We start from the raw sequence: 57,671 nt of genomic DNA, 5'->3' as shown, positions 1-57,671 counted from the left end.
ACCGCGCGGCACGGCGATCCGCAAGGCTTCGCCCGTTTCGTCGATCGCGCGCATCAGGCCGGGATCGGCGTGATCCTCGACTGGGTGCCGGCGCATTTCCCGACCGACGCCTATGGCCTGTACCGCTTCGACGGCACGGCGCTGTACGAGCATGGCGATCCCCGCGAAGGCCTGCACCAGGATTGGAATACGGCGATCTACAATTTCGGCCGTCACGAGGTCCGTGGCTTCCTGATGGCGAGCGCGATCCATTGGCTGGAGACCTTTCATGTCGACGCGCTGCGCGTCGATGCGGTGGCCTCCATGCTCTATCGCGACTACTCGCGTGGTGAAGGCCAATGGATCCCGAACCGCTATGGCGGACGCGAGAATCTGGAAGCCGTGGATTTCCTGCGTGAGGTCAATGCCGTGGTCGCCGAACGCTGCCCCGGCGCCCTGATGATCGCGGAGGAAAGCACCGCCTGGCCCGGCGTCAGCCGGCCGGTCGCGGAAGGCGGGCTCGGCTTCTCCTTCAAATGGAACATGGGCTGGATGCACGACAGCCTGGACTACATGAAGCACGACCCGGTGCATCGGCGCTGGCACCATGACAGCATGACCTTCGGCCTGGTCTATGCCTGGTCAGAACGTTTCATCCTGCCGCTCTCCCATGACGAGGTGGTGCATGGCAAGGCGTCGCTGCTTGGACGCATGCCCGGTGACGCGTGGCGCCGCTTTGCCAACCTGCGCGCGTATCTCGCCTTCATGTGGGCGCATCCAGGCAAGAAGCTGCTGTTCATGGGCGGCGAGTTCGCGCAGCCCGGCGAGTGGAACCATGATTCCGGCCTGCCCTGGGACCTGCTCGATGATCCCCGCCATCGCGGCGTTCAGCGGCTGGTCGCCGATCTCAATGCGCTCTATCGCACGCAGCCCGCCTTGCACCGCCAGGACGCCAGCCCGGAAGGCTTTCGGTGGGTGGTCGGCGACGACCGCGCACAGAGCGTCTTCGCCTGGCTGCGGCTTGCGGAAGCCGAGGCGCCGGTGCTGATGATCACCAATCTGACGCCCGAGCCCCGCTACGGCTATCGCCTCGGCGTTCCTCAGGCCGGCTGGTGGCGCGAAGTGCTGAACACGGATGCCGAGGTCTATGGCGGCAGCGGCATCGGCAATGCCGGCCGCGTCCACGCCGAGACAGAGCCTGCGCATGGCCACCCGACATCCTTGCCGCTGGTGTTGCCGCCACTTGCGACGATCATGCTGATGCCGGAGGCCTGATCGCATGGAGCGCCTGACGGCCGGACGGCCCTACCCGCTCGGCGCGACCTGGGACGGGCTCGGTGTGAATTTCGCCCTCTTTTCCGCCAATGCCGAGAGGATCGAGCTTTGCCTCTTCGATCCATCCGGCCGGCGGGAGCTGACGCGCCTCACGCTGCCGGATTGCACAGACGAGGTGTGGCACGGCTACCTGCCGGATGCGAAGCCCGGCCTGCTCTACGGCTATCGCGCTCATGGTCCCTATGAGCCACGCGCCGGGCACCGCTTCAACCCGAGCAAGCTGCTGCTTGATCCCTATGCGCGTGAGCTCCAGGGGGACCTGATCTGGTCCGACGCCCTGTTCGGCTATCGGGTCGGCAGCGCGCGCGCCGATCTCACCTTCGATCGGCGCGACAGCGCCCGCGCGATGCCGAAGGGCGTCGTCGTCGATGACAGTTTCAACTGGGGCGATGACCGGCCGCCCATGATTCCCTGGGAACGCACCATCATCTACGAAGCGCATCTGCGCGGCCTGACCATTGCCCATGACCGGGTGCCGCTCCGGGAGCGCGGCACCTTTGCGGCACTCGCCAACCCGCATCTCATCGAACATCTGCAGCGCCTCGGCATCACGGCGATCGAGCTGCTCCCCGTGCAGGCCTTCCTGCAGGATCGCTTTCTGGTCGAGCGCCGCCTGCGCAACTACTGGGGCTATTCCACGCTAGCCTACTTCGCGCCGGAGCCGCGCTACCTGGTCGATCCCTGGATGCGCAACCAGGTGAAGGTCGCGATACGTCGTCTGCATGCGGCAGGGATCGAGGTGATCCTCGACGTCGTTCACAACCACACCTGCGAAGGCAGTGAAATGGGGCCGACACTCTCCTGGCGCGGCATCGACAACGCGTCCTACTACCGTCTCGTCCCCGGTCAGGAACAGCACTACATCAACGACACCGGCACCGGGAATACGCTCAACATCACCCATCCGCGGGTGCTGCAGATGGTGATGGACAGCCTGCGCTACTGGGTCGAGTGCTATCATGTCGACGGCTTCCGCTTCGATCTCGGCACCATTCTGGGGCGCGAGGCTGCGGGCTTCGATCCGGGGTCCGGCTTCTTCGACGCCGTGCGGCAGGATCCGGTCCTGTCACGCGTGAAACTGATCTCGGAGCCCTGGGATCTCGGGCCCGGCGGCTATCAGCTCGGCAATCATCCACCGGGCTTCGCGGAATGGAACGATCGCTTTCGCGATGGCGTCCGGCAGTTCTGGAACGGTGTCCCCGGGCAGCGGGCCGATCTGGCGGCGCGTCTGTCCGGATCGGCGGAGCTGTTCGACCATCGCCTGCGCCGCCCCGCCGCCAGCGTGAACTATGTCGCCAGCCATGACGGCTTCACGCTGCACGACCTCGTCACCTATGAGCAGCGCCACAACGAGGCGAATGGCGAGAACGGAGAGGACGGGCACCCGCACAATTACTCCCGGAACTGGGGCGAGGAGGGCGAGACGGAGGATGCCGAGATCAATGCGACGCGCAGCATGGTCAAGCGGGCGATGCTGGTCACGCTCTTTGCCTCCGCCGGCACACCGATGCTGCTGGCCGGCGATGAGATGAACCGCACGCAGGAAGGGAACAACAACGCCTATTGCCAGGACAACCCGGTAAGTTGGGTCGACTGGGAACGGGCGATCGGCGAGGAGGCGCTGCAGCTCCGTGATTTCGTGGCACGGCTGATCGCACTCCGTCACCGTCACGAAAGCCTGCGTCCTGTCTATTACCGGCATGGCGACGTGGTGCTCCGCGAGGGCATTCGCGACATCGCCTGGTTCGATCAGCATGGCCAGCCGATGACGCGGGACGCCTGGGGCGAGACCGAAGCCCGCACCTTGATCCTGCGGCGCGCAGCCGCGCTGCCCGATGGTGGCGTCGAAGTATTGCTGGTCCTGCTGAACGCCGATTCGGCCGGGCAGGATTTCGTGTTGCCGACACCAGCCCTGGCCTGGACCATGTTGATCTACAGCGCCGAGCCGCGGCAGCCTGAAGGCTCGCTGAACGCCGATCAAGTCCATGTCGCGGCCTATGCCGTCATGCTCCTGGTCGCCGAGCTGCCATGAGCGCGCCCATGCTCTGGGGGCCGCGCCCCACGGCGCCAGGGATCACCCGCTTCCCGCTCTGGGCCCCGGATTGTGATGCCGTCGCGCTCGAAATCGAGGGGCAGCCAGCACTGGCGATGACGCGCGCGCCGGACGGCTGGTTCGTGGCCGAAGCCCCGATCGGTCCCGGCGCTCGCTATCGCTTTCGAATCGCGCCGGATCTCGCGATACCCGATCCTGCCTCGCGTCGGCAGGCGGTTGACGTCCATGGCTTCTCGGTGGTGACGGCGCCCACGGAATTCGCTTGGCAGCATCGCGACTGGCGCGGTCGCCCGTGGCACGAAGCCGTGTTCTATGAAGTGCATGTCGGCGCGATGGGCGGCTTCGCCGGCGTGGAGCAGGCGCTGCCGAGGCTCCGTGATCTCGGCGTCACCGCGATCGAGCTCATGCCCGTCGCCGCCTTCCCGGGGCAGCGCAACTGGGGATATGACGGCGTGCTGCCGTTCGCGCCGCATCCCGGTTACGGCACGCCCGAGGCGCTGAAGCGGCTCGTCGATGCCGCGCACGGCCTCGGCCTGATGATCATCCTCGACGTCGTCTATAATCACTTCGGGCCCGACGGCGCCTATCTGCATACCTGTGCGAAGCGCTTCTTCGATCCGGCACGACAGACCGGATGGGGTGAAGCGATTGCCTTCAGCGAACCCGCTGTCGCTGCCTATTTCGAGGAGAACGCACGGTACTGGCTGGACGAATTCCGCTTCGACGGCCTTCGCTTCGACGCCGTGCATGCGATCGAGCCGGAAGCCTGGCTGCGCAGCTTGCCGGCCAAGCTGCGTGCCACCTGTCCTGGCCGCCATATCCATCTGATCCTCGAGAACGAGCACAACGCCGCGCGGCTGCTGCGACCGGACGCGGCATCGGATGGCTTCGACGCCCAATGGAATGACGACGGCCACAACGCGCTGCATGCGATGCTGACGGACGAGAACGAATCCTACTATGCTCCGTTCGCCGAGCACGCTTCCACCAAGGTGGCACGCGCATTGGCGGAGGGCTTCGTCTTCCAGGGCCCACCCGCGGCGCGTGGCGAGCCATCCGCGCACCTGCCGCCAACAGCCTTCGTGCTGTTCCTGCAAAATCACGACCAGATCGGCAACCGGGCCTTTGGCGAGCGGCTCACGCAGCTCGCGCCGCCGGGCGCGCTTGCCGCCGCGACCGCGCTGCTGTTGCTGGCGCCACAGATCCCTCTGCTGTTCATGGGTGAGGAATGGGGTGCCACATCCCCCTTCCTGTTCTTCACCGACCACAATGCCGAGCTCGCGCCCCTGGTGCGGGAAGGCCGGCGTCGCGAATTCGCACGCTTTGCTGCCTTCTCGGATCCCAAGATCCGAGATCGCATTCCGGATCCCAATGCCGAGGCGAGTTTCACCGCCAGCATCCCGAACCCTGCGGAGGCGGATGGGCCGCCGCATCGAGAGATCCTGGCGCTGCATCGCCATCTGCTGGCGATCCGGCATCGGGAGATCATGCCCCGGCTGCAGGGCACGCGAGCACTTGGCGCCGAAGCGACCGGCCCGGCATCGGTCCTGGCGCGCTGGAGCCTCGGCGACGGCGCCCTGCTCACCATCGCGATGAACTGCGGTGCGCAGGTGGTCCCTTGCCGTGCTGCCGGCACGCTGCTCTTCGAGACCAGTCCTGGTGCCACCGCCGCGCTCGCTGGCGGCCACCTGCCTGGCTTCTGCACAGTTGCACTGTTGGAGCAGGCACCGTGAGCCAGGACGCGGCGCTGCGCGCCCTGGCCGCCGAGGCGGGCTTCATGGTCCGTTGGCACGACGTGCACGGCATGCGGCGGGATGTCGACGTCGAGACCTTGCGGGCCCTGCTGACCCGCATCGGCCTGCCTGCCAGCGATCTGGTGGAGATCGAGGAATCCCGCACGCTGCTGGCCGCCGAGCGCGATGTGCTGCCGCCACTGCTGACGGCCGTACGGCGCAGCCGGGGCCCAAGACCGCCCGGCCGGCGTCGCGCCGAGCGGTTCCGGCTGCACGCGGAGGACGGCAAGGTCATCGAAGGGCGGCTCGATGACGCCGGCCGGCTGCCGGCAGTGAGCCGCAGCGGCTATCACCGCCTGGAGTTCGACGACGCGGAGACCGTTCTCGCCGTGGCGCCATCACGCTGCTTCAGCCTGGCCGATGCCGGTGCGGAGGCCGCCGGGAGGCCGCTGCCCTGGGGCCTGTCCGCCCAGGTCTATGGGCTGCGCCGCACCGGGGATCTCGGCCTCGGCGACCTCGGTGCCGCGGCGATGCTCGCGGAGGCAGCGGGGCGGCTCGGGGCGGCGACCCTTGCCATCAGCCCGGTACACGCCCTGTTCGCCGCCGCGCCGGATCGGTTCAGCCCCTACGCACCGTCGAGCCGTCTGTTCCTGAATGCTCTGCACGCCGACCCGACGCTCCTGTTTGGCGGGGATGCGATGACGCGTGCCGATGCCGCCGGAGCCGAAGCCCAGGCGGCATCGCTGATCGACTGGGAGGATGCGACAGCGCGGCGCATGACTTGGTTCCGCGCCCTCTTCGCGCGCCATGCGGACGACCTGCGCTTCCTGCAATTTCGCACCGCGCAGGGCGAAGCGCTGGAGCGGCACGCGCGCTTCGAAGCTCTGTCGCTGCATCTCAGGGCGCGTGACGGCGCATTCCGCCACTGGCGCGACTGGCCGGCCGGCTATGCCAATCCTGAGGCACCGGCGGTGGCGGATTTCGCCGCTGCCCATGCCGATGAAGTCGCCTTCCACGCCTTCTGCCAGTGGCTGGCGGATGCCTCGCTCGCCGATGTCCAACGCCGGGCCCGCGCCGCCGGCATGACGGTCGGCCTGCTGGCGGATATCGCCGTCGGCACCGATGGCAGCGGCAGCCATGCCTGGTCGCGCCCGGCCGATGTGATGCGTGGCGCCGCGGTGGGCGCGCCGCCCGACCTCTTCAACCCCGCCGGCCAGGACTGGGGCCTCACCGCCTTCTCCCCACGGGCGCTGCTGGCCGGTGGCTATGCGGCGTTCCTGGAGGTGTTGCGGGCGGCGATGCGGCATGCGGGCGGGATCCGCATCGACCACGCCATGGGGCTGGAACGCTTGTGGCTGATCCCGGAAGGCAGCCCGGCTTCGGCCGGCGCCTATCTCCGCTACCCGCGCGAGGATCTGCTGCGGCTGCTGGCGCTGGAGTCGCATCGCCATCGGGCAGTGGTCATTGGTGAGGATCTCGGCACGGTGCCGCCCGGCTTCCGCAGCCGGATCGGGCGCGGCGGCATCCTCGGCATGCGGGTGCTCGACTTCGAGCGCGACGCGAAAGGCGTGCCGCTGCCACCACGCGACTGGACGCGCGAGGCGGTCGCGATGACGACGACCCATGACCTGGCGACGATCGCGGGCTGGTGGCGCGGAACCGATCTCGCCTGGCGCCGACGCCTGGCCGGCGATCATGGCATGGAAGCGGCGGAGGCCAGCCGTGCCGCAGGACGCAGGCTGCTCTGGAACGGCTTCCGGGCCAGCGGTGCCGCCAGCGGCGAAGCGCCACCGCCTGAAGCCCCAGCAGCCGCCGTCGATGCGGCCGTCGCGCATGTCGGCAGTGCCGCGTGCCGCCTCGCCATCCTGCCGATCGAGGACGCGCTGGCCCTGGCCGAGCAGCCGAACATCCCGGGGACCACCACCGAGCACCCGAACTGGCGCCGCCGCACGCCGGACGACGCCGCGAGCCTGCTTGATGCGCCGGATGTCGCCGCCCGCATCGCCCGCTTCGCCGCCGCGAGGCCAGTCGCATGACGCCGCGCGCCACGGCCCGGCTGCAGTTCCACGCCGGCTTCACGCTGGACGATGCGGTCGGCGTGGTACCTTACCTGTCGCGGCTCGGCATCAGCCATATCTATGCCTCGCCAATCACCACGGCACGGCGCGGCTCCACCCACGGCTACGACGTGGTCGACCCGACGCGTGTCAATCCGGAGCTCGGCGGCGAAGCCGCGCTGGGGCGCCTCAGTGAAGCGCTGCGCGGACACGCAATGGGCCTGGTGCTCGACATCGTGCCGAATCACATGGCGGTCGGCGGCAGTGACAATCCCTGGTGGCTGGACGTGCTGGAACATGGCCGCGCCAGCCCGCACGCAAGCTGGTTCGACATCGACTGGCAACCGGTCGAGCCGGGCCTGGCCGGCAAGCTGCTGGTGCCTTTCCTGGGCGGACCTTATGGCGAGGTCCTGGAATCGGGCGAACTCGTGCTGCGCTTCGACGAAGGGTCGGGTGCATTCTTCGTGGCCTATCACGATCACCGCTTCCCGCTCTCCCCGGAAAGCCGGCGGGACCTCGTGGGTGATCCCGCGACGGTGCTCGCGATGCATGATCCGATGCGGGAGGATGGCCGCCAACGCCTGCATGCCCTCCTCGAGCGGCAACATTATCGGCCCTCCTTCTGGCGCCTCGCGGCAGATGCCTTGAATTGGCGGCGCTTCTTCGACATCACGGGCCTCGCTGGCTTCCGGGTCGAGGTGCCGGCGGCCTTCGATGCTTCGCATGCGCTGATCCTGCGCCTCCATGCGGAAGGTGTGATCGACGGCGTACGCATTGACCATGTCGATGGCCTCGCCGACCCGCGCGGCTATTGCCGCAAGCTGCGGCGGCGCCTGCGCACGGCGCGACCGGGGATGGAGCCGCTCATCTGGGTCGAGAAGATCCTGGCTCCGGGAGAGACGCTCCCGGCAACCTGGCTGACCGATGGCACAAGCGGTTACGACTTTATGGATGAGGTCGCGGCGGTGCTGCATGATCCGGCCGGCGCGGACCCGCTCGGCCGGCTTTGGGCAGATATCAGCGGCTGCGACGCGGATTTCCCGACCGAGGTACTGGCTGCGCGGCGGCAGATCCTGCGCGAGAGCCTGGCCGCGGAGGTGACGCTCGCTGCCCTTGCCCTCAAGCGCACGGCCGATGCCGATATGCGGCAGCGCGATTTCGGCCTGCACGCCATCCGGCGCGTGCTGATGGAGCTCGCGGTGCATATCGTCACATATCGACCGTATCTAGGCGTCGGTCCCCGCAGCACCACCGACACGCAGCTAATCCGGCAGGCGATCGCCAAGGCTCGGCCTGGGCTGCCAGCCACGGACGGCGCGTTGCTGGCGGCCTTCGACGCCTGGCTCGGGGCAGAGCCCGTCTCCGTGCTGCCGGCAGCGCAGCGACGGACGCGCATCATGGCGCAGCGGCGTTTTCAGCACCTGACGGCACCGCTCGCCGCGAAGAGCATGGAGGACACGGCCTTCTACCGCTACGGCCGCCTGCTTTCGAGGAACGAGGTCGGTGCCGATCCCGCGATCTTCGCGACCACTCCGGAGCGCTTCCACGCAGCACAGGCGGCGCGCGCCGCCGCCCTGCCCCGTGCGCTGCTCGCCACCGCGACCCATGATCACAAGCGTGGCGAGGATCTGCGCGCCCGCCTCGCGGTGCTGTCCGAAATGCCGGAGGCATGGGAACGCTCGCTGCGCACCTGGATCGGCACATCATCACCGCCCGATACCTCCGTTGCCGCGATGCTGCTGCAGATGATGGTCGGCGCCTGGCCGCTCGATCTGCAGCCGGAGGATGCGGCGGGGCTACGCGGCTTTGCCGACCGCCTGGCCGCCTGGCAGCGCAAGGCGCTGCGCGAGGCCAAGCGCCGTACCCGCTGGACGTTGCCGGATGAAGCCTATGAGACGGTCTGCGAGGACTATCTGCGGCGGCTGCTGGTGCCAGGCCCCCTGCTGACCGACATCGCCGCCTTTGCCGACAGGATCGCGGCGGCAGGCGCGGTGAATGGCCTGTCGCAATGCTTGCTGCGTTGCACTGCTCCGGGCGTGCCGGATCTCTATCAGGGCACGGAGTTCTGGGACCTGTCCCTGGTCGATCCCGACAACCGGCGCGCGGTCGATTGGGCGGCACGGGAGCGGGCGCTGGATGCCGCCGTGCCCCCCGGGGCGGCGATGCACCACTGGCGGGATGGCCATATCAAGCAAGCGGTCATCGGCGCAGCCCTGCACTGCCGGCGCGAGGCGGGCAGCCTCTTCGAACGCGGCAGCTATGAGCTGCTCGCAGTCGAGGGACCGCGGCGCGCGCATGTGCTCGGCTTCCGGCGTCGATGGGGCGATGCCCAGGCGATCGTCGTGACCACGCGCCTGCCGGCGGCGCTGCTCGGCCAGGAGCCGCGCCCTCTGGCGCCGGCGGCGGCCTGGCAAGGCAGCGCGATCCGCCTGGCCGACGACGCAGCGACAGCCTGGCGGGATGTCATGACGGGGACGGTGCATGTTGCGCAGGATGGCGGCCTCGCCGTGGCGCGGCTGCTGTCGGAGCTTCCGGTCTGCCTGCTGATGCCGGAGCGGCCCGCCTGATCCCCCTGCCCATGCGGGCCGATTGACGGCGATCTCGCCCGGCCACCAAATGGCCCCATCGTCTCCAGTCGAGGTGGCGTTTTCGCGAGGGTGGCAAGGCGCTTCGAAGGCAGCGCCCCCGCCCGCGGCGACCGACGCCGAGACCCCAGCCATCAGGGATCGGACCGTGCCGAGCACACCCATCGAAAGCCTGCTCTTCCGCGACATGTTCGGCACGCCGGAGATGCGCGCGGTCTTCTCCGACGAAGCGGTGATCGGCCGCTATGTCGAAGCGGAGGTGGCGCTGGCCCGGGCGCAGGCCAGGCTCGGCGTCATCCCGCCCGCCGCCGCGGCGGGCATCGCGGCCGGGGCGCAGAGCCTCGCCATCGACTGGCCGCGCCTGCAGCGCGAGACGGAGAATGTCGGCTACCCGATCCTGCCGCTGGTCCACCAGCTCTCCGAAGCAGCGGGCGAGGCCGGCCGCTTCCTGCATTGGGGTGCGACGACGCAGGACATCATGGACACCGCGAGCGTGCTCCAGCTCCGCGCCGCGCTCGACATCGTGGGGCGGGACATCGGGGTGCTGCGCGGGATCCTGGCCGATCTGGCGCTTCGCTACCGCGACACCCCAATGGCCGGCCGCACCCATCTGCAGCAGGCCCTGCCGATCACCTTCGGCTACAAGGTCGCGATCTGGCTCTCCATGTTCGACCGCCACGCCGAGCGGCTGGAACAGCTTCGCCCGCGGGTACTGGTCGGGCAGTTCGCCGGTGCCGCGGGCACGCTAGCCTCGATCGGCCAGGCCGGGCTCGAGGTGCAGGCAGGCTTCTGCGAGGAGCTCGGCCTCGGCCAGCCTGCCATGACCTGGCATGTCGCGCGCGACGGCATCGCCGAGGCGGTCAGCTTCCTCGGCCTCGTCACCGGGTCGCTCGCCAAGCTCGCCACCGATATCATGCTGATGATGTCGACCGAGTTCGGCGGCGAGGTGCAGGAGCCCTTCGTGAAGGGGCGTGGCGCTTCCTCCACCATGCCGCAGAAGCGCAACCCGATCTCCTGCGAGCTGATCCTGGCCGGCACCGCCGCGGTTCGCCAGCAGGTCGGGCTCATCCTCCAGGGCATGGTGCAGGATTTCGAGCGCGCGACCGGGCCCTGGCACCTCGAATGGGTGGCAGTGCCGGAAAGCTTCATCCTGGCCGGCGGCTGCCTGCGGCAGGCAATCGGCATGCTGGGCGGGCTGGTGGTCGATCCTGCACGCATGCGCACCAATCTGGATCTGACCGGCGGGCTGGTCGTCGCCGAGGCGGTGATGATGGCGGCGGCGCCGGCGCTCGGCCGGCAGCACGCGCATGACGTGGTCTATGACGCCTGCCGCGCCGCGATCACCTCGGGCCGTCGGCTGGCGGAGGTGCTCGCCGGGATGCCCGAAGTGGTCGCGGCACTCGGCGGCGTTGACGGCGTGGAGCGCCACTGCGACCCGGCCAATTATCTCGGGCTAGCCCCGCAGATGGTCGACCGGCTGCTGGCGTCGCGCCAGGCCGGCACCGGCCAATCCTGAACAATGCGCATTCGAATCCGGAGGAGAGGTCGATGACCGACAACTACGAGGCAGGAATGAAGGCGCGCCGCGCTATCCTCGGCGATGCGCATGTGGATCGCGCGATCGGCCGGAGCAACGCCGTCAACCGCGAGTTCCAGGACTTCATCACCCGCTTCGGCTGGGGTGAGATCTGGACCCGCCCGGGCCTCGACCACCGGACGCGGCGCATCCTGGTGATGGGCACCATGGTCGCCCTCGGCCGCTGGGAGGAGTTCCGCATGCATGTGCGGGCCGCGCTGGAAGACCGGATGCCCATCGAGGGCATCAAGGAGCTTCTCCTGCAGCAGTCGATCTATTGCGGCTTCCCGGCTGCCAATACCGCTTTCCATCATCTGGAGGAGGTGATCGCGGAGTTGAAGGCCCGCGGTATCACCATTGCGGGGCTGGAGGGCTGAACCACCCGGACATGGCGCCGCCGCCGAAGCCCAGCGAATCCGCGGTATTCGCATCCTTTTCGAGGGCTACCGGGAAGCCGGGCAAACTTCACCATCGACGCAGCGTTCCGCAATCATCTGGCCGGGCCAACCGGTTAGCCGATGCTTCTGGTGCCCTGCTCAGGAAGGCCAGGCGCCGCTCCCGACCGGGATCGATACGAATGCGGAGTGCATGATGGCCGACAGCGACCGGAAAGACATCGACGCCAGGCTCACCGCTCCGTCGACCTCGCCCGAAAGCGGTGGAGCGATGCCGGAGGTGCTGCAGCTGGGCCGGAATGGGTGGATGCCGAACAATCCCCGCCTGCCCGTGCTGCTCTATCGCAGCGCCGTGCCAGTCGCCGGAGAGGATCCCGCCGCCCTGTTCGAGGCGCTGTTTCAACGCACCGGCTGGCCGGCCCAGTGGCGCGATGGCGTCTATGCCTATCACCACTACCACACCGCGGGGCATGAGGTGCTGGGCTTCGCCGGCGGCAAGGCAAGGCTGATGCTGGGCGGGCCCAAGGGGCAGGAGGTCCAGGTCACGGCAGGCGACGTCGTGGTTCTGCCGGCGGGCACCGGCCATTGCCGATTGAATGCCAGCCCCGACTTCCTGGTGGTCGGGGCCTATCCGCCCGGCCAGGATGGCGATATCTGCCGCACGGCCCCGACGGCGGCCATGATCGAACGCATCATGACGCTGCCGGTCCCGGAGTCCGATCCAGTCTTCGGTGCGGAAGGCCCGCTTCCCAGGCTCTGGCGGGTGGCCTGACCGGGATGTCCGCAGAATGGGGGCTGCCGTGCAACCGGATGATCCTTTCGATCTCTCCCGTTTCGTGACGGCGCAGGCGCCGATCTTCGAGATGGCGCTTGAGGAGCTGCGCGCCGGGCGGAAGCGGAGCCACTGGATGTGGTTCATCTTCCCGCAGCTACGCGGGCTCGGCCACTCGTCGATGGCGCAGTTCTACGGCATCCAGTCCCTCGACGAGGCGCGGGCCTATCTCGCCCATCCGGTGCTCGGGCCGCGGCTCGCGCTGGTCACGCGGACGGTGCAAGCCGTTGAGGGCCGATCGCTCAACGCGATCTTCGGTTTGCCGGACGACATGAAGTTCCGCTCCTCCATGACGCTGTTCTCGCTTGCGGCGGAGGATGCGGCGAACCCCTTCAGCGCGGCACTCGACCGCTGGTGCGATGGCCGGCCCGACGCAGCGACGCTCTCGCTTCTCGGTGCCGGCGATCGCCCTCGCTCGTCCGGGTGAGAGCACCCGGACGAGCAGGCATGCGCCTGGATCGGCGCGTCAGCCGATCGGGCTGAGATTGACCGTGGTCGCACCGTTCTCGCGATGCTCGGCCGCGATCATCACCATGTCCGCAAAGGTGAAACGTCGGTCGGCGCCATCCAGCGCCAGGCCGGGGATCGGATCACCGAATTGCCAGCTCGGCGCGCGGCCAAGGATGCTGGTCGGGTCACCGTCGAGCAGCCCGACGAAGGTCTCGGCGACGATGCGACTGCCGAGCGGGCCGAGCCGCGTCCCGCCCTGCGTCTTCCGGGCTTCCTTGAGGATGTAGTACCAGAGCGGCGTGCGCTGATGCAGGCCGTGCTTGCGTGCGGCCCTGCCGTCCGACGTATCGTCGCCGATCTCATCCGGGCTCAGCACTGGAATGCCCATGAAGCGGGCGATGTCCTGCGCTGCGGGCAGCTTCATCTTGGCACCGCGCCGCAAGTTCATCACCGCCAGGCTGCTGCTGCCATCCGGCGCCGCGCCGGAGGTGTTCGGCGGCAGGCCGAGCTCATGCAGTTCCTTCGCCAGATAGGGGTCGATATTGCGCGAGAGGTTGAGCGGTACGGGACCGGGCGGCTGCGGCGCCTCGAAGCGCAGGAAGCGGCGCCAGTCGATGATCCAGTCGCCGGGCAAGGTCGGCTTGTTCGCCGGCGTGTCCCCCGGCGTGCCGATCAGCCCGGACTTCGCGGTGAACTGGAAGAGCAGGTCGAAATTGGCGGCGACCACCCCGCCCGGCGTGAAGATGCGGTTGTGGCTGTAGACCTCCCGCACCATGGAATGGCCGAGCCGATAGGCGGCCACGGAGAATTCGGTTGGCATGTAGGGCTGGCCGAAAGCGCCGAAGGTTTCGAAGCGGAAGAATTCGCGCTGCTTCACCGCCAGCGCGATATCGTTCACGTCGCAGAGCTTGGTCAGAAAGTCGCGCAACACCATCGCCTGATAGAGGTCGACGACTGCGCGGCGTGTGGAATCAAAGAGCCGCCCGCGCGGCACCTTGCCCTCCAGCCGGTCAGCCATCGCGTTGTGGAAGCGCAGGAAGGCCAGATGCGTCTGGGCCACCAGCAGGTTCTCGTCATTGCGCTCATCGCCGATGATCGCGAAGCCCTGGGCGTTGCGTGGCAGGTCGTGCGGCAGTCCGGCGAAGGCCGCTTCCGCACCACCGATGGCGGTCGAGCCAAGCAGCAGCTTCACCGGCGCGGGATCGCCGCCCATCCCCTTGGTGGTGCGATCGTAGAGCGAGGGCTGCGCCCGCGGCCCAAAGCCATAGACGCTGTCGAGGTCGAGCCGCGGGGTGCGGAAATTCTCGACGGCCATAGGGTCATCGACAATCTCGGTCAGGGTCGTCGTGTCCAGCGTGATGTCGTGATCGATGAACTGGCCGAGATAGGTGTAGCCGGCCGGGATCTCCTCGTTATTGCCGGAGTTCTCGCCGGCGGGGGCATCATCATCCCGCATTGCCAGGCCGAGCGCCACGAGGGCCGCGTCGGGTACCTCCAGCGGGGTCGAGAGTTCGGGGAACATGCGGCCGAAGCGCCCGGCGGGTATCGCCTGACCGAGGGGCGGCGGCACTTCGTGCCGCTGAGCGTGTCCGTGATATCCCGGTTCGGTCTTTGGTGCCGACATCGTGCCATCTCCTGAGCGGTTGCTGTGGTGGTCACTGATGATTTCGGCGGCGAAGCCGGCGCCTCGCAGAAAGCTGCTTCCAGAACGGAAGACGGCCGCCGCTGCACGGACGTTATCGGTGACCGTTCCGACGAGCGGTGACGCTGGTCACATCCCGCGCCGAAACCCTTGATGCCGCGGGCACGTTGCTCCGCAGGCCAGGAACCGGGACCGGGCTGAAGATCGCTTATCCTCAGGGAGCGCCCCTTCATGCGCCAGCTCGTCCAATCCCGGCCGCTGGTCTCCGGCCTCGTCGTCGTGCTGCTGGGCCTCTTCTTCGCGGGCGCCGGCACCTATCTCGCCTGGCTCGGAGGGAGCTGGTACTATCTGCTGGCCGGGACCGGCCTGCTCTGCGCGGGCGCTCTCCTCATGATGGGCAAGCGCGCCGGCCTCCTCGTCTATGGCGCAGTCTGGCTCGGCACGGTGCTCTGGGCGCTCTCCGAAAGCGGGTTCCGGCCATGGTATTTGCTGCCGCGCCTTCTCGCGCCGACCGTCCTCGGCATCTACCTCCTGCTGCCCTGGGTGACACGGAAGCTCAGTGGCTGGCCGCCGCGCCGGGCGATGGGCGTGGTGGCGGCGGGAGGGGCTGTGGTGCTTCTTCTGATCATCGGCGTCGCCGCGGTCACCGGCCCCCAGATCGCCGCCCAGGATCCGCCACCACTCGCCAGGAATGCTCCGCAGCCGGCCGCCGCTCTGGCGGACGAGGATGAATGGCGCTTCTATGGCCGTACACCGGCCGGGGATCGCTTCGCACCGCAGACGCAGATCACGCCGCAGAATGTCGGTCAGCTCGAGGTCGCATGGATCGCACGCAGCGGCGATTCCGCCGATGCGGAAGAAATCCGCCATGCCCGCGAGTTCCACAGCGAGGCGACGCCGCTGAAGGTGGGCGATACTCTCTACACCTGCACCCCGCACAGTGTCGTACTGGCGATCGACGCCACCACGGGCGCGGTCAAATGGCGCTTCGATCCGGAGATCGACCGCACCGGCCATCCCTATCTGGTCTGCCGCGGCGTTGCTTATGACGAGGTGACGGACAGCGACTGCCCGCATCGGATCTACTCGCCGACCTTCGATGCGCGCCTGGTCGCGCTCAATGCCGAGACCGGCCGGCCCTGCGAAGGCTTCGCCGAACGCGGCTTCATCAACCTCGCCGCCAATATGGGCGACGCGCCGCGCGGCTTCGTGCTGACCACCTCGCCGCCCATGATCGTCAACCACCGCATCGTCATCGGCAGCCGCATCCGCGACAACCGTGCGGTCGACGAACCTTCGGGCGTGGTGCGCGCCTTCGATCCGGCGAGCGGGCGGCTCATCTGGGCCTGGGACATGGGGCGCGGCGAAGATGCTATCCCCGGCGGCCTGCCGGCGGGAGAGGTCTACACGCGCGGCACGCCCAATGCCTGGAGCGCCTTCACCGCCGATCCGGCGCTCGGCCTGGTCTATCTGCCGATGGGCAATCCGACGCCCGACTATTTCGGCGGCCGTCGCCGCCCCTTCGACGAGCGCTTCGGCAGCGCGATCGTGGCACTCGAGATCGAAACCGGCCGGCTGCGCTGGTCCTTTCAGACCGTGCATCACGACATCTGGGATTTCGACCTGCCGATCGGGCCATCGCTGGTCGACCTGCCGGATGGCCAGGGTGGCACGATCCCCGCGCTGCTGCAGACCACCAAGACAGGCCAGATCTTCCTGCTCGATCGCCGCGACGGCCATCCGGTCGCCGATGTCGAGGAACGGCCAACCCCGCAAGCCGGCGGCGTCGCCGAGGACAGGGTCGCGCCGACGCAGCCCTTCTCCACAGGCATGCCGTCCTTCACGCCGGCACCGCTGACCGAGCGGGATGCCTGGGGGGCGACGCCGATCGACCAACTCCTGTGCCGCATCGAGTTCCGCCGGAGCCGGCATGAGGGCATCTTCACGCTGCCGGGGTTGCAGCAGATGATTGGCCATCCGGCCTTCGATGGCGTCAGCGACTGGGGCGGCGCCGCCATCGACCCCGAGCGCGGGATCATGGTGCTGAACACCATGACCATGCCCTTCCGGATCCGCCTGGTGCCCCGCGAATCTCCCGAAGGGCAGCGCGCGTCGGCGCCGCAGAAGCCAGGCGATGCGCCGCTCGGGCCGATGGATGTGCAACACTATCCGCAGCTCGGCACGCCCTATCTGGCAGCAGTCGGGCCTTGGATCGGCGTCTTCGGCGCGCCCTGCAGCGCGCCGACCTGGGGTCAGCTTTCCGCCGTCGATCTGCACACGCGCCGGCTGTTGTGGCAGGTCACGCTCGGCACCTCCCGCGACAGCGGCTTGTTCGGCAGCCAGGCCAACATCCCGCTCCCGACGGGGGTGCCGAATATCGGCGGCAGCACGGTGACGCGCAGCGGCCTGATCTTCATCGGCGCGACGACGGACCAGTACCTGCGGGCCTTTGATTTGCAAAGTGGCCGGGAGCTATGGAGGCACCGGCTGCCCGCCGGCCCGCAGGCGACGCCCATGACCTATACGGGCCGAGATGGTCGGCAGTATGTCGTCATCACCGCCGGCGGGCATGGCGCGCTGGCGACCCGCTACGGCGATTACACGATCGCCTTCGCCCTGCCGCGGGGGTCGTGAACGGCAGCAGCACGAGCGATCTGGAGCGAAAGCAGATCGCATTGGCAGGACCCGCGACTTTCGTTCCAGCAGAGCAATTGCGTGCTACACTCCGAGGCAAGGCACAGAAGAAGCCGGCCAGCCCCATCCTCTCGGCGGCACGCCGGCCAGGGAGGGTCGGATCATGGGGCGCGAGCTCACCACCCGCTGCTGTGTGGTCGGCGGCGGACCGGCCGGAATGATGCTCGGCGTGCTGCTGGCGCGATCGGGCATCGACACCGTCGTCCTGGAGAAGCATGCCGATTTCCTGCGGGATTTCCGCGGCGACACCATCCATCCCTCCACCCTGGAGCTACTGAGCGAGCTCGGTTGGCTTGAGGATTTCTTGCGTCTGCCGCATCAGACGATCCGGGAGATCGGCGTCGAGATCGCCGGAACGCGGGTAACGGTGGCGGATTTCTCCCATCTCCCGGTGCGTTGCCGCTTCATCGCCCTGCTGCCGCAATGGGACTTTCTGGATTTCCTCGCGGATCGCGGCGCCACCCTGCCCGCCTTCCGGCTGCGCCAGCAGGCCGAGGCCACCAACCTCGTCATGGAAGCGGGGCGCGTCGCTGGCGTGCAGGTCGAGGACGCAGACGGCCCGCTGACCGTGCGCGCCGATCTCGTGGTCGCCGCCGATGGGCGCCACTCGCGCCTGCGCGCCGCTGCCGGGCTCGTGGTGCGGGATCTCGGCGCATCCATGGACGTGCTCTGGATGAAGCTGCCACGACGCAGCTCGGATCCCGAGGCGGTCCTCGGCTATGCCGCGGCCGGTCACCTGCTGGTGCTGCTCAACCGCGGCGATTACTGGCAATGCGCCTTCGTGATTCGGAAGGGCGGCTTCGAGACTGTCCGTGAGGCGGGGCTGAAGCATTTCCGCGCGGCGCTGATGCGCACCGCCCCCCTGCTGGCCGGGCGAACCGGGGCATTGGACAACTGGGACGCGGTGAAGGTGCTCACCGTCTCCGTGGACCGGCTGGAACGATGGTGCCGGCCGGGCCTGCTCTGCATCGGCGATGCCGCCCATGCGATGTCGCCGATTGGTGGCGTCGGCATCAATCTCGCCATCCAGGATGCGGTGGCCGCGGCGCGGATCCTGGCGCCGGCGCTGCGGAGCGGCGCCCCCGACATCGCCACCCTGCGGCGCGTGCAGCACCGGCGGAGCTGGCCGACACGCGCGACCCAGCGCCTGCAGATCCTGGCGCAGGACAGGATCATCCGCCCGGTCCTGGCCGGCGGCGGTGGCAAGCTGCCCTTGCCCTTCCGCCTGCTCAGCCGCTTCCCAGCCTTGCGCCGCATTCCGGCGCGGCTGCTCGGGATGGGCTTCCGTCCCGAGCATCTCGAAGCATGAGATAGGTAACGGCACCCGTCATTGCCGCCGCGACGGGCGTGCGGCCAGCGCGGCAGCCTGCGCCAGCAGCTCGGCCGCGAAGGCTTCGCTCAGCCGGTCCGGCACTTCACCGCGCGGGCGCAGCAGCAGGTAGCGCAGCCGCACCTCCGGCGCGAACGGCAAGGTCGCGATGGCTAGGCCCTTGGCGGCATCGGCTACCACGAGTGGATTGACCAGAGCCACGCCGAGCCCCGCCGCGACGAAGCGGCAGAGCGTCTCGCTGTTCGGCGTCTCCAGCCTGAGCCGCGGGGCGACGCCGGCGCCGCGGAAGACCTCCTCCGCCGCATGCCGCGCGCCGTCGGCGAGGCTGAGTGCCAGGAAGCGCTCCTCCGCCAGATCATGTGGGCCGGCGGGGCGTCGCAGCCGCGCCAGCGGATGCCCGCGCGGCACCACGAGCACCGCCGGGATGGAGAGGAATTCCTGTTCTTCCACGGCGGGAAAGCCGCTGCGCGGCGAAGCCAGGCCGAGATCTACCTGCCGCGACGCGACCCATTCATAGATCGTGTTCGAGGGATTGACCTGCAGGGAGACGGTCGCCTCCGGCCGGCTCTGCAGGAAGCTTGCCAGCGCATCCGCCATTAGCCCACCCGCGAGCGCCGGCAGACAGGCGAAGCGCAGCCGGCCGGTGCCGAAATTCCGAATGTCCTGCGCCGCGACGCGCAGCCGGTCGAGCCCGGTGAAGGCGCGCTCCACTTCGCGCAGAAAGGCGTCGCCTTCCGGCGTCAGCCGCGCCGCACCCTGACCGCGCAGGAAGAGCGGAAAGCCGATCACTGCCTCGAGCCGCGCGACGGAGCGGGTCAGCGAGGGCTGCGCGACCGCCAGCGCCCGCGCGGCGCGGGAGAACCCGCCATAGCGCGCGACCGCCCGGAACGCCTCGACCTGTCGGAGCTCCAATCCTGATCCTCCATGCCTCTACCGCATGGATACTGCGATTCAAGGTATTTGACGGCATGATGTCGGTTGCGTGTCAATGGCGGCATGCGCGACCCCGATCCCATTCCGGCAGGGACAGCCCAGGCATGACGCACCCCGCCTTCCATCCGGAGTTCCAGGCCGCACCCTATTGGTGGGACGCCGCGCCGCCGGAAGATGCGCGGGACGCGCCCTTGCCCGAACGCGCCGACATCGCCGTCATCGGCAGCGGCTTCGCCGGCCTCTCGGCGGCGCTTGAGGCCGCGCGCGGCGGCGCGGATGTCGTGGTGCTGGATGGTGGGCCGCTCGGCGGTGGCGCCTCCTCCCGCTCGGGCGGCATGGTGAGTTCCGGGCAGAAGCTGGTGCTGACCGCGGCGCTTGCCGACCTGCCCGCCGCGAAGCAGGCGGCGGCGCTCGAGGACAGCAGGGCCACCTTCGAATTCCTCAAGGCGCTGGTGGCGCGCGAAGGGCTCGATGCCGACCTGCAGCTCTGCGGCCGCTTCTTCGGCGCCTTCACATCAGCGCATCTCGACACGCTGAAGCGCAATGCCGAGACGCTGCATGCCCGCACCGGCGTCACCATCCGCATCCTCTCCCGCGACGAGCAGCGGGAGGAGGTGGGATCGGCCTATTTCCACGGCGGTTTCGTGGTCGAGGATTACGGCGGCGTGCATCCGGCGAAGCTCAACCAGGCGCTGCGTGGTGCCGCGCGCACCGCCGGGGCCAGGCTGTTCAGCCATGCCCGGGTGCTGGGCACCGAACGCGACGGCGGCGGCCACCAGGTCACGACCGAACGCGGCACGCTCCGCGCCGCGCATGTGCTGTTCGCGACCAATGGCTACACCGATGGCGCCAGCCCCTGGCTTCGCAAGCGCGTGCTGCCGGTGATGAGCTACCAGATCGCGACCGAGATGCTGCCACCGGGCATGATGGACAGGTTGATCCCGCGCCGCCGCATGGTCACCGACAGCCGCAAGGAACTGACCTATACCCGCCCTTCCCCGGACGGCACGCGCATCCTGTTCGGCTGCCGGCCCCGCGCACTGGATGCGGCGCCGGAGCGGCTTGCCCTGGCGCTGCGCGCCCGCATGCTGCGCATCTGGCCGGAGCTGGCGCCGATCCGGCTGACCCATGCCTGGGGCGGCTTCGTGGCCATGACCGCCGATCGCATCCCGCATATCGCCGAACAGGACGGCGTGATGCATGCCGCCGGTTGCAACGGCAATGGCGTCGCGCTGATGACCTTCCTCGGCTGGCATGCGGCGCAGCTCATGCTCGGCCGCACCAACCGGCGCGCCTTCTTCGCCGACATTCCCTTCCCGGCCGTGCCGGCGCCGGCGCGCGGCCCCTGGACCGTGCCGCTGGCGAGCGCCGCCTATCACCTGCGCGACCTCGCCGCGAACCCGGGCGAGATCATGGGCGAACGGCTCGGCAGGCCGGGACGTGATGCGACCACCCCATCCAGCAAGGAGGCACAGGAATGACGTTCTTTCGCCGGACCCTCGCGGCGGGCGCCGCGCTGCTGCTCTGTATGGGCGTGGCCCAGGCACAGATGCCGCCGCTGCCGCAGGCGGTCCGGGACGCCGGCCTGCTCCGCGCCGGCGTGCGCTGCGACCAGCCGCCCTATGGCTATCGCGGCTCCGATGGTGGCTTCGCGGGCATCGAGACCGACATGGCGCGCCAGATGGCCGCCTGGGCTTTCGGCAGCGCCGATCGTATCGAGCTGCAATGCGTCACCGCCGACAATCGAATCCCGCAGCTCAATGCCCGGCGCGTCGATCTGCTGATCGCGACCCTCGGCGTCACGCCGGAACGCGCCCGCGTCATCGATTTCTCGGACGCCTATCGCTGGGGCGGTTCCGACCTTCTGGTGCGGCGCGACAGCCCGATCCGCACCCTGGACGACGTGCGCAACCGCACCGTCATCATGCTGCGCGGCACTACCCAGGCGCTGTGGTTCGACGCCAATATGCCCGGCCTCAGCGCGATGCGATTGAACACCGCCTCCGATGCGCTGCAGGCGCTGCTGCAGGGACGCGGCGAGGCCTATGCGCATGACGCGGCGACACTGATCGTCATCGCCGCCCGCGACCCGAGCCTGCGCCTGGTGGGCGAGCCCTTCGCGGTCTCCGACGCCGCGGTCGGGGTGCGGAAGAACGAGCCGGAGTGGATGGCCTGGATCAATGCCGCGCTCGCCCGCATGAAGGCCGAGGGGCTCTATACCCAATGGCTGGAGCGCCATGTCGCGCCCGAGATCCGCGCCCCCTACACCGCGGCCTTCAACGAGCCGCGTCCCGCGGCACGCTGAACCAGCGGCATGGAATTCGACCTCGACTATCTGGTGCAGCAATTGCCGGCGCTCCGCGCCGGCCTCCTGCTCACCATGCAGGTGAGCGCGATCGCGATCCTGCTCTCGGTCGTGGTCGGGTTGCTCGGCGCCAGCGCGCGGGTGCTGCGGCTGCCGCTGCTCTCCCCGCTCATCGCCGCTTATGTCGAGTTCATCCGCAACACGCCGCTGCTGGTGCAGCTCTTCTTCATCTTCTTCGGCCTGCCGAGTTTCGGCCTGACCCTGTCGCTGTTCTGGTCGGGCGTGCTGGCACTCACGCTCTGGGCCGGCGCCTTCCAGGTCGAGAATGTGCGGGGCGGCCTGGCGGCGGTCTCGCCCGGGCTGGGCGAGGCGGCGCGCGCCCTCGGCCTCACGCGCTGGCAATATCTGCGCCTGGTCGGCCTGCCGCTGGCGGTCCGGAGCGGGCTGCCGGCCATGCTCAACACCGGCGTCTCGCTGGTGAAGAACAGCGCCTATGTCTCCGCGATCGGGCTGCAGGACCTGGCCGGCGTCGCCTTCGACCGCATCGCCAGTGATTTCCGCGCCTTCGAGATGCTGGCCGTGCTGCTCGTCGGCTATCTCGCCCTCGTGCTTTCGCTCAGTGCCGCCGTGCGGTTGCTGGAGCACCGGCTCCAGGCGCCGTTTCGCCGATGATCCACGATCTCTCCTTGCTCGTCGAGAACTGGCCGCTGCTGCTGATCGGGCTGCGCGCGACACTCTCGCTCGCTGCCGTCACCCTGCTTGCCTCCACCGTCTTCGGCGTGCTGCTCGGCACGCTCGCCACCGTGCGTGCCCGGCCGGTGCGCTGGCTGGTCGCCTTCTATGTCGAGACCTTCCGCGACATCCCGCTGATCGTGACCATCTTCACCATCTTCTTCGGCGCCCCTTTCCTCGGCGTGCCGCTGCAGCCCTTCCCGGCGGTGGCGCTCGGCCTGTCGCTCTGGGGGGCGGCGAATGGCGCCGAGATCGTGCGCGGCGGCATCCAGTCGATCCCGAAGGGCCAGATCGAGGCCGCGACCGCGCTCGGCCTGCATGCCTGGAAGATCTACCTGCTGGTGCTCTGGCCGCAGGCGCTCCGCGTGCTGCTGCCGGCCTTCACCGGGCTGTTGGCGCTCATCGTGCAATCCACCTCGCTCGGCGCCCTGGTCGGCGTCACCGAGTTCCTCAAGGCAGGTGGCCTGATCATCGAGCGCAGCACGGTGATGCAGGGCATCAACCCCGCCTTCGCGATCTACGGCTTCATCCTGCTCGTCTATTTCTCGATCTGCTCCGTCCTCACGGCGTTGTCGCGCCGGCTGGAGCGGCGCCTCGCAACCCAGGGCGGCGCCCGTGCGGTGCACGCGCCTGACCCCTCCAGCGTCTAAGCCACCCCGACGAAAGAAGAAGCGCCATGTCCGTCGCGTCCAAGGTCAGCCGCCGCCTCGCCGAGGGCATCGCCCCGGAGGTCATCGAACATATCTACGGCCCGCGCCTGGCCGGCGAGCTGGCCGCGACCTTCCCCTACTTGGGTGCCCTGAACGCGGCGCATCTCGTCATGCTGGCACGGCAGGCCATCCTGACGCCGGCGCAGGCTGGCGCCATCGCCACGGGGCTGTTGCAGATCGCCGAGGAAGGGCCTGATGCGATCACGCCTGATCCCGCGCTCGAAGATGCGTATTTCAACATCGAGGCGCGGCTGGTGACGCTGATCGGCGCCGACACCGGCGGCCGTCTCCACATTGCGCGCAGCCGCAACGACCTCTCGGCCGCGGTCGACCGGCTGCGCATGCGGGAGATCCTGCTGGATCTGCTGGATACGGCCACGGCGCTGCGGCGGACCTTGATCGCGCGCGGCGCGGCCTTCGCCGATGTGGTCATGCCCGGCTACACCCATCTGCAGCCGGCACAGCCCATCACCTTCGGCTTCTATCTGACCGGCCTCGCCTCCGCGCTCGAGCGCGACGCGGCGCGGCTGCTCGATGCCTGGCCGCGCCTCAACCTTTCGCCCATGGGGGCCGCCGCGCTGGCGACCACGACCTTCCCGGTGGACCGGACGCTCACTGCCCGGCTCCTCGGCTTCGATGGCGTGCTGGAGCATGCGCTGGATTGCGTGGCGAGCCGTGACTTCTCGGTCGAGATCGTCGCCGCGGCCGCGCAGATGAGCCTCACGCTCAGCCGCTTCGCCGAAGACATGCATGTCGCGGTCTCGCACGAATTCTCCTCGGTCGAGTTCCCGGATTCGGTCTGCGGCACCTCCTCGATCATGCCGCAGAAGAAAAATCCTGTGGTGCTGGAGCATCTGAAGGCCAAGGCAGCGCATGTGGTGGCGGGCTTCGCCTCGGCCGGCGCCTGCATCCGCGCGAGCCACTTCACCAACACGCTGGATGCGCATCGCGAGGGCCAGGCGATGATCTGGCCGGCGCTGGCCGAGGCCAGACGTGCACTTGCGCTTGCCGGCATCGCGGCCGCGACCGTGACGCCGAAGGCGGATCTGCTGTTGGCGCGAGCGCGCGCGAATTTCTCAACCGCGACCGATCTCGCCGATGCCCTGGTGCGCCGCGCCGGGCTGGATTTCCGGACGGCGCATCACGTGGCCGGCGCCGTGGTCCGGCACCTGATGGATGCCGGGCTGCAGGCGCATGAGGCAACGGTCGCGATGGTGGATGCCGCCGCGCAGGAGGTTGCCGGCCGGGCGGCGGGCCTGGATGCGGAGACGGTGGCGGAGGCGCTCGATCCCGTGCGCTCGGTCGCGGCGCGCAAGGTGACCGGCGGCACCGCCCCTGCCGAGGTCCGCCGCATGGCCGCGCGCATGGCGGAGAGCCTCGCGAGGGATGAGGCGCTGACCGCGGGCTGGCGCGCGGGGATCGCCGCCGCCGAGGTGGAACGCGGCGCTGCTGTCCGCGCCCTCGCGGGGCGCTGATCACCCACTGCTATTCCCCAGCCGCGCGTTCACCCCCATGATGCCGTGCAGGGCACCGCACCGAAGCGCGGGCATCAGGGAAGGGGAACGGGCCGATGGGTGCCAATGAGGGCGCAAGCCGCAGGACATTGATGCTGGCCAGCGGCGGGCTCGCCGCCGCGGCGATCTGGCCCGCCGGACGCGTGCTGGCCCAGGCATCCGATAATGTGGTCAAGATCGGGGTGCTGGACGACATGTCCGGCGTCTTCGCCGACCAGCAGGGCATGGGCGATGTCGTCGCCGCGCGCATGGCGATCGAGGATTTCGGCGGCCGGGTGCTGGGCGCGCCGGTCGAGCTGGTCTTCGGCGACCTGCAGAACCGCCCCGATGTCGGCATGGGCATCGCACGCCGCTGGTACGACCAGGAGAAGGTCGATGCCATATTCGGCCTCGGCAACTCGGCCGTTGCCCTCGCGGTGCAGCAGCTCACGCGGGAGAAGGATCGCATCAACATCTCGGTCGCCGCAGGCACGACCGAGCTCACGGGGCGTGGCTGCACGCCGAACGGCGTGCACTGGACCTACGACAACTACGCGTTGGCGCGCGGCACCGTCTCCGCCATGGTCGCGGAGGGCAAGCGCCGCTGGTACTTCATCACCTCCGATTACGCCTTCGGCCACTCCCTGGAGGCCAATGGCACGGAGGCCGTCCGCAAGCTCGGCGGCGAGGTGCTCGGCTCAACTCGGGCGCCCCTCAACGAGAGCGACTTCTCCGCGCATCTGCTGCGCGCCGCGCAGTCGGGCGCCCAGGTGGTCGGGCTCGCGGTCGCCGGCAATGATCTGATCAACGCGGTGAAGCAGATGGGCGAATTCGGCCTGCTCCGCCGCGGCATCCAACCCGCGGCGCTGCTCTGCCTCTTGACCAATGTCCGGGCGATCGGGTTGCAGACCGCGCAGGGGCTGATCTTCACCGAGGCCTATTACTGGGATCAGAACGACGAGACCCGCGCCTTCGCCACCCGTTTCGCGCGCCTGCATGGCCGGCCGCCGACCATGTTCCAGGCGAGCATGTGGGGGGCAGTGACGCATTACCTGAAGGGCGTGCAGGCCGCCGGCACCGACGCGGCGGGAGCGGTCATGGCGAAGATGCGGGAGCTGCCGATCAACGACTTCATGACGCGCAATGGCCGCATCCGGGAGGATGGCCGCGTCATCCGCGACATGTACCTGATGCGCGCCAAGCGCCCCGCAGACTCACGCAGCGAATGGGACCTGCTGGAGGTGGTGCAGACCATTCCGGGTGACCAGGCCTTCCGACCTGCGGGGGAAAGCGAATGCCCGGCGCTGCGGCGCTGACTGCGCAGCGGAGGTTCTGCGATGTGTGACCCGAAGGAAACCCGCGGTCAGGGATGGCGCGGCTGGCAGGCCCTGCCGCAGCCGGCCGCATCCATCCCCGACGGCCCCTGGCTCGATCTCTCCCACCCGCTCAACGCGGCCATGCCGCGGGTGCCGGTCTTCCCGGCCCCGGTGTTCCGACGGCTGAAATGCATGCCCGCGGATCCGCTGAACGTCACCGAGTTCAGCATGGTCGTGCATATCGGCACCCATATCGACGCACCCTGCCATTTCTTCATGGATGGACCGGCGCTGGACGCGATTCCATTGCCCCGCCTGCATGGCCCAGGCGTCGTCTGGAAGCTCGACGGCCTCAGGCCCGACAGCCTGATCGGCGTGCCGCAGCTCGAAGCGGCGCGTCCGCTGCTCCGTCCTGGCGATATCCTGGCGCTCGACACCGGCTGGTCGCTGCTCGCCGGCAGCGACGCCTATGAGGATCACCCGAGCCTGGCGCCAGAGGCGGCGGAGTGGCTCGTGGCGCAGGGCGTCAAGCTTCTCGCCTGCGACATCCCGACGCCGGACATGCCGGTGCATCGCCGCCCGCTCGGCTTCGACTGGCCGGTGCACAAGCGCCTGCTGCGCGACGGCGTTCTGATCTGCGAACATCTGCGCGGCCAAGGCGCGCTGGCCGGCCGACGCGCCGAGTTCATGTTCAACGCCCTCAACATCGAAGGCTCCGACGGCTCGCCCGTCCGGGCCGTCGCGCGCGCCATCCGCGACTGAACCCGCGATTACGCGATATTCCGGAGAGAGTGATGACCACGAAGGCACTGGCCGAATTCGTCGCCGGGCTACGCTACGAGGACCTGCCCGAGGTCGTCATCAGGCAGGCCTGCCGGCTGGTCCTGGACGCCATCGGCTGCGCCGTCGCCGCCTGGGCCGAGGATCCTGGGAAGGCCCGCATCGCCCGCGACATCGCCGCGCTCTATCCCGCCTCGCCCGGCGCCGGCGTCATCGGCGCTTCCGGCATCGCCGCCCAGCCCGCCTTCGCGGCGCTGGCCAACGGCATCCTCATCAACGCCGCCGACAATGACGATACCCACAAGCGCGCCTTGCTCCATGTCGGCTCCGTCGTGGTGCCGACGGCCCTCGCCCTCGCCGAGACTGAGCGCCTCTCCGGCCGCGAGCTGATCCTGGCACTCGTCGCCGGCTACGAGGTCGCGGTGCGCATCGGCATGGCGGTGATGCCAAGCCACTACCGCTTCTGGCATTCGACCGCGACCAATGGCACCTTCGGCGCCGCCGCGGCGGCAGCGAAAGCGCTCCGCCTCGATGCCGAGGGCGTGCGGCGGACGCTCGGCCTCGCCGGCACCCAGGCCGCCGGGCTCAACACCTTCTTCGAATCCGGCGACATGACCAAGAGCATCCATCCCGGCAAGGCGGCGTTGAACGGCGTGCTCTCCGCCCAGATGGCCCGCCTCGGCGCCACCAGCCCCCCGGGAATCCTCGAGCATCCGAAGGGCTATCTCGCCGCCTTCTCCCTGGAGCCGAAGCCGGAAGCGCTCACCGCCGGCCTCGGCACCGATTGGGAGATCCTGCAGAACGGCTTCAAGTTCTTCCCCTCGATCCTCGCCAGCCATTCGCCGATCCAGGCGACCCTCGCGATCGTGCAGCGGGAGGCCATCGATCCCGCGCGGATCACGCGCATCACCAACGAGACCTACAGGACGGTCGGCACGCATTTCTCCAGCAAGGATGTCGGCTCGGTAATGGCAGCCCGCGTCTCGGTGCCCTACTGCATTGCGGTCGCGGCGGTGGACCGGACACTGACCCAGGCGCAATTCGCGCCGGCGCGGATCGAAGATCCGATGGTCCGCCAAGTGTTGTCGCGCACCGAGGTCATCGCCGATCCGGAGCTCGACAAGCTCTACCCGGCGAAGTTCCCGGCCCGGGTCACGATCACGCTCGACGACGGTCGCGCCTTCAGCGAGACCGTGATGCTGCCCAAGGGCGATCCCGGCGCGCCACTCAGCGATGACGAGCTCGACGACAAGTTCCGCGCCAATTGCGCGGGGCTGCTGAACAAGCCGGCGATCGACCGGCTGCACGCCGCCATTCTGGGGTTGCCCGGGGCTGATACGGTCGCGGGCTTCACCGCTCTGACGCACTGACGATCAGGCAGGGGGCAGGATGTCCGCCGCCCGGTAGCCGGCGATCTGCCCGGCGAACATGGCCCAGCTATCGACGAAGCCCGTGAAGCCGGCGGCGCGGGCCGCCGTCATCGAGGCGAGCACGTCGTAATCCATGCCGAAGAAGAAATCGGCGAAACTCCAACTCGCGACCTGGTCGAGCGGCAAGGCGAGGCCATGGCGCTGCCGGATCGCCTCCCAGACGGATTCTTTGTCGGCCATCCAGTGCGCCATCGACATACTGCGGACGGTACCGGCCCTGACGCCGAACTGCTCGGCCAGGAAAGGCCAGAGATCGGACCAGCGGAAGCAATCGCCATTGGTCATGTTGAAGGCACGATTGGCGCAGCGCGGCTCGCCCAGCATCCACAGGACGCCTTCGGCCAGCAGCCTGGCATCCGTCACCTCGTGCAGCGCGCCCCAGGTGCCGGGCTTGCCCGGGAAATCGAAAGGCACCCGCAGCTCGTGGCAGATCGCGGCATAGGCGCCGAGCGTCGAGACCATGTTGCGCGCACGGCCCGGCGCCACATCCAGCACGAAGTTCGGCCGGCTCGCGCTCCAGACCCAGGCCTTGCCGTGCTGGCGTGCGGCGATGAAGTCCTGCTGATCGTAGTAGAAATTGGGCGGCATGTGCCGCGGGTCGTCCTCGCGTGCCGGCGTGCGGTAGGGGCCGATATGCAGCCCGTACCACTTGCCGCCATGCACCAGGTGGATATGCGCGAGGCGCGGCAGGCTGGCTTCGGCGGCATCCACCAGGTTGCGCAGCATGCGGAGATTGCCCGCCACATCCTCGACGCCGGTTTCGCCATGCGGCGCGCGGGAGGCGTAGACGATGTGCGTGATGTCCGGCCGCGTCGCCAGGGCCTCGGCCAGCCCGGAGCCGCTGTTGAGATCAGCGGTCAGCCAGGGGACCGATGGATCCGGGCGGTTCCGGGACAGGCCGACCACCGTGTTGCCGGGCGTCGCCTGGCCGTGCTCCAGGATCCGGCTGGCAGCGGCGCCGGTCGCTCCGACGATCAACGTGACCCGCGTGTTGTCCACGAGACCTCCTCCCACCCTTGTCGCGGAGAGAGAGTGGCCGACCCCAGTGAGAAGGCCAATGGCTGGCGCTTCACCGCACCGGCGTCAGCACGCGTCCGCTGCGCAGGAAGGCGCGGAGATTGTCCAGCACCAGCCGCTCCATCGCCTCCCGCGTCTCCCGCGTCGCGCTGCCGACATGCGGCGTCAGCACGACGTCGTCGCTCGCGCGCAACGCCGCCGGAGCGCCAGGCTCATCCTCCACTACGTCAAGGCCGGCGCCGCCGAGGCGGCCTTCCTCCAGCATGCGGATCAGCGCCGCCTGGTCGACGACCGAACCGCGCGCGATATTGACCAGGATGCCCCGCGGCCCCAGCGCTTCCAGCACCGAAGCGGAGACCAGGTGGCGCGTTTGCGGCCCGCCGGGGCAGGCGACGATCAGGAAATCGCTCCATTCCGCCAATGCCATCAACGAAGGCTCGAAGCCATATGGCGTATCCGGTCGCGGCGCGCGGCCGTGATAGCGGACCTCCATGGCGAAGCCCTGGCCACGCCGCGCGATGGCGGCGCCGATCCGCCCCAGCCCGAGCACGCCCAGGCGCTTGCCGGAGACGCGGGTGGAGAGCGGGAATTCACCCAGCGCGCGCCAATGCCCATCGCGAACATAGCGGTCAGCGGCGCCGATCCGCCGCGCCGCGGCGAGCATCAGCGCCCAGGCGAGGTCCGCGACGCAGTCATCGAGGACATCGGGGGTATTGGCCACCTGGATGCCGCGCGCATGCGCGGCATCTGTCGCGATGGTCTCGAAGCCGACGCCCCAACTGCTGATCGCCCGCAGCGCCGGCAGCGCCGCAATCAGCGCGGCGTCGCAGCCACGCCGGACCGAAGTCGCGACGCAGGTCACTTCGGCACCATGCGCTGCGAGCCAGGCTTCGGCATCCGCCTGTTCCCAGAGGCGCACGGCGGCGAATTCCTCCCGCAGACCCTGATCCGCCAAGGGGCCGATCGGGGCGAGTTGGAGGACGAGCGGGGCATCGGTCCTCACTCGCTGCATAGCCGCGGTCAGGCTGCGCCGGTCTTCTGCGGCGGCAGGTAGCCGGCCGCCGCCGCAGCCGCGGCGAAACTCTCGCCGGCCCTGAGCCGCTCCTCCACCTGGGCATCCACCGCGTTGATGCGCTCGGCCTGTTCCAGTGCCTCCTGCAATCGGCCGCGCGGCACCACGATGATCCCGGTATCGTCGCCGACCACCAGATCACCCTGCGACACGCGGATGCCGCCGACGGTCACCGTACCGCCCATCGGCTGCAGCCGCAGCCGGCGCTTGCCGGTGGTCGGCGCGACCCAGCGGCTGGCGAGCCAGAGGCCGGTCGCCTTGATCTCATCGACATCCCGGCAGGCGCCGTCGATCACGACGCCGGTTGCGCCGCGCTGGCTGGCCGCGAAGGAGGCGAGGCCTCCGAGCGTCGAGATCGGCGCGCCGCCGACATCGACCATCAGGATCTTGCCCGGGCCGGTGGCGGCGACCAGCGTGCCGACCGCGAAATCGGCCTTGTCGAAATCGCCGAAGCGGCCCGGCACCTGCCGTGCGGTGACCGCGAAGCCGCAGATGCGGCCGCTGCCGCTCCGCTGCGTGATGCCCTGCAGGACCCCTTCGACGCCCAGCTCGTCCAGCGCATCGGACCAGGTACTGACGCCGATGCCCGCGCAGCGGGCCAGCAATTCCGTCTCGGTCGCGTCCATCGGCTCCATCTCCTGCCTGGTCAATTGATCTGCGCGCCGGAGATCCGCACGGCTTCTGCCCAGCGCGCGGCTTCCTGCTGAATGAAGGCGTCGAACTGTGCCGGCGCCAGGTTGTTCACCTCGGCGCCCATCTCGACCAGCCGCCGCGTCATGGCGGGGTCCGCGACGATGCCGGAGATATCCTGGTAGATGCGCTCGCGCAGCGCCCCCGGCAGCCCCGCGGGCGCGAAGGTTCCGAACCAGGTGGCGAATTCGAACTCGGCCATTCCGGCCTCGGCGAAGGTCGGCACATTGGGCAGCGCGCTCATGCGCCGCCCATGCGCGAGCGCGATCGCCTTCAGCTCCCCGCTGTTGATGTAGGGAAGCACGGCCGACAGGGTCGCGAAGGCGAATTGCACCAGGCCGCCGAGCAGGTCGGTGATCATGGGCGCATCGCCGCGATAGGGCACGTGCTCCGAGGTGATGCCCGTCTTGCCCTTGAAGAGCTCCGCGGTCAGATGCTGCGCCGTGCCGTTGCCGGTGGAGGCGACCGTCACGCCCTGCGGCTGCGCCTTCGCCCAGGCGATGAATTCCTGCAGGGTATTCGCCGGCACCGACTTCGCAGTCACCATGACCAGCGGCACCGTGGCGGTCAGCGTGATCGCCGTGAAGTCGCGGATCGGGTTGTAGGGCAAGGTCCGGTAGAGGCTCGCGCTGATGGTGTGGGCGGAGGTGGTCTCGAACAGCGTGTAGCCATCAGGCGCCGATTGCGCGACCACCTGAGCGCCGATCGTGGCGCCGGCGCCGGCACGGTTCTCGACCACCACCGGCTGACCCCATTTGGTCGTCAGCTTCTCGGACAGGAGGCGGGCGACGACATCTGTGGCGCCACCGGCCGGATAAGGCACGATGAAGCGCACTGGCCGCGCCGGATAGGCCTGCGCCCGGGCGTCACCGGCCGGGGAAGCGAGAAGCCCGAGCCCGCAGAGCGCGCCGAATGAGCGGCGCTGGATTTTCCTCAAGACGTTCCCCTTCCTTGCGATTGGCGAAGGGTTTGCGCGCATCGCTCCGGAGTGGCTAGACGGTCGATACTGCCAATCGTGGCGATGGAATTATTGATAACGACCCGAAGCACGGCCTGGTGGCGGCGCGCCTTGCCGAAGCAATCGGCCCTGTCGGCTCAGAGTGTCGGAATCCGAGCCGCGCGTGCGAGGTTGGCGTTCTGGAAGCGTGCGTCGCCCGAGACCTCCGCCCCGACCCAGCCTGGCAGCGCGATCGCCTGATCGGCATCGGTGAGCTCGACCTCCGCCATCACCAGGCCAGCGAGGTGGCCGCCGAATTCATCGACCTCCCACACCAGATCGGCGTGGCGCACGCGGGTGCGCTGCTTCTCGATCAGCGGCCCGGCGCAGTGTTCGGCGAGCAGCGCTTCTGCATCCGCCGCGGGGATCGCGTACTCGAACTCGGCGCGGGTCTTGAGCCCCGGCCCCTTGAGGGTCAGCACGCCGCGATCACCTTCGAGGCGGACGCGAACCGTCATGCCGTCGCCGCCGGTCGCGATATAGCCCTGGCGCATGCGCAATGCCGGGCCGATCGCGGCATCCCGCCACGTCTCACCAATGACGAGGAACTTGCGCTCGATTTCGACAGGCATCGGGATTTTCCGGTTGCGTCAGCATATACAGATACACGCATCACGCGCGCATATCCTGCCATATTGCCCTGCATCCGGCACGGTTTCATCCAAGCATCATTTGCCCGCTTTGTTGCGTCGCCTTAACCACAACTCCATGAGAGCGCTAGGAAAAGCCGGTCCACATGACCGGAACGCGCTGCGGCAGATGGCCGCGCGTGGCGTCCTCTGCGCCCAACGGAGGATGTGATGGCAAGGCGGATTTTCGTGGCGGCCCTGTTCCTGACCATCGCTCTGCTCGCGGCGATCCCCGCGCAAGCCCAAGGATTTGTAGGGGCGGGCTCGACCTTCGCTCATCCGATCCTCGCGCGCTGGGGGCAGGTCTTCTCCACCTTGCAGGGCGAAGGCGGTGGCGCCGTCGCGGTCGATGGCGGCTTCGACTACGAACCGGTCGGCTCTCTGGCGGGTGTCCTTCGCGTCATCCAGGGTGCCGTCGAGTTCGGCGCGACCGACGTGCCGCTCTCGCCCGAGGAGTTGGCCCGGCACGGGCTCATGCAGTTCCCCTTCGTGACTGGCGGCATCGCGGTGGTCGCGAATTTGCGTGGCGTGGCGACCGAACAGCTTCGCCTCTCCGGCGCGGTGCTGGCCCGCATCTATCTCGGCAGCATCACCCGCTGGTCGGATCCGGCGATCGGGGCGCTGAACCCAAATGTCACGCTGCCCGATGCTCCGATCGCGGTCATCCGGCGCGAGGATGGGTCCGGCACCACCTATAATTTCGCCGCCTATCTCGCCAGCGCCAGCCCGGATTGGCGCCAGCAGGTCGGCGTCGACACCCAGCTTCGCTGGCCGACCGGCACCGGTGCCCGCAGCAACAGCGCCCTCGCCGAGCGGGTGCAGGCGACCGAGAACGCGATCGGCTTCGTCGATGCGAGCCAGGTGGCGCGCCTCGGCCTCCGCACCGTGCTGGTCGAGAACCGCGCCGGCCGCTTCGTGGCGCCCAATGCGCAGAGCCTGCAGGCCGCGATGGCGACCACCGCCTGGGATCCGGCACGGCATTTCCATCAGCCGCTCGCCACCCCCGCCGGCGAGGATGCCTATCCGATCACCGCCACCGTCTTCGCGCTGATGCCGCGGCGCCCTTCCTCCCGCGGCCGCGCGCGCATGACCCAGGAATTCTTCCGCATGGCGCTGACCGAGCGCGGCGGCGATGCCACTGCCCTTGGCTACGTCCCGCTGCCGGAGCCGGTGGTGCGCCAGGTCACCGCCTACTGGACCGCCCAGGCCGGCGCGCGCTGACGCGCGCATCGGCCCGCCTTCGCCCATAAGCTTCAACCGCCGCCCAGGAGACTTGATTCCCCATGCAAGTCGATCTCTTCACACAGGTCCTAGTACCTGTCATCGGCGGCCTCGGCATCTTCATGCTGGGCCTCGAATTCATGTCGAACGGCATCCAGGCGCTCGCCGTCAACCGGATGCGCGACCTGCTCGGCCGCTTCGCCGGAACCCCCGTCAAGGGCGTGCTGGCCGGCACCCTGATCACCGGCATCATCCAGTCCTCGACCGCGATGTCGGTCATGGTCGTGGGCATGGTCAATGCCGGCGTCGTCGGGCTGCGACCGGCGATCAGCGTCATCATGGGCGCCAATATCGGCACCACCCTCGGCAACGGCCTCATCGCCCTGCCGCTCGGGCCGCTCGGGCTGCTGTTCGGCGGCATCTTTGCGTTGGTCTACATCTTCGCCAAAAGCGAGAAGATGAAGAACATCGCGCTCGCCTGCATGGGCTTCGCGCTGATCTTCTACGGCCTGAACCTGATGACCGGCGGCCTGCGCCCGCTGCGCGCGATGCCGGAGGTGATGTCCGTCATCTCGGGCCTGCGCGCCGACAGCTTCATGGGTCTCTTGATCTGCGTCGGCACCGCGGCCTTCATCACGGCGCTGATCCACTCCTCCTCGGCGACGATCGGCATCGTCATGGGCCTCGGCTCGGCTGGCGTGCTGGATTGGCAGACCGCGGTCGCCTTCTCGCTCGGCGCCGACCTCGGCACCACCATCACCTCCTGGATGGCCTCGCTCAACCTCTCGCGCAACGCCAAGCGTGCGGCCTATGCCCATATCTCCTTCAACATCATCGGCGTGCTGATCACCATCCCGCTCTTCTTCATCTCCATGGATGTGCTGCGCTGGGCGATGGGCTGGTTCGGCGGCGACCCCGGCGTGCCGGTGGTGATCAACGGCCGCGAGACCTTCCCGCTGGTCCCGGTCGCGGTCGGCCTCTACTCCACCTTCTTCAACATCTTCAACACCGCGCTGCTGTTCCCCTTCACCGGCGTGTTCGAGCGCGTGCTGTCCCGCGTCGGCCGCGATGCCTCGGAGGATGAGGAGGACTACTCGGTACCGAAGTACCTGCAGGCGGAGATGTTCGGGAACCTGCCGGTGGCGGTGCCAGCGCTGCAGCAGGAGATCGACCGCTACCTGCAGGGCAGCGCGCTCTATCTCGATAGCGCCCGCGGCGCGCCCAACGCCCCGAAGGACCTGGACGAGCATCACTTGGCGCTCGACACGCTGAGCCGCGACACCCGCACCTTCGCCTCGCGGCTCTTCGTGCCCGGCATGCCGCATGCCCATGCCGATCTGGTCGCCAGCCTGATCGAGGAGGCCGATTTTGCGGCGAGCGTCGGCGAGACGCTGCACCAGACCGCCCGCCGGGTGAAGCGCGAGCAGTTCTCCCCGGATGCGCGGGAGCTGGTCGATGCGGCGCTGGACAATATCGGCAATGCGCTGCGCTCGGTGCTGCCGGGCGCGGCCCCCTCGGCCGGCCGGACCGAGAGCCGTGACCAGGACCTACTCGACCTACGCGCCCGCTGCCTGCGGCTGGGCGACGCCGTGAAGCCGGCCGAGCGGGGGGCCATCCTGACCCTGCTGGGCAGCGCGGAACGCGCCTCGCTGCTGATCGCCCGCCTCGATGCCGAACGTCGGTCGGTTCCGCGCGTGGTCAGCACGGCTGCCGACGAGACCCGGGACCCGAGCTTCGGCGGCGTCGCCGCCGTGCCGGCGGAGTAAGGCACAGACGGGGCGGCGCCTTGGGCGCCGCCCCCGCAAGGCTGGCCCTAGCCTCCAGCCATCACGGTCCGTCGGCTGAGGAGGCGAGGCGATGCGCAAGGCGATCCCGGCGGCCGAAGCCGCGTCCCTCGTGCCGGATGGCGCCAGTATCATGGTCGGCGGTTTCATGGGCGTCGGGTGATCGTCGCCGTGCAGCATGCGGCGCGCGGTGTGTCCAAGATCGTGCCGGAGCTGTCCCTGCCGCCGACCGCCGGCCGTCGTGTCAGCCTGGTGGTGACCGATCTCGCCGTCTTGAAACCGACCGATGATGGCCTGGTGCTGCACGAACGCGCACCCGGTGTCAGCATCGAAGCCGTGGTGGCGGCGACCGCGGCGGCGCTGCTGATCCAGGGCGACGTGCCCGAGATGCCCATCCTGGTGGAGGCTGCCTGATCATGTCGCGCACCGATGACAAGCATGTCCGCCTGCCTTCGCTGATCGGCCGCACCTGGGATGAGATCGCGGTCGGCGAGAGCGCCCACCTCGTCCGCACCTGCACGCCGAACGACCTGGTCGTCTTCGCGCATGCCTCGGGCAATGTGAACCCGTTGAATCTGCCGGATGAGGCCGAGCAGGAAGCCGGCGTTGCGCCGGCCGCGCCCGCGATGTGGGGCGGCTCTTTGTTCTCCGCGGTGCTCGGCAATCAGCTCCCCGGGCCGGGCACGATCTATCTCGGCCAGACGCTCCGCTTCCACGACCGCCTGTATCCGGGCGAGGAGGTCACCGTCGCCGTCGAGGTCCGCGAGAAGCGGGCCGATCGTGTGGTGGTGCTCGATTGCCAGCTCACTGGGCCGGGCGGCAGGCTGGTCGTCGGGGGTGAAGCGACGGTGCAAGCGCCCGCTGCCCGGCTGATCACCGACGGCGTGCTGCTGCCGGCGCTGGCGTTGCGCAAGCGCGGCAAGTTCGAGCAGCTCCTGGCTGCCTGCCGCGGTGCGCCGCGGCTGCCAACCGCGGTGGTGGCGCCGACCGACGACAATTCCCTGGGCGGCGCCTGGGAGGCGACGAAGGAAGGGCTGATCGAGCCGATCCTGGTCGGGCCGGAAGCCGCCATCCGCGCCGCCGCCGACGCGATCGGCTGGCCCCTCGACGGCGTGCGCATCGAGCCAACGGTGACCGCCCATGCCGCCGCCGCACGGGCCGTCGCCATGGTGCATGAAGGTACCGCGCAGGCGGTGATGAAAGGCAATATCCATTCCGACGAGGTGCTGGCCGAGGTCACCAAAGCGGAAGGCGGGCTGCGCGCCGGGCGCCGTATCAGCCATGTCTTCGTGCTCGACGTGCCGGGGCGGGAGGCACTGCTGTCGATCACCGATGCGGCGATCAACATCCTGCCCGACCTGCTCACCAAGGTCGACATCACCCAGAACGCCATCGACCTGGCGCGCGCCATCGGATTGGCAGAACCGCGCGTCGGCGTGCTGTCCGCCGTCGAGACGATCAATATCAAGATCCCCTCCACCCTCGATGCCGCGATCCTCTCAAAGATGGCGGAGCGTGGGCAGATCAAGGGTGGCATCGTCGACGGGCCGCTGGCGATGGACAATGCGGTCGATCTCGGGGCGGCGCAGACCAAGGGCCTCCACTCCTCGGTCGCCGGCCGCGCCGATGTGCTGGTGGCGCCCAATCTCGAAGCCGGCAACATGCTGGCCAAGCAATTGGTGTTCATGTCCGGCGCCGACACGAGCGGCCTGGTCTGCGGCGCCAAGGTCCCGGTGATGCTGACCAGCCGCGCCGATGACGAGCATGCGCGGCTGATGTCGGCCGCCCTCGCCGTGCTGTACCAGCATTGGCGAAGCACCGGCACCTCCCTGGTCGGGAGCGCCATATCGTGACGGGCCTCGTCCTGGTGCTCAACGCCGGCTCCTCCTCGATCAAGTTCACGGTCTTCGCCGCGGCGCCTGAGGGACCGGAGCCGATCGCCAGCGGGCAGATCGAAGGCATCGGCGCCGCGCCGCATTTCTTCGCCCGCGACGCGGCTTGGCAGGTGCTGGTGGATCGGCGTTGGGATGGGGAGGATGCGCCCCGGCATCACGCCGCGGCGCTCGCGGTGCTGATCGGCTGGCTCGACGACAGCCTCGGCGAGCGGCCGATCATCGCCATCGGCCACCGCGTGGTGCATGGCGGGCCAGACCTCGCCGCGCCGGTACTGGTCGATGCCGCCATCCTGGCGCAGATCGAAGCACTGGTGCCGTTGGCGCCGCTGCACCAGCCGCACAACCTGGCCGGCATCCGTGCCGCCGCGGAGGCTTTCCCAGGCGTGAAGCAGATCGCCTGCTTCGACACTGCCTTCCACCGCGCCAAGCCTTGGGTAGCCGATACCTTCGCCCTGCCTCAGCGCTTCTATGCGCAAGGCATCCGCCGCTACGGCTTCCATGGCCTGTCCTACGAATACATCGCCGCCAGCCTTGCCGCCGAGGATCCGGCGCTGGGCGCCGGCCGCCTGGTCGTCGCGCATCTCGGCAACGGCGCCAGCCTCTGCGCCATCGCCGGCGGGCGCTGCGTCGACACCAGCATGAGCTTCACGGCACTCGACGGCGTGCCGATGGGCACCCGCAGCGGCCAGATCGATCCTGGCGTGCTGCTGCATCTGATGCAGGCAGAGTCGATGGACACCGATGCGCTGACCCGCCTGCTGTATCACGAGAGCGGCCTCAAGGGCCTCTCCGGCGTCAGCCAGGACGTGCGCGAGATCGAGGCCGCCGGCACGCCGGAGGCCGAGGGGGCGCTGGCGCATTTCGCCTATCGCGTGCGGCGCGAGATCGCGGCCCTGGCCGCGGCAATGGGCGGCCTCGATGCGCTCGTCTTTACCGCCGGCATCGGCGAGAATGCGCGCGCGCTGCGCGGGCAGATTTGCGAGGGCCTCGGCTTCCTCGGCATCGCAGTGGACGCGGAGCGCAACCGCGCCAATGCGCCGGAGATCACGGCGCCAGGCGCCACCGTCCGGGTGCTGATCCGCCGCACTGACGAGGAGCGCATGATCGCCCGGCACGCGCTCGCGCTGCTTCGCGACACGGTCTGCGCGGGCTGACGCGGCGCGCCGCGGGCGACGTCCGATGACAGCGCCATGAAGCTTGCCCGAAACCGCCGGAAATCCCGTTCCGCCGTCGTGACAGCGGGGCTGCGGCGAGCTTGTATCATGGCGTTTTGGTCGCGCTGACGCCCTCCATCCTCCCCGCCGCGCCCGCCTCGCTGGCCGAGGCGGAAGCGTATTTCCTTGCCCGCCGCGCCGGCCCGCCGGATGCCGCGGCGGCGGGCGAGGCGGCGATGCGCTGGGCGCTCGGCGATGCGCTGCCGGCATGGCCAGCGCTGCTGCACGCGGCGCAGGCGATCGGCGCCGCCGTGGAGCGGCATGGCGCGGGCTTCCCGCCCGGGGCGGAACCCGCCTATCACGATCGTCATCACCAGGCTGAGGCCGGACTGGCGATGGGTTGGCTCTGCGGCGCCGCCCGCGCCGCCGGGCTGCTGAGCGCCGAGCAGGCGGGGATCGGCGTGCTCGCCATGGCCGGGCACGACCTGCTGCATGACGGGACCGAGACCGGCCCGCCCGGCCGGCTGGAGGCGCAATCCGCCGCTGCGACCGCGGCCATCGCCGCGGCCAGCGGCGTCGTGCCCGCGACCGCGGCCCTGGTGCATGACCTCATCCTCTCGACCGAGTTCACCCGGCCGCTCGGACCTGAGCTGCTGCCGCACCTGGCGCGGGAGGCCGACCTGATGGGCAGCCTTTGCCCGGTGCTCGGCTGGCGATTGAGCGAGGCACTCGCCGCCGAGCGCCGCGCCGCCGGCCACCCGGCGCCGGACCATGTCGCGAGCTTCGCCGGCCGGCTCGGCTTCCTCCATATCCTGCCGACGGCGACGCCGATCGGAGTGGGTTTCGGGCTGGAAGCCGCGGGCCGTGCACAGATCGCCGCCTTCGGCCGCGCGGCGCAGCGCCTGGGCCTCATCGACACCGCACCGGATGCGGCGGCTGCGGCACTCGATAGGCTGCCGCGCGACCAGGCCCGTGCCCTCTATGACGCGGCACTCGCCCAGAGCGAGGGTGGCGCCTGATGCCGCGGCTGCGCCTCAGCTTCACGGTCACGCTGCTCACCGCCTTCGCGCTGATCTTCACCTTGGGCGTGGCGGCGGTGGTGCTGGTGTTCCGCGCGACCGGCGGCGAGGTCGCGGTCGCGACCGCCGAGCGCAGCCTGGCGCAGGCGGCGCAGCTCGTCGCCGCACGCAGCCGCGCATTGCTGCGCCCGGTGCTGACCACCACCGGCGTACTGCCCGATTTCCACCCCTTGGCGGAGGCGACCACGCCTGGGCAGAGCGATGTGGCGGCCCTGCTGCGCATCCTGGCGGTCGAACCGGCCGTGCAGGGCGTCTCGGTTGGCTTCACCGACGGCACGCTGCGGCAGGTGCTGCGCTTCGCCGCGCTGGCGCCCGAGGTCACGCGCCCGGCCGGCCCGCCGATCGGGACAAGCTTCGTCCTGCGGGAGAGCGAGGGGGATCCGGCCGGAGGACCGCGCCGGGAGCACTGGATCTTTCTCGGTGACGACCTGTTGCCGATCGGGGAGCGTCGCTTCACCGGCACCGCCGGCGATCCGCGCGATGCGCCGTGGTACCGCCAGGCGCGCGGGCCGGGGGCGGTTCGGGTCTCGCCGCTCTACGATCTGCCGCTGCTCGGCCGTCCGGGGCTCAGCGTCAGCAATGCGCTGCCGAGCGGCGGCGTGCTGGCGCTCGACATCACGCTGGAAGGCCTGAGCGCCTTCCTCGCAACCCAGCGCGTCAGCCCCAATGCCACGCTGTTCCTGTTCGACGCCGACGGCATCCTGCTGGCCCACCAGGATCCGACGCGCGCCGTGCAGCGCCTGGGCGAGGGTGCCACCGCGCGGACCACCTGGCTCGCGCTGCCGAACGCCGCCGATCCGCTGCTGCGTGCCTTCTGGACCGCCTATGCCTCGGCCGCGCTCCGTCCCGGCGAGGATGCGCGGCTCAGCCTCGCCGGCCAGCCGATCCTGGTGCGCATGGAGCCCGTCATCGACATCGCCGGGCCGCCGCTGCTCGCCGTGGTGGCGGCACCGCTCGACGACTTCACCGCCCCGGTGCTGGACGGGGTCCGGCGCGGCACGTTCTTCGCCCTCGGCGCGCTGGCGATCGGCCTTGCCGGCATCACCCTGCTGGCCTGGCGCGTCGGCCGCCCGCTTGGCCGGCTGACACGGGAGGCGGAAGCAATCCGCCGCCTCGAGCTCGACAATCCGCTCCGCCTCGACAGCCGCATCACCGAGGTGCAGCGCCTCGGCGGCGCGATGGCGGCGATGAAGGCAGCACTCGCCAATTTCGCCGCCTATGTGCCGCATGACCTTGTGCGTCAGCTGGTCAGCACCGGCGAGGCGGCGCGGCTCGGCGGCGATCGGCGGCCGCTGACCGTGATGTTCACCGATGTCGAGGGCTTCACCACGCTCGCCGAAGCGCTGGAGCCCGAAGAGGTGATGCGCCTCACCTCGGCCTATTTCGAAGCGTTGACCACGCGCCTGCTGGCCGACCACGCGACGATCGACAAATACATCGGCGACGCGGTGATGGCGCTGTGGAACGCGCCCCGCCGCGAACCTCGCCATGCCGCGCAGGCCTGCCTCGCCGCCTTGCGCGCGCGGCAGGTGAGCCTGGAGCTGGAAGCCGAGTTCGTGGTGCGCGGTTGGCCGGCGCTGCACACCCGCTTCGGCGTCCATACCGGGGAAGCGGTGGTGGGCAATATCGGCTCCTCCGACCGGCTCAGCTACACCGCCATCGGCACCATGGTGAACCTCGCCTCCCGGCTCGAGGGGCTGAACAAGTTCTATGGCACCGGCATCCTGATCTCAGAGGCGACGCGGCGCGGTGCCGGTACGGCGTTCCTGTGCCGTCCCGTCGATCTGGTGCTGCCGAAGGGCGCGCGCCGGCCGATCGAGATCTTCGAGCTGCTCGGCCTCGCCGAGCCGGCGCCGGAGGATGCAGCCCTTGCCGTCGCGTCCTCGATCCGCGCCGGGCTCGATGGCTGGGCCGCGGCGGTCGCCGAATACCGGGCCGGGCGTTTCGCCGCGGCACTGGCGGGGATCGAGGCGCTGCCAGCCGATGGCGCCGATCCGCTGCGCGCCACCTATGTCACGCGGCTCAGAACGCTGCTGGCGGACCCACCGCCGCAGGGCTGGTCGCCGGTGATCGGCTTCAACGACAAATGACCGAGGCGAGCACGACCATGCCCGACAGCAATCAAGCCGTGCAGACGCGCAAACGCATCAAGCTCGCCCTGCAGGGCGGCGGTTCGCATGGCGCCTTCACCTGGGGCGTCCTGGACCGGCTGCTGGCCGATGACCGGATCGAGATCGAGGCGGTGGTCGGCACCAGCGCCGGCGCGATGAATGCGACGGTGCTGACCGACGGGCTCGGGGCCGGCGGACCGGCGTTGGCGCGCGACATGCTGCGCCGTTTCTGGAATGGCGCGGCGGCGCTGGCCGCCCGCTCGCCGATCCAGCCGACGCCGTTCGATCGCGCGGCCGGCCATGGCGGGCTGGAGTATTCCCCGGCCTGGCATGCGGCCGACCTGCTGTCGCGCATGTTCTCGCCCTACGAGCTGAATCCGCGGAACCAGAACCCGCTGCGCGACCTGATCGCCAGCGTGGTGGATTTCCCGCGGCTCCGCGCCGCCGTCACGCCGCGTCTCTTCGTCTGTGCCACCAATGTGCTGAATGGCCGCCTCAAGGTCTTCGAGCATGCGGAGATGACACCGGAGGCGGTGATGGCCTCGGCCTGCCTGCCCATGCTGTTCCAGGCCGTCGAGATCGATGGCGAGCATTACTGGGATGGCGGCTACTGCGGCAACCCGCCGATCTTCCCGCTGATCTACATGGGGGGTGCCCCGGATATCCTGATCGTGCAGCTCAACCCGATCAACATCCCGGAGGTGCCACGCGACGCGCGCGCCATTCTCGACCGGGTGAACACGCTGTCCTTCAATTCGAGCCTGATGCGCGAGATGCGGATGATCAAGTTCATGACCGACCTGATCGACCGTGGCGAGCTCGACGGCAGCCGCCACACGCGGGTGAACATCCATACCATCAGCGCCGAGGAGGAGCTGGCGCGCAGCGGCGCTTCCTCCAAGCTCAATGCCGACGCCGCCTTCCTGAAGGCGCTGTACACGCTTGGCGTGGCGCGGGCCGACGCCTTCCTCGCCGAGCATTTCGACGATCTCGGAGCGCGCTCGACGACCGACCTGGCGGCGAAGTTTTTCTGACCTCAATCGCCGGCGCCGGCATCCGCCGGCTTGGCTTGCGCGCTGTCGGGTGTGCGCTGGCGACAACGGTCGGTCGCGCGCGGGGCCGCCTTCGCGGCCCCGGAGCATCGCTACGCTCGCTCCGCAGAGGCTGATGGCGGCCTCCGGCCGCCTGCGTCACTCCGCGGCTATTGTTCCAGCCATCTGCCAGGCAACCAGCCGGGCATAGGCGCCGCCGCGCGCCAGCAGCTCGGCGTGGCTGCCGCTTTCCACCACCCTTCCATCCTGCATGACGAGGATGGCGTCGGCATTGCGAATGGTGGAGAGGCGATGCGCGATGACCAGCACGGTGCGGTCCTGCATCAGCGCCTCCAGCGCCGCCCGCACCTGCGCCTCGCTGATGGCGTCGAGGTGGGAGGTCGCCTCGTCCAGCACCAGCACCGGCGCATCCTTCAGGAAGGCGCGCGCGATGGCGATGCGCTGGCGCTGGCCGCCCGAGAGCTGCACGCCGCGTTCCCCGACCGGTGTGGCGAGACCCTGCGGCAGGCCGGCGACGAAGGGTGTCAGCGCGGCATTCCCGATGGCGCGGACCAGGTCCTCGGCGCTCGCCTCCGGCCGGGCCAGGCGGATATTCGCTTCCAGCGTGTCGTTGAACAGGTAGGTGTCCTGCGCAACCAGCGCGACGTGGCGCCGCAGCCCATCCAAGGTCAGCCGGCGGAGGTCGACGCCATCGAGCGTCACTCGCCCCTCCTGCGGATCCCAGAAGCGCAGCAGCAGATTGGCGACGGTGGACTTGCCGGCACCGGAAGGTCCGACCAGCGCCACCGTCCGCCCCGCGGGCACCACGAGATCGAGGCCGGCCAGCGCCGGCCGCGCCCGGCCCGGATAGGTGAAGCGGAGGCTTTCGAAACCGACCGCCGAACCACCCCTGGGCGCCATCGGCTCCCGCTCGCCATCGGTCACCAGCGGCTCTTCCCGCTCCACCACCCGCAGACGACGGGTGGACGCGATGGTGTCGGCGAGCTGCCGTCCGACCTGCGCGATCTCGGAGACCGGCAGGAAGGCGGCGATCGCCAGCAGGATCAGCAGCGGCAGCAGCGCGGCGTCGAGCCGCCCGGCCGCGACCAGCGCCGCACCGGTCGCCGCGACCGCGAGCCCGCCAAGGCCGGTCGCGACTTCCAGACCAGCCGAGGCGCGCGACTGATCATGCAGCAGCGCGAGCCGCCGCCGCTGATACGCCGCGACATGATCGAGGAAGGCTTGCCGGCGCGCCGGCACCGCCTGGAAGGCGAGCAGGTCGGCCAGGCCCTGGATGGTCTCGGTCACATGCGCGCCGATGCCGCCGAGCGCCGACCGCGCCTCCCCGCCCATGCGGTCGATCCGGGCGCGGCCGAGCAGCGGGGACAGCGCGGCGTAGAGCAGGAAAGGCAGCAGCGCGAGGGCCAGCGGCCAGGCGGCGATGGCCAGCACCGCCAGCACCGTTGCCGGCACCAGAGCCGCGACCACCGCGGGCGCGATGGTATGGGCGTAGAAATACTCCACGGTCTCGACATCGGTCGTCGCCAGCGACACCAGGTCGCCGGCGCGGCGACGCAGCAGATAGGCGGGGCCGAGCGCATCCAGCCGCGCGAAAAGCGCGATGCGCATCTCGGCGAGCAGCCGATAGGCCATGTCATGCGCCAGCCAGGACTCCAGCCAGTGCAGCCCACCCGCCAGCGGCGCCGCCACCAGCAACGCGACCGAGAGTGCCAGGATCGGCGCATTGTCGCGCAAGGCGGCGATCAGCAGCGCGCCCAGCACGCCCACGCCGATAAAGGCAATGACGCGGCCGATGCCGAACAGCACGGTCAATGCGAGCTTGCCGCGCCAGGGGATGATGTAGCGGATCAGGCTCGCCAAGGTCTCCCGCCAGCCGATCGCCGCGGCGTCGGCGGCGATGTCGCGCGGCTCTGGTCCTGCGGCCTCGTTCGCCGCAGTGGCGGGCGCGGTGGTGATGCGGTCGAGGACAAGGCTGTCGGACGGCGCCCGTTCCGACGCCTGGCCACCCATCAGCCGGTGATAGGTGCCGCCCTGGCGCATCAGCGCGGCATGGGTGCCGCTTTCGACGACGCGGCCCTGGTCGAGCACCAGGATCCGGTCGGCGCCGATCACGCTGGACAGGCGATGCGCCAGGATCAGCGTGGTGCGGCCTTGCATCAGCCGGTCCAGCGCCTGCTGGATCACCGCCTCGTTCTCGGCATCCACGGCCGAAAGCGCCTCGTCCAGGATCAGGATCGGCGCGTCGCGCAGCAGGGCGCGCGCGATCGCGAGGCGCTGCCGCTGGCCACCCGACAGGCGCGCGCCGCGTTCCCCGATCACCGCGTCGTAGCCACCGGGCAGGGCCAGGATGAAGTCATGCGCATTGGCGGCGCGGCAGGCGGCCTCCAGTTTCGCATCGGTCGCCTGCGGCCGGCCGAGACGGAGGTTCTCCGCCACCGTGCCGTGGAACAGGGTGCTGTCCTGGGCGACGATCGCGACCTGGGCGCTGATGCTGGCCGGATCGATGCCGCTGAGATCCTGGTCAGCGATGCGGATCACCCCCGCCTGCGGATCATGCTGGCGCAGCAGCAGCCGCAGGATCGAGGATTTGCCGGCACCGCTCGGCCCGACGATGCCGACGCATTCGCCGGCCGCTATCGTGAAGGACAAGCCGTCATGCGCCGCCTGGCGCCCGCCGGGGTAGGCGAAGCGCACGCCGTCGAAGGCGATGGAGGCGCCGCCGTCGAGACGCAGCGCCGCACCGCCCGGCGTCACTGCCGGCGTCGCGTCCAGCAGCGCATGGATGCCGATGGCCGCGGATTGCCCGACCATCCCCTGGTGCAGCACGGAGCGCAGGTCGCGCAGCGGACGGAAGATCTCGGTGCCGGCCATCAACACCACCAGCAACGCCTCCAGGCTCATCTCGCCGGCACCGACGCGATGCGCGCCGAGGATCAGCGCCACCGCGGCGCCGAGCGCCATGCCGGTATCGGTGATGCCGCGCGTCACCACGCCGAGCGCCAGCACCCAGAAGGTACTCTGGTAGAGGGCCCGCGCCTTGGTCGCGAGCTTTTCGCCGTAGCTCCGGCTCTGGCCGAAGGCCTGCAAGGTCGGCAGGCCCTGGACCGCGTCCAGGAACTCCGCACCGAAGGCCTTGAAGGCCTTTTGCCGGACCATCGCGGCGCGGCGGTCCGCGCGGTGTACGAGCGCCGGCAGCACCAACGTCAGCAGCGCGGCGGAGAGAAGCACCAGCGCCACCGGCACATCCCAGAAGGCGATGAAGGCGAAGATCGCGATCGGCGCGCAGGCGGCGATGGCAAGCTGCGGCAGGTATTGGCCGAAGAAGGTCTGGAGCTGCTCCACCCCATCGACCATGGACAGCATGACGCCGCCGGTGCGCTCACCCGCGAACCAGGCGGGGCCGAGCGCCGCGATGCGGTCGAACAGCGCGGTCCTGAGCCGGGTCTGCACGGCGGCCGCGGTGCGATGGGCCGCCGCGGTGCGGGCATGGTCCAGCAGCCCACGCAGCAGCACCGCCGCGACCGCGCCGGCCAGCGGCCAAAGGACCTCGGCCAGCCCGGCGCCACCGAAGACCCGGGCCAGGACGACACCCAGGAAGGCGAAGCGCGCGATGCCGGCGGCCAGCGCCAGCAGCCCGAGCAGGGCACCACCCAGCATCGCGAGCCTGAGGCCTTCGGTCAGGCGCCACAGGCGAAGATCGAAATACATGCGTGAAATCCCATCGCGGCCCGCGTGACTCGGGCGCCCCTGCCAGGATGCTGGGCGCCGGGACGCCCCGCGGCAAACGCATGCTTTTCATTAGCTGTTGAGCTATATTGAACGGCGATGCCCGCCGCCCTGCCCCCCCTCCCGGCGCTTCGCGCCTTCGCCGCCGTCGCCCGCGAAGGCAGTTTCGCCCGGGCCGCCGCGACGCTGAATGTCAGCACCAGCGCGGTCAGCCATCAGATCCGCACCCTGGAAGACCAGCTCGGCACGCCGCTGTTGACCCGCGCCCGCAATGGCGCCGGCCACAGCCGCACCGGGCCCACCGAAGCCGGCGCCGGGCTGCTGGCGGCGGTGGAGGAAGCGCTGGCCCGCCTGGCCGATGCCTGCGACACGGTCAGAGACCGGGCGAAGCGCCCGCGGCCGCTGCTGATCGTCTGCGGCAATGGCTCGCTCGCCTCGCTCTGGCTGGCGCCGCGGCTGGCCGCCTTCGCGAGCCTGCATCCTTCTGTCGCCTGGCACATGCGGGCCGTCGAGGCCGAGGCGCCGGACCTGGTGGCGGAAGGGATCGACCTCGCCATCCTGCGGGCACGGCCAGGCGCGGTGCTGCCGCCCGACCGGCTGCTGTTCGAGGAGACGGTCTTCCCGGTCTGCAGCCCGGCGCTCGTTGCCACCGGCGCGGAGGCGCTGCTGCGCCTGAACCTGCTGGAGGAGGAAAGCAGCAGCCCGGAGAAGGCCTGGCGGCACTGGCTGGCCCTGCTCGGCCTGCCGCCCGCCCGCGGCCGCATCGTGCGGTTCAGCGGCTTCAACCAGGCGATCGGCGCGGCGATCGCCGGCGCCGGCGTCGCCCTCGGCCGTTCGCCGATGGTGGATGCGGAGCTGGCGGCCGGGCGGCTGGTGCGGCTCTTTGCGCCCATCGCGCTGCCCGGCTCCTGGGTCTTCACCCTGCGCACCCGGCCCGGGCTGGCGCGCGACCCGCATGTGGCGCAGCTCCGCGATTTCCTGCTCGCGGCGGCGGCCGATCGGAAGACCCTGGAAGCACCGCCCCTTCTGGATATCCCGGCAGCCGGACCCAGGCCGTGACGCCGGACGGACCTTCCGCGAACCGGCATGGCCAATCCCATCGCCGGCACTGTGACCATGGTCGCAGCGGCTTCGGCGCCGAAGCTGGCAAGCGGACGCCGGGGCCATGCTCGAAGACGATTGCTTAAGGCGATTTTTACCGGGCATTGAGCCCTTCGTGCGAGACAGGCATGGCGTGCCACCCAGGTGAAGGGATCCGCCGCGATGACAGGCTCCAGCCGCCTCCCTGCCCGCTCCGTTCTCATCGTCGAGGATGAGTGGGCCGCCGCGACGCTGATTGCGAACGGCGTCAGGAAGCTGGGTTGCCGCGTGGTCGGTCCGGCAGCGAGCGTGGTTCACGCCATTGCGCTTCTGTACAGCGAGGCTCCGGACGCCGCGCTGCTCGACGTCACGCTGGGGGTGGAAACCAGCTACCTCATCGCCGATGCCCTCTCGGAATGCGGCATCCCGTTTGCCTTTGTGACGGCCACCCCGAGAGATGAATTGCCCGCCCGCTTCGCCGGCCGCGAGGTGCTTCCCAAACCTGCCAGCCCATGGGCGCTGGATCAGTTGGTGTGGGACCTTGTCGGACCGCGGCCGGGCGACGGATCGAACGGCGGAAGCCCCAGCGCCACGCTATCCGCGATAGCCACCGCTGCGGCCAAGGCTTCGGATCGAACGGGAACGATCGCCGCGGCAGCTTGACGCAAGGGGCGGTCGCGTCGTTCGCTTTCGCGGCCATGCCCCTGACCCCGCTGCCGTTCGAGGAGACGATCTTCCTGCGCCATGTCCTTCCGGGCGTGATGGCGGAACCGCGAGCCTGGGTAGTGCGGCCCGCCTAGATGTCCCGGCGCATTCCCCCGCTCAACCCGCTGCACGTCTTCGAAGTCGCGGCGCGGCTCGGCAGCTTCACCCGCGCGGCGGAGGAGCTGCAGGTCACCCAGTCGGCGGTCAGCCGGCAGATCGCCGTGCTCGAAGGCTATCTGAAGCGGCGCCTGTTCCACCGCGACCCGCATGGCATCACGCTGACCAGCGACGGCGACGACTATCGGCGGGAGATCGCGCCGGCCTTCGCGCGCATCGATGCCGCGACCCGGCGGCTGCTGGATGCGGCGGATGCGAACCCGCTCCGGCTCCGCTCCTACAGCACCTTCGCGGCCAAATGGCTGCTGCCGCGGCTGCCGCGCTTTCATGCCAGCCATCCCGGGATCGAAGTCAGGCTCAGCACCGGCATCGCGCTGGTGGATTTCGGGCGCGAGGAGCTCGACGTCGCCATCCAGTTCGGTGCCGGCGACTGGTCGGGGCTCGAGCAGCGCAGGCTCCTCGGCGACATCATCCAGCCGGTCTGCAGCCCCAAGCTGCTCCGTCGCCGCAATGCACCGAAGGTGATCGAGGACCTGAAGCGCTGCACGCTGCTGCACACCAAGTATCGCCGCAACGACTGGCATGACTGGCTGGAGGCGGTTGATGGACCCGACATCTCGGAGACCGGGATGGTGCTGCCCGGCTCGGTATTGGCCTACCAGGCGGCAATGGAAGGGCTCGGCGTCGCGATGGGACAACTGCCGCTGCTGCGGCAGGAGATCGCTTCCGGCGCCCTGGTGCCGCTGTTCGACCGGCCAGTGACCCGACCCTTGGCACACTACGCCGTCTGGCCGGCGCGGCGCGGCGCCGACCATCGGCTGCGAGCCTTCCTGGCCTGGCTGGAGCAGGAAGCAGCCCAGGGCTGACGCTCAAGAGGGCCGTCGCCGACATTCCAATCAGGAATGCCCCCATACCAATCAGGAACTTGCCCGATCCGCCCAGGCCGCCGATGAAGCCTAAGTCCGGCCATCAGGGCGCAGGCCAAGGAGAATGGGATGGAAGCGGAAAGCCCGCCTGACCTTCGCGTGCACGTCGAAAATCACGTCGCGACGGTGGAGCTCTGCCGCCCGCCCAACAACTTCATCGACCTGGTGCTGACCGCCGGGATCGCGGATGCGCTGGAGCGGCTGGACGAAGACCCGGCCTGCCGCGCCGTGGTGCTCGCGGCCGAAGGCAAGCATTTCTGTGCCGGCGCCGACTTCTCCCGCCGCGACCGCCGCGCCGGCGATGCCGAGGCCGGCACCGGCCGCACCATCTACACCGAAGGTGTGCGCCTGTTGCGCACCAGGAAGCCGATCATCGCCGCGGTCCATGGCGCGGCGGTCGGTGCGGGGCTCGGCCTTGCGGTCGTCGCGGATTTCCGGGTGACCTGCGCGGAAGCGCGGTTCAGCGCGAACTTCACTCGCTTGGGCTACCATCCCGGCTTCGGCCTGACCGAGACCCTGCCGCGGCTGATCGGCGCGCAGAAGGCGTCGCTGCTGTTCTACACGGGCCGCCGCATCGCGGGTGACGAAGCCGCGGCGATGGGCCTCGCCGATCTGCTGGTGCCGCAGGCGGAGGTCCGCGCGGCCGCAACGGCGCTGGCGCGCGAGATCGCGGAGAGCGCGCCGCTCGCGATCGCCGCCACCCGCGCGACCATGCGCCGCGGCCTCCCCGAGCTCTACGAGCGCGCGACCGCGCATGAGCTGGCCGAGCAGGCTCGGTTGCGCGAGACCGAGGATTTCCGGGAAGGCGTGAAGGCGATGGCGGAGCGCCGTCCGCCACAGTTCATGGGGCGCTGACATGACGGATATGGATCTCTCGCAAGCGCTCTTCGCGCCGCGCGCCGTCGCGCTGATCGGTGCCTCCGCCGATCCGACGAAGAACAATTCCCGGGCCCAGCGCCTGCTGCAGCGGGAGGGCTTCGCCGGCCGCATCATCCCGGTGAACCCGGGCCGCCGCGAGGTGATGGGCGTCCCCGCCTTCGCCGATATCCGCGAGGTCGACGGCCCGGTCGACCACGCTTTCATCATGGTCCCCTCCGCCGCAGTGCTCGCGGCGATCGAGGGCTGCTGCCAGATCGGCGTGAAGGTCGCGACCATCTTCAGCGCCGGTTTCGCCGAACTGGGCGAGGAAGGCTCGGCGCTACAGCAGAAGCTGGTCGCGACCGCGCGCGCCGGCGGGTTGCGCCTGATCGGCCCGAACTGCCTCGGCTTGCTGAGCGTGCCCGACCGGCTGCCGTTGACCCTGAACGCAGCGATCGAGGCCGAGACACTGCAGCCCGGTTGGCTCGGCTTGATCTCGCAGAGCGGCAGCATGATGGGCGCGATCTTCTCGCGTGCCGCCGCCCGCGGCCTCGGCTTCTCGCGCATTGTCTCGGTCGGCAATGAATGCGACCTCGGCGTCGGTGAGCTTGCCGAATTCATGGTCGAGGATCCCGCGACCAAGGCCCTGCTGCTGTTCCTGGAGACCTTCCGTGATGCCGACCGGCTCGCCGCCGCGGCGCGACGGGCGCATGACCTCGGCAAGCCCGTCATCGCCTACAAGCTCGGGCGATCCGAGCTCGGCCGGCAGCTAGCGCTGTCGCATACCGGCGCCATGGTGGGCGGTGACGAGCTGGCCAATGCCTTCTTCCGCGACCATGGCATCCTGCGCGTCGATACGCTGGAAGCGCTGGTGGAGCTGCCGCGCCTGGTGCTCGGCCACCGGCCGCCGCGCGGCCGCATCGCCGCCGCGCTGACCGCGACCGGCGGCGGCGCCGGGATGGTGGTGGACCGGCTCGGCACGCTGGGCGACGCGGTGGTCGGGCCGCCGACGGAGGTCCGCGCAGCGCTGACTGGCCAGGGCATCGAGGTGTCGGACGCGCCGCTGGTCGATCTGCCGATGGGGATGTCCGGTCCGGTCCGCTACAGCACGGTGCTGAAGGCGCTGGTCGCTTCCGATCACTGCGATGCGGTCGTCGCGGTCCTCGGTTCCACGGCGCGGCTCGAGCCGGAAGCCGCGCTGGCCCATATCACGCCGGCGATGCCGGCACCGAAGCCGATCGCGGTCTTCGCGGCGCCGCAGGCCGACGAGACACTGCGCCTGATGGGCGAGCACGGCATCGCCGCCTTCCGCACGCCGGAGGCCTGCGCGGATTCCGTGCACGCCTTCCTGAACTGGCGCGCGCCTCGGTCGCATGACGGCATTGCGGCCCCGGGCGAGGCCGATGCCGCGGGGCGGCTGCTGGCTGAAGCCGGCGCGACCTCGCTGAACGAAGTGCAAGCTTGCGCGGTCTTCGCGGCCCTCGGCATCGAACCGCCGGGGAGTGCGATCGTCACCGCGCCGGAGCAGGTGGGCGACATTGCCGGCCCGGTCGCGGTCAAGCTGCTGTCGCCGGACATCCTGCACAAGACCGATGCCGGCATGGTGCGGCTGAATGTCGAAGGCGGGGCCGCGATCCGCGCCACGGTGACGGAGCTGCTGGTGGTGGCGCGCGACCACTTCCCGAAGGCGCGCGTCGACGGCGTGCTGGTCGCGCCGATGCATCGCGGCCTGCAGGAGGTGATCCTGGGCTATCGCTGGGATCCCGAGGTCGGGCCGATCGTCATGCTCGGCATCGGCGGCGTCATGGCGGAGCTGAAGCGCAGCTATAGCGTGCGCCTGGCGCCGGTCGATCTGGAGGAAGCACGGAGCATGATCGCGGAGTTGCCGGAGCTGAGGCTGATCCAGGGCTTCCGCGGCCTGCCGAAGGGCGATGTCGATGCCCTGGCGCGCGCCGTCCGCGCGATCTCCCTGCTCGCCACCCTGAAGGATCGGCCGGTGCAGGATGCCGAGATCAACCCGCTGATCATCCGCGCCGAAGGCAAGGGCGCCGTCGCCGTCGACGGCCTGCTGACGCTGCGCTGACTATTTCTGTTGCCTCGATCGCGTCCGCGATCGAGGCCCTCAAACGCCGGCGGGCCGCATCCGCCGCCCTTGGCTTCGCCGGACTACCGGCGGGCCGCATTCGCGGCCTCGGACCGGTCAAGAGACCGGTCCGCTGGTACGAGATCGCTGGATGAGGAGGCTTTGGTATGGCACAGGCCGAGATGCTCGAAGAGCACCGCATGCTCCAGGAGCTGGTGCGGAAATTCGTCGACCGCGAGCTGATGCCGCTGGAGCCCGCGGTGCTGGCGCGGGAGGCCGGCGGCGAATCCTACAGCCTGACCGAAGAGCAGGAAGCGCCGCTCTTCGCGAAATGCCGGGAGCTCGGCCTCTGGGGCCTCGATGTGCCGGAGAGCCTGGGCGGCGCCAATATGCCAACCGTCGCGCTGGTCGCGGTGCAGGAGGAGCTCGGCCGCACGGTCACGCCCTTCACCTTCCCGCCGGACAGCCCGAACCTGCACATGATGCTGGCGGTCGCCGACGACTACCAGCGCGAGCGCTACCTGGCGCCCTATGCCGATGGTCGAATGAATTCCTGCGTTGCGATCTCAGAGCCCGGCGCCGGCGGCGATCCCGCGGGCATGCTGACCCGCGCGGTGCAGGAAGGCGATGACTGGGTGATCAACGGCCGCAAGATCTGGGTGAGCCGCGTCCCCAAATCGGACTTCATCATCCTGATGGCGCGCACCAGCCCGGGCAAGCGGGCCGAGGGCGTCACCGCCTTCATCGTCGACAAGGGTACACCGGGCTTCACGATCGAGCGCCAGATCCAGATGATCGGCGGCCGCCGCACCTATGAGCTGGTGTTCGAGGATTGTCGCGTTCCCGTGCGCAACGTGCTCGGCAAGGTCGGCCAGGGCTATGAGCCGATGCAGCTCCGCCTGAACGTGCGCCGACTGGAGATGGGCGCGCGCTGCATCGGCATCGCATCCCGTGCGCTCGAGATGATGTGCGTGCAGGCGAAGCAGCGCAGCACCTTCGGTGTTCCCTTGGCCGACCGCCAGGCCATCCAATGGTGGATCGCCGATGCGGCGACCAAGATCCATGCCTGCCGCCTGATGGTGCAGGCGGGTGCGGCGACGCTCGATGCCGGCGGCGATGTCCGCAACGAGGCCTCCATGATCAAGGTCTTCGGCACCGAGATGGCGACCGAAGTGGTGGACCACGCGATGCAGACCTTCGGCGCCATGGGCATGACCAAGGAACTGCCGCTGCAGCTCCTGGCCCAGCAGGTGCGCGTCATGCGCGTCTACGAAGGACCGACGGAGGTGCACCGCATGGCGATCGCCAAGCGAACCTTAAAGCAATACGGCTGAGCGGGAATCCGGGGGAACGTCCATGAAGAAGAATGCAAGACTGAACCGCCGGGCAGCGCTCGCCGCCGGCGCCGGACTGCTGTTCGCGCCCGCGATCCAGGCGCAGCCGCGCTTTCCCAACCGCCCGGTGCGGATGATCGTGCCCTTCGCCCCGGGCGGCGGCACCGATCTGCAGATGCGGGCGCTCTGCGAGGCCGCCTCGCGCCGTCTCGGCCAGCCGGTGGTGATCGAGAACCGCTCCGGCTCCGGCGCCATCCTGGGCGCGCTGGCTTTGGTGAACGACCGCACCCCGGATGGGCATCTACTGAGCCAGATGCCGTCCAACGTGTTCAGCTATCCGCTGACCGTGCGCAACGCGCCCTACGACCCGCTGACCGACTTCACCTGGGTCATGCAGATGACGGGCTATGTCTTCGGCATCGCGGTGAAGGCCGACAGCCCGTTCCGGACGCTCGGCGACCTCATGGAGCATGCCAAGGCCAATCCCGGCCGGGTCAGCTACGGCACCACCAGCGTCGGCGGTGTGCCGCACATCACCATGGAGCGCATCGCGGAACGCTTCGGCGTCGAGCTCACCAATGTCCCCTTCAGGGGTGGCAACGAGACCCTGACCGCGGTGCTGAGCAACACGGTCACCGTCATGGTCGGCAGCGGCTGGAACGAGTTCGTGCGACAGGGGCAGATGCGGGCGCTCTGCCACTGGGGCCGGCAGCGGCTGCCGTCGCTGCCCGAAGTCCCGACGCTCAGGGAGCTGGGTGTGGACATCGTACAGACCGGTGCCTACGGCTTCGCGGCACCGAAGGGCCTGCCGGCCAATGCGCTGACGGCGCTGCATGAGGCCTTCCGGGACTCGCTGCAGGATCCCGGACATCTCTCGGTGCTGGCGGCTGCCGACATGCAGGTGGAGTATCTCGGGCCGGAGGAGTACGCGGCGAGCGTCGCCCAGACCATGGCGCAGAACCGGCAGGTACTGGGGCGGCTCGGTCTGCTCGCTCGTTGAGTGGGCGCGCCCGAGCCGGGGCTCTCAGATGTGCCGCCAGAGCCGGCGCGTCAGCAGCAGGGCCAGCAGCCCCTCCACCCCGGTGACAACGCAGGCCCAATGCGCGCCGATGGCATCGGCCAGCAGCCCGACATGGACGAAGCCAATCGGCCCGAGCCCGATGCAGACCGAGAGCAGGCCGAGCACCCGGCTGCGCATCTCCGCCGGCGCCAGGAGATAGATCAGGGTCGCCTGCATGACCGAGAAGCCCGCCTGGCCGAAGCCGGTCATGAATAGCGCAACGCCGGCCAACGCCGGCGATGGCGACAGCGCGAACAGTGTCAGCATCGCGAGATAGAGCGCGACGCCGCCGACATAGCAGCGTCGATAGATCGGCGGCCGCGCCCAGGCCGCCATCGCGAGCGCACCCACGAAGGCGCCGACGCCGTCCATTGAGGAGAGGACGCCGATCGCTTCCGGGGACAGGCGCCAATGCTCCAGCCCGACCACCGGCACTAGGCTGGTGAAGGGCCAGCCGAAGATGTTGAAGATGACGGTGACGACCAGGGTACCCTTGAGCCGCGCATCGGCCCGCACCACCGCCAGGCCCTGGCCGATGCGCTCCAGCACGCCCTGCCCGGTCGCCGGCTCGACGCCGCTGCGGTAGCGGAGGGTCAGCACGGCGTAGAGCGCCACGCCGTAGAGTGCGACCGAGACGAAGAAGGCGCCGCTGACGCCGACCGCCGCGAAGATGACGCCGGAGAGCGTCGGGCCTAGCATGCGGCTCGCGTTGTTGCTGCCGACATCGGCGGACATCGCCTGGCCGATACGCGCCGCACCGACCACCTGGCCGATCATCATCCGCCGTACCGGGTTGTCGGCCGCCCAGGCGATGCCGTTGATGGCGCTGGCGGTGGCCAGGTGCCAGATCTCCAGCATGCCCGCCTTGGCAAGCAGGGCGAGGATGGCCGAGGTGATCAGGCTGATCAGCACGATGGTCAGCAGCGCGGTGCGCTGTTCCACCCTCTCGGCCAGGGCGCCGAGGAAGGCGCCGAACAGCCCCATCGGCAGGATGCGCAGCATGCCCATCATGGTGACGAGGAAGGCCGAGCCCGTACGCTCATAGATGAACAGGCTGACCGCCAGCATCTCCAGCCAGCGCACCAGGAAGACGATCAGTCCGACGCCCCAGAGGCGAAGGAAATCCGGTTCACGGAGCAGACGCGGCGAAGGCGCCGCAGCGGCGGTCACTTTGGGCGTTTCCTCGATTCCGCACATGGTGGCGCCATTCGGCTGACAGCGCCACCCGGCAACTGCCCGGCGGAGACGACGCGGCGTTCCTGGCGGCTGATCCGCCCCCAGCCGGTCGAGGAAGGTGAGGCCCGCATCTTGCTTGTCCCTGCCGCGGGCGGGCGATACGCTTCCATTCCCGCGAGGCTTTCTGGGAGACAGAAATGGCTTTTTCGCGTCGCGGCCTGATGGCCGCTGCCGGTGCGCCTGTGCTCATGCGCGTGGCAGACGCCTTGGCACAGGGCATCCAACCGCGACGCGGCGGCATCCTGCAGACCATCCTGACACCCGAACCACCGATCCTGCAGCTCGGGGTGAACAACCAGGGGCCGACGCTGGTCGCCGCGTCGAAGATGTTCCAGAGCCTGCTGACCTTCTCGCCGACGCTAGAGCCCATCCCGGTCCTGGCGAAATCCTGGGAGGTCAGCGGCGATGGGCGCGAATATGTCTTCCGCCTCCAGGACAATGTGAAGTTCCACGACGGCACGCCCATGACGGCCGATGACGTCATCTTCTCCATCATGCGTTTCCACATGGAGCTGGCGCCGCGTGCGCGGGCCATCTTCCAGATGATCGACAGCGCGACGGCGCCCGATCCGCTGACGGTGCGACTGACGCTGAAGCAGCCCTTCCAGCCCTTCCTGCTGATGTTCGAGGTCACCGCCTGCTGCATCGTCTCCAAGCGACTGTTCGACGGGCAGGATTTCCGTACCGCGCCAACGGTGCAGCGCCCGGTCGGCACCGGCCCCTTCCGCTTCGTCGAATGGCAGCGCGGCAATTTCGTGCGCCTCGAGCGGTTCGAGGAGTACTGGAAGCCGGGTCAGCCCTATCTGGACGGGATCATCTACCGCATCGTGCCGGACAGCCAGAGCCGTCGGCTGGCGATCGAGACCGGCCAGGTGCAGATGACCCAGGCCAATGACATCGAGCCTTTCGACGTGCCGGGCCTGCGGCAGCGGCCCAATCTCACGGTCGAGACCAAGGGGTGGGAGTATTTCTCCCCGCTCTCCTGGATGGAGATCAACCACCGCGTCGCCCCGCTCGGCGACCCGCGCGTGCGCCGCGCCATGTCGATGGCGATCGATCGCAACTTCATCACCAATCGGCTGTGGTTCGGGGTGGGCAAGCCGGCGACCAATCCCATCGCCAGCACCACGCGCTTCCACGACACGGCGGTGAAGATCGCCGGGCATGACGTGCGGACCGCGAACCAGTTGCTGGACGCCGCGGGGCTGCGGCCGAATGCGCAGGGGATCCGGGCGACGCTCAAGCACATTCCGCTGCCCTATGGCGAGATCTGGACGCGGCTTTCCGAATATCTCCGCCAGTCGATGCGGCAGATCGGCATCCAGCTCGAGATGGAGAGCGTCGACGCCGGATCCTGGGCGCGGCGCATCGGCAACTGGGAATACGAGACCTCGGTCAATTTCGTCTATCAGTATGGCGATCCCACGCTCGGCGTGGAGCGGACCTATGTCTCCTCCAACATCCAGCGGGTGACCTTCACCAATA

Annotated in this window: 44 protein-coding genes (2 of these 44 only partly in view); 35 read left to right on the top strand and 9 right to left on the bottom strand. The window is 69.5% G+C overall.

Annotated features, from left to right (window positions below):
- The 9 genes from glgB to GXW71_RS00845 form a co-directional block, all read left to right on the top strand.
- Positions 1-1,254, top strand: partial view of a 1,4-alpha-glucan branching protein GlgB gene (gene glgB / locus GXW71_RS00885; protein WP_211850397.1) — the 3' portion only. Its footprint begins 909 nt before the window's first position; only the last 1,254 of its 2,163 coding nucleotides appear in the window; its start codon lies off the left edge, out of view; its stop codon occupies positions 1,252-1,254.
- Between the two features lie 4 nt (positions 1,255-1,258).
- Positions 1,259-3,346 carry a glycogen debranching protein GlgX gene (gene glgX, locus GXW71_RS00880; protein ID WP_211850395.1) on the top strand — a complete coding sequence of 696 codons (2,088 nt, stop codon included), beginning with the start codon at positions 1,259-1,261 and terminating at the stop codon, positions 3,344-3,346.
- Complete coding sequence (treZ, locus tag GXW71_RS00875) at positions 3,343-5,100, top strand: malto-oligosyltrehalose trehalohydrolase (RefSeq protein WP_211850393.1); 1,758 nt, start codon at positions 3,343-3,345, stop codon at positions 5,098-5,100. The genes glgX and treZ overlap by 4 nt, the downstream gene beginning before the upstream one ends.
- Positions 5,097-7,136 (top strand): 4-alpha-glucanotransferase, encoded by a 2,040-nt coding sequence (gene malQ, locus GXW71_RS00870; RefSeq protein WP_367617231.1) that lies wholly within the window; start codon positions 5,097-5,099, stop codon positions 7,134-7,136. Before treZ ends, malQ begins: the two co-directional genes overlap by 4 nt.
- Positions 7,133-9,724, top strand: a complete 2,592-nt coding sequence (gene treY / locus GXW71_RS00865) for a malto-oligosyltrehalose synthase (protein WP_211850386.1) — start codon at positions 7,133-7,135, stop codon at positions 9,722-9,724. The genes malQ and treY overlap by 4 nt, the downstream gene beginning before the upstream one ends.
- Before the next feature lie 166 nt (positions 9,725-9,890).
- On the top strand, positions 9,891-11,258 hold the full coding sequence (locus tag GXW71_RS00860; RefSeq protein WP_211850384.1) for a class-II fumarase/aspartase family protein: 1,368 nt from the start codon (positions 9,891-9,893) through the stop codon (positions 11,256-11,258).
- A gap of 32 nt (positions 11,259-11,290) precedes the next feature.
- On the top strand, positions 11,291-11,695 hold the full coding sequence (locus GXW71_RS00855; RefSeq protein ID WP_211850382.1) for a carboxymuconolactone decarboxylase family protein: 405 nt from the start codon (positions 11,291-11,293) through the stop codon (positions 11,693-11,695).
- Between the two features lie 325 nt (positions 11,696-12,020).
- A complete protein-coding gene (locus GXW71_RS00850; RefSeq protein WP_211850380.1) occupies positions 12,021-12,485 on the top strand; it encodes a cupin domain-containing protein in 465 nt (154 codons plus the stop codon).
- 16 nt (positions 12,486-12,501) lie between these two features.
- Positions 12,502-12,972 carry a DUF1810 domain-containing protein gene (locus GXW71_RS00845; RefSeq protein WP_246526173.1) on the top strand — a complete coding sequence of 157 codons (471 nt, stop codon included), beginning with the start codon at positions 12,502-12,504 and terminating at the stop codon, positions 12,970-12,972.
- A gap of 39 nt (positions 12,973-13,011) precedes the next feature.
- Here GXW71_RS00845 and GXW71_RS00840 read toward each other — a convergent pair whose 3' ends face one another.
- Positions 13,012-14,619, bottom strand: coding sequence for a peroxidase family protein (locus GXW71_RS00840; RefSeq protein WP_211850379.1), 1,608 nt, complete (start codon positions 14,617-14,619; stop codon positions 13,012-13,014).
- A gap of 249 nt (positions 14,620-14,868) precedes the next feature.
- On the opposite strand from GXW71_RS00840, the gene GXW71_RS00835 reads away from it, so the two are divergent.
- Entirely contained in the window at positions 14,869-17,271 is a 2,403-nt protein-coding gene (locus GXW71_RS00835; RefSeq protein ID WP_211850377.1) for a membrane-bound PQQ-dependent dehydrogenase, glucose/quinate/shikimate family, read from the top strand.
- A 163-nt stretch (positions 17,272-17,434) separates the two neighbouring features.
- Positions 17,435-18,640 carry an FAD-dependent oxidoreductase gene (locus tag GXW71_RS00830; protein WP_211850375.1) on the top strand — a complete coding sequence of 402 codons (1,206 nt, stop codon included), beginning with the start codon at positions 17,435-17,437 and terminating at the stop codon, positions 18,638-18,640.
- 18 nt (positions 18,641-18,658) lie between these two features.
- Here GXW71_RS00830 and GXW71_RS00825 read toward each other — a convergent pair whose 3' ends face one another.
- Positions 18,659-19,573, bottom strand: a complete 915-nt coding sequence (locus tag GXW71_RS00825; RefSeq protein ID WP_211850373.1) for a LysR substrate-binding domain-containing protein — start codon at positions 19,571-19,573, stop codon at positions 18,659-18,661.
- Between the two features lie 125 nt (positions 19,574-19,698).
- Here GXW71_RS00825 and GXW71_RS00820 point away from each other — a divergent pair, with 125 nt between their 5' ends.
- The 8 genes from GXW71_RS00820 to GXW71_RS00785 all read left to right on the top strand — a co-directional run bounded on the left by GXW71_RS00820 (position 19,699) and on the right by GXW71_RS00785 (position 28,300).
- Positions 19,699-21,075: an NAD(P)/FAD-dependent oxidoreductase gene (locus GXW71_RS00820; protein WP_211850372.1), complete on the top strand. Its 1,377-nt coding sequence runs from the start codon at positions 19,699-19,701 to the stop codon at positions 21,073-21,075.
- Positions 21,072-21,899, top strand: coding sequence for a transporter substrate-binding domain-containing protein (locus tag GXW71_RS00815; RefSeq protein WP_211850371.1), 828 nt, complete (start codon positions 21,072-21,074; stop codon positions 21,897-21,899). Before GXW71_RS00820 ends, GXW71_RS00815 begins: the two co-directional genes overlap by 4 nt.
- A 9-nt stretch (positions 21,900-21,908) precedes the next feature.
- Positions 21,909-22,571, top strand: coding sequence for an amino acid ABC transporter permease (locus GXW71_RS00810; protein ID WP_211850370.1), 663 nt, complete (start codon positions 21,909-21,911; stop codon positions 22,569-22,571).
- The gene (locus tag GXW71_RS00805; RefSeq protein ID WP_211850368.1) at positions 22,568-23,281 is read left to right on the top strand and encodes an amino acid ABC transporter permease; all 714 of its coding nucleotides are present in this window, start codon (positions 22,568-22,570) and stop codon (positions 23,279-23,281) included. Before GXW71_RS00810 ends, GXW71_RS00805 begins: the two co-directional genes overlap by 4 nt.
- Positions 23,282-23,307: 26 nt before the next feature.
- Entirely contained in the window at positions 23,308-24,816 is a 1,509-nt protein-coding gene (gene argH / locus GXW71_RS00800; RefSeq protein WP_211850367.1) for an argininosuccinate lyase, read from the top strand.
- 95 nt (positions 24,817-24,911) lie between these two features.
- Positions 24,912-26,150, top strand: coding sequence for an ABC transporter substrate-binding protein (locus tag GXW71_RS00795; RefSeq protein ID WP_246526172.1), 1,239 nt, complete (start codon positions 24,912-24,914; stop codon positions 26,148-26,150).
- Positions 26,151-26,171: 21 nt separating this feature from the next.
- Positions 26,172-26,912: a cyclase family protein gene (locus GXW71_RS00790; protein ID WP_211850366.1), complete on the top strand. Its 741-nt coding sequence runs from the start codon at positions 26,172-26,174 to the stop codon at positions 26,910-26,912.
- Between the two features lie 32 nt (positions 26,913-26,944).
- Positions 26,945-28,300 carry an MmgE/PrpD family protein gene (locus tag GXW71_RS00785; protein WP_211850365.1) on the top strand — a complete coding sequence of 452 codons (1,356 nt, stop codon included), beginning with the start codon at positions 26,945-26,947 and terminating at the stop codon, positions 28,298-28,300.
- 3 nt (positions 28,301-28,303) lie between these two features.
- Here the strand turns inward: GXW71_RS00785 and GXW71_RS00780 are convergent, their stop codons facing one another.
- The 5 genes from GXW71_RS00780 to GXW71_RS00760 all read right to left on the bottom strand — a co-directional run bounded on the left by GXW71_RS00780 (position 28,304) and on the right by GXW71_RS00760 (position 32,708).
- Entirely contained in the window at positions 28,304-29,359 is a 1,056-nt protein-coding gene (locus GXW71_RS00780; protein ID WP_211850364.1) for an SDR family oxidoreductase, read from the bottom strand.
- Positions 29,360-29,429: 70 nt separating this feature from the next.
- Complete coding sequence (locus tag GXW71_RS00775) at positions 29,430-30,380, bottom strand: 2-hydroxyacid dehydrogenase (protein ID WP_211850363.1); 951 nt, start codon at positions 30,378-30,380, stop codon at positions 29,430-29,432.
- A gap of 17 nt (positions 30,381-30,397) precedes the next feature.
- Positions 30,398-31,075 (bottom strand): RraA family protein, encoded by a 678-nt coding sequence (locus GXW71_RS00770; RefSeq protein WP_211850362.1) that lies wholly within the window; start codon positions 31,073-31,075, stop codon positions 30,398-30,400.
- Between the two features lie 20 nt (positions 31,076-31,095).
- On the bottom strand, positions 31,096-32,076 hold the full coding sequence (locus tag GXW71_RS00765) for a Bug family tripartite tricarboxylate transporter substrate binding protein (protein WP_211850361.1): 981 nt from the start codon (positions 32,074-32,076) through the stop codon (positions 31,096-31,098).
- A 158-nt stretch (positions 32,077-32,234) separates the two neighbouring features.
- Positions 32,235-32,708 (bottom strand): CYTH domain-containing protein, encoded by a 474-nt coding sequence (locus tag GXW71_RS00760; protein WP_211850360.1) that lies wholly within the window; start codon positions 32,706-32,708, stop codon positions 32,235-32,237.
- 228 nt (positions 32,709-32,936) lie between these two features.
- On the opposite strand from GXW71_RS00760, the gene pstS reads away from it, so the two are divergent.
- The 8 genes from pstS (at position 32,937) to GXW71_RS00720 (ending at position 43,043) form a co-directional block, all read left to right on the top strand.
- Positions 32,937-33,986 (top strand): phosphate ABC transporter substrate-binding protein PstS, encoded by a 1,050-nt coding sequence (gene pstS, locus GXW71_RS00755; protein ID WP_211850359.1) that lies wholly within the window; start codon positions 32,937-32,939, stop codon positions 33,984-33,986.
- Positions 33,987-34,048: 62 nt separating this feature from the next.
- The gene (locus tag GXW71_RS00750) at positions 34,049-35,752 is read left to right on the top strand and encodes a Na/Pi cotransporter family protein (RefSeq protein WP_211850358.1); all 1,704 of its coding nucleotides are present in this window, start codon (positions 34,049-34,051) and stop codon (positions 35,750-35,752) included.
- Between the two features lie 177 nt (positions 35,753-35,929).
- Complete coding sequence (locus tag GXW71_RS00745; RefSeq protein ID WP_211850357.1) at positions 35,930-36,184, top strand: hypothetical protein; 255 nt, start codon at positions 35,930-35,932, stop codon at positions 36,182-36,184.
- Positions 36,185-36,186: 2 nt separating this feature from the next.
- Positions 36,187-37,623: a bifunctional enoyl-CoA hydratase/phosphate acetyltransferase gene (locus GXW71_RS00740; protein WP_211850356.1), complete on the top strand. Its 1,437-nt coding sequence runs from the start codon at positions 36,187-36,189 to the stop codon at positions 37,621-37,623.
- Positions 37,620-38,819, top strand: a complete 1,200-nt coding sequence (locus tag GXW71_RS00735; protein WP_211850355.1) for an acetate/propionate family kinase — start codon at positions 37,620-37,622, stop codon at positions 38,817-38,819. Before GXW71_RS00740 ends, GXW71_RS00735 begins: the two co-directional genes overlap by 4 nt.
- Before the next feature lie 101 nt (positions 38,820-38,920).
- On the top strand, positions 38,921-39,838 hold the full coding sequence (locus GXW71_RS00730) for a hypothetical protein (protein ID WP_211850354.1): 918 nt from the start codon (positions 38,921-38,923) through the stop codon (positions 39,836-39,838).
- Complete coding sequence (locus tag GXW71_RS00725; RefSeq protein WP_211850353.1) at positions 39,838-41,988, top strand: adenylate/guanylate cyclase domain-containing protein; 2,151 nt, start codon at positions 39,838-39,840, stop codon at positions 41,986-41,988. Before GXW71_RS00730 ends, GXW71_RS00725 begins: the two co-directional genes overlap by 1 nt.
- A gap of 17 nt (positions 41,989-42,005) precedes the next feature.
- Positions 42,006-43,043, top strand: coding sequence for a patatin-like phospholipase family protein (locus tag GXW71_RS00720; RefSeq protein ID WP_211850352.1), 1,038 nt, complete (start codon positions 42,006-42,008; stop codon positions 43,041-43,043).
- A gap of 156 nt (positions 43,044-43,199) precedes the next feature.
- Here GXW71_RS00720 and GXW71_RS00715 read toward each other — a convergent pair whose 3' ends face one another.
- A complete protein-coding gene (locus tag GXW71_RS00715) occupies positions 43,200-46,769 on the bottom strand; it encodes an ABC transporter ATP-binding protein (protein WP_246526170.1) in 3,570 nt (1,189 codons plus the stop codon).
- A gap of 117 nt (positions 46,770-46,886) precedes the next feature.
- Here GXW71_RS00715 and GXW71_RS00710 point away from each other — a divergent pair, with 117 nt between their 5' ends.
- The 7 genes from GXW71_RS00710 to GXW71_RS00680 all read left to right on the top strand — a co-directional run bounded on the left by GXW71_RS00710 (position 46,887) and on the right by GXW71_RS00680 (position 54,890).
- Positions 46,887-47,846 carry a LysR substrate-binding domain-containing protein gene (locus GXW71_RS00710; RefSeq protein WP_211850351.1) on the top strand — a complete coding sequence of 320 codons (960 nt, stop codon included), beginning with the start codon at positions 46,887-46,889 and terminating at the stop codon, positions 47,844-47,846.
- 204 nt (positions 47,847-48,050) lie between these two features.
- Positions 48,051-48,530 (top strand): response regulator, encoded by a 480-nt coding sequence (locus tag GXW71_RS00705; RefSeq protein ID WP_211850350.1) that lies wholly within the window; start codon positions 48,051-48,053, stop codon positions 48,528-48,530.
- Between the two features lie 137 nt (positions 48,531-48,667).
- A complete protein-coding gene (gcvA, locus tag GXW71_RS00700; protein WP_211850349.1) occupies positions 48,668-49,555 on the top strand; it encodes a transcriptional regulator GcvA in 888 nt (295 codons plus the stop codon).
- 129 nt (positions 49,556-49,684) lie between these two features.
- On the top strand, positions 49,685-50,470 hold the full coding sequence (locus GXW71_RS00695) for an enoyl-CoA hydratase/isomerase family protein (protein WP_211850348.1): 786 nt from the start codon (positions 49,685-49,687) through the stop codon (positions 50,468-50,470).
- A 1-nt stretch (position 50,471) separates the two neighbouring features.
- On the top strand, positions 50,472-52,556 hold the full coding sequence (locus GXW71_RS00690) for an acetate--CoA ligase family protein (protein WP_211850347.1): 2,085 nt from the start codon (positions 50,472-50,474) through the stop codon (positions 52,554-52,556).
- Between the two features lie 167 nt (positions 52,557-52,723).
- A complete protein-coding gene (locus GXW71_RS00685; protein WP_211850346.1) occupies positions 52,724-53,890 on the top strand; it encodes an acyl-CoA dehydrogenase family protein in 1,167 nt (388 codons plus the stop codon).
- 22 nt (positions 53,891-53,912) lie between these two features.
- On the top strand, positions 53,913-54,890 hold the full coding sequence (locus tag GXW71_RS00680; protein ID WP_211850345.1) for a tripartite tricarboxylate transporter substrate binding protein: 978 nt from the start codon (positions 53,913-53,915) through the stop codon (positions 54,888-54,890).
- A gap of 24 nt (positions 54,891-54,914) precedes the next feature.
- On the opposite strand, the gene GXW71_RS00675 is transcribed toward GXW71_RS00680, so the two are convergent.
- A complete protein-coding gene (locus GXW71_RS00675; protein ID WP_211850344.1) occupies positions 54,915-56,120 on the bottom strand; it encodes an MFS transporter in 1,206 nt (401 codons plus the stop codon).
- A gap of 203 nt (positions 56,121-56,323) precedes the next feature.
- Here GXW71_RS00675 and GXW71_RS00670 point away from each other — a divergent pair, with 203 nt between their 5' ends.
- Positions 56,324-57,671, top strand: the 5' portion of a protein-coding gene (locus GXW71_RS00670; protein WP_246526168.1) for an ABC transporter substrate-binding protein. The gene runs 239 nt beyond the window's last position; only the first 1,348 of its 1,587 coding nucleotides appear in the window; the start codon lies at positions 56,324-56,326; its stop codon lies off the right edge, out of view.

The sequence above is a fragment of the Plastoroseomonas hellenica genome (genome assembly GCF_018129085.1).
In the GTDB taxonomy this organism is placed as follows: domain Bacteria; phylum Pseudomonadota; class Alphaproteobacteria; order Acetobacterales; family Acetobacteraceae; genus Plastoroseomonas; species Plastoroseomonas hellenica.
Note: the sequence above shows the minus strand (reverse complement) of the source record. Positions and strands in the feature narration are given on the sequence as shown.

Coding starts and splice junctions, on each gene's coding strand:
- glgX (WP_211850395.1), top strand. CDS start 1,259: ATGGAGCGCCTGACGGCCGGACGGCCCTACCCGCTCGGCGCGACCTGG.
- treZ (WP_211850393.1), top strand. CDS start 3,343: ATGAGCGCGCCCATGCTCTGGGGGCCGCGCCCCACGGCGCCAGGGATC.
- treY (WP_211850386.1), top strand. CDS start 7,133: ATGACGCCGCGCGCCACGGCCCGGCTGCAGTTCCACGCCGGCTTCACG.
- GXW71_RS00855 (WP_211850382.1), top strand. CDS start 11,291: ATGACCGACAACTACGAGGCAGGAATGAAGGCGCGCCGCGCTATCCTC.
- GXW71_RS00850 (WP_211850380.1), top strand. CDS start 12,021: ATGCCGAACAATCCCCGCCTGCCCGTGCTGCTCTATCGCAGCGCCGTG.
- GXW71_RS00845 (WP_246526173.1), top strand. CDS start 12,502: ATGGGGGCTGCCGTGCAACCGGATGATCCTTTCGATCTCTCCCGTTTC.
- GXW71_RS00840 (WP_211850379.1), bottom strand. CDS start 14,619: ATGTCGGCACCAAAGACCGAACCGGGATATCACGGACACGCTCAGCGG.
- GXW71_RS00835 (WP_211850377.1), top strand. CDS start 14,869: ATGCGCCAGCTCGTCCAATCCCGGCCGCTGGTCTCCGGCCTCGTCGTC.
- GXW71_RS00830 (WP_211850375.1), top strand. CDS start 17,435: ATGGGGCGCGAGCTCACCACCCGCTGCTGTGTGGTCGGCGGCGGACCG.
- GXW71_RS00820 (WP_211850372.1), top strand. CDS start 19,699: ATGACGCACCCCGCCTTCCATCCGGAGTTCCAGGCCGCACCCTATTGG.
- GXW71_RS00815 (WP_211850371.1), top strand. CDS start 21,072: ATGACGTTCTTTCGCCGGACCCTCGCGGCGGGCGCCGCGCTGCTGCTC.
- GXW71_RS00810 (WP_211850370.1), top strand. CDS start 21,909: ATGGAATTCGACCTCGACTATCTGGTGCAGCAATTGCCGGCGCTCCGC.
- GXW71_RS00805 (WP_211850368.1), top strand. CDS start 22,568: ATGATCCACGATCTCTCCTTGCTCGTCGAGAACTGGCCGCTGCTGCTG.
- argH (WP_211850367.1), top strand. CDS start 23,308: ATGTCCGTCGCGTCCAAGGTCAGCCGCCGCCTCGCCGAGGGCATCGCC.
- GXW71_RS00795 (WP_246526172.1), top strand. CDS start 24,912: ATGGGTGCCAATGAGGGCGCAAGCCGCAGGACATTGATGCTGGCCAGC.
- GXW71_RS00790 (WP_211850366.1), top strand. CDS start 26,172: ATGTGTGACCCGAAGGAAACCCGCGGTCAGGGATGGCGCGGCTGGCAG.
- GXW71_RS00785 (WP_211850365.1), top strand. CDS start 26,945: ATGACCACGAAGGCACTGGCCGAATTCGTCGCCGGGCTACGCTACGAG.
- GXW71_RS00770 (WP_211850362.1), bottom strand. CDS start 31,075: ATGGACGCGACCGAGACGGAATTGCTGGCCCGCTGCGCGGGCATCGGC.
- GXW71_RS00760 (WP_211850360.1), bottom strand. CDS start 32,708: ATGCCTGTCGAAATCGAGCGCAAGTTCCTCGTCATTGGTGAGACGTGG.
- pstS (WP_211850359.1), top strand. CDS start 32,937: ATGGCAAGGCGGATTTTCGTGGCGGCCCTGTTCCTGACCATCGCTCTG.
- GXW71_RS00750 (WP_211850358.1), top strand. CDS start 34,049: ATGCAAGTCGATCTCTTCACACAGGTCCTAGTACCTGTCATCGGCGGC.
- GXW71_RS00740 (WP_211850356.1), top strand. CDS start 36,187: ATGTCGCGCACCGATGACAAGCATGTCCGCCTGCCTTCGCTGATCGGC.
- GXW71_RS00725 (WP_211850353.1), top strand. CDS start 39,838: ATGCCGCGGCTGCGCCTCAGCTTCACGGTCACGCTGCTCACCGCCTTC.
- GXW71_RS00720 (WP_211850352.1), top strand. CDS start 42,006: ATGCCCGACAGCAATCAAGCCGTGCAGACGCGCAAACGCATCAAGCTC.
- GXW71_RS00715 (WP_246526170.1), bottom strand. CDS start 46,769: ATGTATTTCGATCTTCGCCTGTGGCGCCTGACCGAAGGCCTCAGGCTC.
- GXW71_RS00710 (WP_211850351.1), top strand. CDS start 46,887: ATGCCCGCCGCCCTGCCCCCCCTCCCGGCGCTTCGCGCCTTCGCCGCC.
- GXW71_RS00705 (WP_211850350.1), top strand. CDS start 48,051: ATGACAGGCTCCAGCCGCCTCCCTGCCCGCTCCGTTCTCATCGTCGAG.
- gcvA (WP_211850349.1), top strand. CDS start 48,668: ATGTCCCGGCGCATTCCCCCGCTCAACCCGCTGCACGTCTTCGAAGTC.
- GXW71_RS00695 (WP_211850348.1), top strand. CDS start 49,685: ATGGAAGCGGAAAGCCCGCCTGACCTTCGCGTGCACGTCGAAAATCAC.
- GXW71_RS00690 (WP_211850347.1), top strand. CDS start 50,472: ATGACGGATATGGATCTCTCGCAAGCGCTCTTCGCGCCGCGCGCCGTC.
- GXW71_RS00685 (WP_211850346.1), top strand. CDS start 52,724: ATGGCACAGGCCGAGATGCTCGAAGAGCACCGCATGCTCCAGGAGCTG.
- GXW71_RS00680 (WP_211850345.1), top strand. CDS start 53,913: ATGAAGAAGAATGCAAGACTGAACCGCCGGGCAGCGCTCGCCGCCGGC.